This is a genomic window from Acetobacter zythi (assembly GCF_963921165.1).
In the GTDB taxonomy this organism is placed as follows: Bacteria; Pseudomonadota; Alphaproteobacteria; order Acetobacterales; family Acetobacteraceae; genus Acetobacter.
This window is the reverse complement of record NZ_CAWUEO010000048.1, coordinates 57,672-110,168: the sequence shown is the minus strand read 5'-3', so window position 1 is coordinate 110,168 and position 52,497 is coordinate 57,672. Positions and strand designations below refer to the sequence as shown.

At 52.8% G+C, this 52,497-nt stretch carries 56 protein-coding genes and 4 pseudogenes (1 of these 60 cut by a window edge); 18 read left to right on the top strand and 42 right to left on the bottom strand.

Annotation, left to right across the window (positions count from 1 at the left end; translation table 11 throughout):
* The first annotated feature begins 193 nt into the window (after positions 1–193).
* From AABE20_RS14345 to AABE20_RS14325, 5 genes are all read left to right on the top strand, one after another.
* Positions 194–889, top strand: a complete 696-nt coding sequence (locus tag AABE20_RS14345; RefSeq protein ID WP_338333722.1) for a hypothetical protein — start codon at positions 194–196, stop codon at positions 887–889.
* 577 nt (positions 890–1,466) lie between these two features.
* Entirely contained in the window at positions 1,467–1,715 is a 249-nt protein-coding gene (locus tag AABE20_RS14340) for a hypothetical protein (RefSeq protein WP_338333721.1), read from the top strand.
* 142 nt (positions 1,716–1,857) lie between these two features.
* Complete coding sequence (locus tag AABE20_RS14335; RefSeq protein WP_338333720.1) at positions 1,858–2,583, top strand: hypothetical protein; 726 nt, start codon at positions 1,858–1,860, stop codon at positions 2,581–2,583.
* A gap of 137 nt (positions 2,584–2,720) precedes the next feature.
* Complete coding sequence (locus AABE20_RS14330; protein WP_338333719.1) at positions 2,721–2,966, top strand: hypothetical protein; 246 nt, start codon at positions 2,721–2,723, stop codon at positions 2,964–2,966.
* Complete coding sequence (locus tag AABE20_RS14325; RefSeq protein ID WP_338333718.1) at positions 2,959–3,306, top strand: hypothetical protein; 348 nt, start codon at positions 2,959–2,961, stop codon at positions 3,304–3,306. Before AABE20_RS14330 ends, AABE20_RS14325 begins: the two co-directional genes overlap by 8 nt.
* Here the strand turns inward: AABE20_RS14325 and AABE20_RS14320 are convergent.
* The 8 genes from AABE20_RS14320 to AABE20_RS14285 form a co-directional block, all read right to left on the bottom strand.
* Positions 3,296–3,751: a hypothetical protein gene (locus AABE20_RS14320; protein WP_338333717.1), complete on the bottom strand. Its 456-nt coding sequence runs from the start codon at positions 3,749–3,751 to the stop codon at positions 3,296–3,298. The genes AABE20_RS14325 and AABE20_RS14320 overlap by 11 nt on opposite strands.
* Before the next feature lie 13 nt (positions 3,752–3,764).
* A complete protein-coding gene (locus tag AABE20_RS14315; RefSeq protein ID WP_165992653.1) occupies positions 3,765–4,025 on the bottom strand; it encodes a DUF2312 domain-containing protein in 261 nt (86 codons plus the stop codon).
* Between the two features lie 587 nt (positions 4,026–4,612).
* Positions 4,613–5,986 carry a DUF1173 family protein gene (locus AABE20_RS14310; RefSeq protein ID WP_338333716.1) on the bottom strand — a complete coding sequence of 458 codons (1,374 nt, stop codon included), beginning with the start codon at positions 5,984–5,986 and terminating at the stop codon, positions 4,613–4,615.
* Positions 5,979–6,329, bottom strand: a complete 351-nt coding sequence (locus tag AABE20_RS14305) for a hypothetical protein (RefSeq protein WP_338333715.1) — start codon at positions 6,327–6,329, stop codon at positions 5,979–5,981. The genes AABE20_RS14310 and AABE20_RS14305 overlap by 8 nt, the downstream gene beginning before the upstream one ends.
* A 225-nt stretch (positions 6,330–6,554) precedes the next feature.
* Positions 6,555–7,202: an HD-GYP domain-containing protein gene (locus AABE20_RS14300; protein ID WP_338333714.1), complete on the bottom strand. Its 648-nt coding sequence runs from the start codon at positions 7,200–7,202 to the stop codon at positions 6,555–6,557.
* A 51-nt stretch (positions 7,203–7,253) separates the two neighbouring features.
* Positions 7,254–9,275: an ATP-dependent helicase gene (locus tag AABE20_RS14295; RefSeq protein WP_338333713.1), complete on the bottom strand. Its 2,022-nt coding sequence runs from the start codon at positions 9,273–9,275 to the stop codon at positions 7,254–7,256.
* A complete protein-coding gene (locus AABE20_RS14290) occupies positions 9,262–9,957 on the bottom strand; it encodes a hypothetical protein (protein ID WP_338333712.1) in 696 nt (231 codons plus the stop codon). The genes AABE20_RS14295 and AABE20_RS14290 overlap by 14 nt, the downstream gene beginning before the upstream one ends.
* 20 nt (positions 9,958–9,977) lie before the next feature.
* A complete protein-coding gene (locus tag AABE20_RS14285; protein WP_338333711.1) occupies positions 9,978–10,943 on the bottom strand; it encodes a DUF3991 domain-containing protein in 966 nt (321 codons plus the stop codon).
* A gap of 726 nt (positions 10,944–11,669) precedes the next feature.
* On the opposite strand from AABE20_RS14285, the gene AABE20_RS14280 reads away from it, so the two are divergent.
* The gene (locus AABE20_RS14280) at positions 11,670–12,272 is read left to right on the top strand and encodes a hypothetical protein (protein WP_338333710.1); all 603 of its coding nucleotides are present in this window, start codon (positions 11,670–11,672) and stop codon (positions 12,270–12,272) included.
* A gap of 464 nt (positions 12,273–12,736) precedes the next feature.
* On the opposite strand, the pseudogene AABE20_RS14275 reads toward AABE20_RS14280, so the two are convergent.
* The 16 genes and pseudogenes from AABE20_RS14275 to AABE20_RS14200 all read right to left on the bottom strand — a co-directional run.
* Positions 12,737–13,003, bottom strand: a pseudogene (locus tag AABE20_RS14275) (HU family DNA-binding protein); the annotation flags it as partial.
* A 24-nt stretch (positions 13,004–13,027) separates the two neighbouring features.
* Positions 13,028–13,276 carry a hypothetical protein gene (locus AABE20_RS14270; protein ID WP_338333709.1) on the bottom strand — a complete coding sequence of 83 codons (249 nt, stop codon included), beginning with the start codon at positions 13,274–13,276 and terminating at the stop codon, positions 13,028–13,030.
* A gap of 3 nt (positions 13,277–13,279) precedes the next feature.
* Complete coding sequence (locus AABE20_RS14265; protein ID WP_338333708.1) at positions 13,280–14,146, bottom strand: DNA/RNA non-specific endonuclease; 867 nt, start codon at positions 14,144–14,146, stop codon at positions 13,280–13,282.
* Between the two features lie 68 nt (positions 14,147–14,214).
* Positions 14,215–14,448, bottom strand: a complete 234-nt coding sequence (locus tag AABE20_RS14260; RefSeq protein ID WP_338333707.1) for a hypothetical protein — start codon at positions 14,446–14,448, stop codon at positions 14,215–14,217.
* 113 nt (positions 14,449–14,561) lie between these two features.
* Entirely contained in the window at positions 14,562–15,086 is a 525-nt protein-coding gene (locus AABE20_RS14255; RefSeq protein WP_338333706.1) for a hypothetical protein, read from the bottom strand.
* Positions 15,083–15,484: a hypothetical protein gene (locus AABE20_RS14250; RefSeq protein ID WP_338333705.1), complete on the bottom strand. Its 402-nt coding sequence runs from the start codon at positions 15,482–15,484 to the stop codon at positions 15,083–15,085. The genes AABE20_RS14255 and AABE20_RS14250 overlap by 4 nt, the downstream gene beginning before the upstream one ends.
* Positions 15,485–15,492: 8 nt before the next feature.
* Positions 15,493–15,951 (bottom strand): hypothetical protein, encoded by a 459-nt coding sequence (locus AABE20_RS14245; protein ID WP_338333704.1) that lies wholly within the window; start codon positions 15,949–15,951, stop codon positions 15,493–15,495.
* Positions 15,952–16,185: 234 nt separating this feature from the next.
* Positions 16,186–16,509: a hypothetical protein gene (locus AABE20_RS14240; RefSeq protein ID WP_338333703.1), complete on the bottom strand. Its 324-nt coding sequence runs from the start codon at positions 16,507–16,509 to the stop codon at positions 16,186–16,188.
* Positions 16,510–16,717: 208 nt separating this feature from the next.
* Positions 16,718–17,401, bottom strand: a complete 684-nt coding sequence (locus AABE20_RS14235) for an LPD29 domain-containing protein (RefSeq protein ID WP_338333702.1) — start codon at positions 17,399–17,401, stop codon at positions 16,718–16,720.
* 130 nt (positions 17,402–17,531) lie between these two features.
* Entirely contained in the window at positions 17,532–17,837 is a 306-nt protein-coding gene (locus tag AABE20_RS14230) for a hypothetical protein (RefSeq protein WP_338333701.1), read from the bottom strand.
* 4 nt (positions 17,838–17,841) lie between these two features.
* Positions 17,842–18,315 (bottom strand): DUF3085 domain-containing protein, encoded by a 474-nt coding sequence (locus tag AABE20_RS14225; protein ID WP_338333700.1) that lies wholly within the window; start codon positions 18,313–18,315, stop codon positions 17,842–17,844.
* Positions 18,316–18,511: 196 nt separating this feature from the next.
* On the bottom strand, positions 18,512–18,916 hold the full coding sequence (locus AABE20_RS14220) for a DUF6876 family protein (RefSeq protein ID WP_338333699.1): 405 nt from the start codon (positions 18,914–18,916) through the stop codon (positions 18,512–18,514).
* Between the two features lie 229 nt (positions 18,917–19,145).
* Positions 19,146–19,526, bottom strand: a complete 381-nt coding sequence (locus AABE20_RS14215) for a DUF6915 family protein (RefSeq protein ID WP_338333698.1) — start codon at positions 19,524–19,526, stop codon at positions 19,146–19,148.
* A 15-nt stretch (positions 19,527–19,541) separates the two neighbouring features.
* On the bottom strand, positions 19,542–19,985 hold the full coding sequence (locus tag AABE20_RS14210; RefSeq protein WP_338333697.1) for a DUF6878 family protein: 444 nt from the start codon (positions 19,983–19,985) through the stop codon (positions 19,542–19,544).
* Between the two features lie 63 nt (positions 19,986–20,048).
* Positions 20,049–20,417, bottom strand: coding sequence for a hypothetical protein (locus AABE20_RS14205; protein WP_338333696.1), 369 nt, complete (start codon positions 20,415–20,417; stop codon positions 20,049–20,051).
* A gap of 165 nt (positions 20,418–20,582) precedes the next feature.
* Positions 20,583–22,547 carry a ParB/RepB/Spo0J family partition protein gene (locus AABE20_RS14200; protein WP_338333695.1) on the bottom strand — a complete coding sequence of 655 codons (1,965 nt, stop codon included), beginning with the start codon at positions 22,545–22,547 and terminating at the stop codon, positions 20,583–20,585.
* Between the two features lie 363 nt (positions 22,548–22,910).
* On the opposite strand from AABE20_RS14200, the gene AABE20_RS14195 reads away from it, so the two are divergent.
* Positions 22,911–23,633, top strand: coding sequence for a hypothetical protein (locus tag AABE20_RS14195; RefSeq protein ID WP_338333694.1), 723 nt, complete (start codon positions 22,911–22,913; stop codon positions 23,631–23,633).
* Between the two features lie 193 nt (positions 23,634–23,826).
* Here the strand turns inward: AABE20_RS14195 and AABE20_RS14190 are convergent, their stop codons facing one another.
* On the bottom strand, positions 23,827–24,801 hold the full coding sequence (locus tag AABE20_RS14190; RefSeq protein ID WP_338333693.1) for a phosphoadenosine phosphosulfate reductase domain-containing protein: 975 nt from the start codon (positions 24,799–24,801) through the stop codon (positions 23,827–23,829).
* An 82-nt stretch (positions 24,802–24,883) separates the two neighbouring features.
* Positions 24,884–30,013, bottom strand: coding sequence for a DEAD/DEAH box helicase family protein (locus AABE20_RS14185; RefSeq protein ID WP_338333692.1), 5,130 nt, complete (start codon positions 30,011–30,013; stop codon positions 24,884–24,886).
* Here AABE20_RS14185 and AABE20_RS14180 point away from each other — a divergent pair.
* From AABE20_RS14180 to AABE20_RS14170, 3 genes are all read left to right on the top strand, one after another.
* Entirely contained in the window at positions 30,012–30,269 is a 258-nt protein-coding gene (locus tag AABE20_RS14180; RefSeq protein ID WP_338333691.1) for a hypothetical protein, read from the top strand. The genes AABE20_RS14185 and AABE20_RS14180 overlap by 2 nt on opposite strands.
* Before the next feature lie 125 nt (positions 30,270–30,394).
* On the top strand, positions 30,395–31,465 hold the full coding sequence (locus AABE20_RS14175) for an AAA family ATPase (protein WP_338333690.1): 1,071 nt from the start codon (positions 30,395–30,397) through the stop codon (positions 31,463–31,465).
* On the top strand, positions 31,462–32,337 hold the full coding sequence (locus AABE20_RS14170; protein WP_338333689.1) for a ParB/RepB/Spo0J family partition protein: 876 nt from the start codon (positions 31,462–31,464) through the stop codon (positions 32,335–32,337). The genes AABE20_RS14175 and AABE20_RS14170 overlap by 4 nt, the downstream gene beginning before the upstream one ends.
* Positions 32,338–33,047: 710 nt before the next feature.
* Here AABE20_RS14170 and AABE20_RS14165 read toward each other — a convergent pair.
* From AABE20_RS14165 to AABE20_RS14125, 9 genes are all read right to left on the bottom strand, one after another.
* Positions 33,048–33,308 (bottom strand): site-specific integrase, encoded by a 261-nt coding sequence (locus AABE20_RS14165; RefSeq protein ID WP_338333688.1) that lies wholly within the window; start codon positions 33,306–33,308, stop codon positions 33,048–33,050.
* A 430-nt stretch (positions 33,309–33,738) separates the two neighbouring features.
* A complete protein-coding gene (locus tag AABE20_RS14160) occupies positions 33,739–34,581 on the bottom strand; it encodes an aminotransferase class IV (RefSeq protein WP_338333687.1) in 843 nt (280 codons plus the stop codon).
* A gap of 18 nt (positions 34,582–34,599) precedes the next feature.
* Positions 34,600–35,136: a D-alanyl-D-alanine carboxypeptidase family protein gene (locus AABE20_RS14155; protein ID WP_338333686.1), complete on the bottom strand. Its 537-nt coding sequence runs from the start codon at positions 35,134–35,136 to the stop codon at positions 34,600–34,602.
* 92 nt (positions 35,137–35,228) lie between these two features.
* The gene (locus tag AABE20_RS14150) at positions 35,229–36,116 is read right to left on the bottom strand and encodes a LysR family transcriptional regulator (protein ID WP_338333685.1); all 888 of its coding nucleotides are present in this window, start codon (positions 36,114–36,116) and stop codon (positions 35,229–35,231) included.
* 175 nt (positions 36,117–36,291) lie between these two features.
* Entirely contained in the window at positions 36,292–37,215 is a 924-nt protein-coding gene (locus AABE20_RS14145) for a replication protein RepA (RefSeq protein ID WP_338333684.1), read from the bottom strand.
* A gap of 605 nt (positions 37,216–37,820) precedes the next feature.
* Entirely contained in the window at positions 37,821–38,003 is a 183-nt protein-coding gene (locus tag AABE20_RS14140; protein ID WP_338333683.1) for a site-specific integrase, read from the bottom strand.
* A gap of 6 nt (positions 38,004–38,009) precedes the next feature.
* Positions 38,010–38,471, bottom strand: a complete 462-nt coding sequence (locus AABE20_RS14135; RefSeq protein WP_338333682.1) for a site-specific integrase — start codon at positions 38,469–38,471, stop codon at positions 38,010–38,012.
* Between the two features lie 155 nt (positions 38,472–38,626).
* Positions 38,627–39,010, bottom strand: a complete 384-nt coding sequence (locus tag AABE20_RS14130) for a hypothetical protein (RefSeq protein ID WP_338333681.1) — start codon at positions 39,008–39,010, stop codon at positions 38,627–38,629.
* Positions 38,982–39,947, bottom strand: a complete 966-nt coding sequence (locus tag AABE20_RS14125; protein WP_338333680.1) for an RNase A-like domain-containing protein — start codon at positions 39,945–39,947, stop codon at positions 38,982–38,984. The genes AABE20_RS14130 and AABE20_RS14125 overlap by 29 nt, the downstream gene beginning before the upstream one ends.
* A 499-nt stretch (positions 39,948–40,446) precedes the next feature.
* Between AABE20_RS14125 and AABE20_RS14120 the strand changes: the two genes are divergently transcribed.
* Positions 40,447–41,139: a type 1 glutamine amidotransferase domain-containing protein gene (locus AABE20_RS14120; protein WP_062014974.1), complete on the top strand. Its 693-nt coding sequence runs from the start codon at positions 40,447–40,449 to the stop codon at positions 41,137–41,139.
* Here the strand turns inward: AABE20_RS14120 and AABE20_RS14115 are convergent.
* Complete coding sequence (locus AABE20_RS14115) at positions 41,136–41,645, bottom strand: MerR family transcriptional regulator (protein ID WP_338333679.1); 510 nt, start codon at positions 41,643–41,645, stop codon at positions 41,136–41,138. The two genes, AABE20_RS14120 and AABE20_RS14115, sit on opposite strands and share 4 nt — an antisense overlap.
* A 95-nt stretch (positions 41,646–41,740) precedes the next feature.
* On the opposite strand from AABE20_RS14115, the gene AABE20_RS14110 reads away from it, so the two are divergent.
* Complete coding sequence (locus AABE20_RS14110) at positions 41,741–42,577, top strand: alpha/beta fold hydrolase (RefSeq protein WP_338333678.1); 837 nt, start codon at positions 41,741–41,743, stop codon at positions 42,575–42,577.
* 342 nt (positions 42,578–42,919) lie between these two features.
* Here the strand turns inward: AABE20_RS14110 and AABE20_RS14105 are convergent, their stop codons facing one another.
* Positions 42,920–43,357, bottom strand: a complete 438-nt coding sequence (locus tag AABE20_RS14105; protein ID WP_338333677.1) for a hypothetical protein — start codon at positions 43,355–43,357, stop codon at positions 42,920–42,922.
* Between the two features lie 47 nt (positions 43,358–43,404).
* Here AABE20_RS14105 and AABE20_RS14100 point away from each other — a divergent pair, with 47 nt between their 5' ends.
* A complete protein-coding gene (locus AABE20_RS14100) occupies positions 43,405–43,863 on the top strand; it encodes a MarR family winged helix-turn-helix transcriptional regulator (RefSeq protein WP_025828369.1) in 459 nt (152 codons plus the stop codon).
* 106 nt (positions 43,864–43,969) lie between these two features.
* On the opposite strand, the gene AABE20_RS14095 is transcribed toward AABE20_RS14100, so the two are convergent.
* The 4 genes and pseudogenes from AABE20_RS14095 to AABE20_RS14410 all read right to left on the bottom strand — a co-directional run.
* Positions 43,970–45,232: a cation:proton antiporter gene (locus AABE20_RS14095; RefSeq protein ID WP_338333676.1), complete on the bottom strand. Its 1,263-nt coding sequence runs from the start codon at positions 45,230–45,232 to the stop codon at positions 43,970–43,972.
* A gap of 848 nt (positions 45,233–46,080) precedes the next feature.
* Positions 46,081–47,880, bottom strand: coding sequence for an AAA family ATPase (locus AABE20_RS14085; protein ID WP_338333675.1), 1,800 nt, complete (start codon positions 47,878–47,880; stop codon positions 46,081–46,083).
* 244 nt (positions 47,881–48,124) lie between these two features.
* A complete protein-coding gene (locus tag AABE20_RS14080) occupies positions 48,125–48,544 on the bottom strand; it encodes a hypothetical protein (RefSeq protein ID WP_338333674.1) in 420 nt (139 codons plus the stop codon).
* Positions 48,544–48,786 (bottom strand): annotated as a pseudogene (locus AABE20_RS14410) (glycoside hydrolase family protein); the annotation flags it as partial. The gene AABE20_RS14080 and the pseudogene AABE20_RS14410, both read right to left, overlap by 1 nt.
* Positions 48,787–48,948: 162 nt before the next feature.
* Between AABE20_RS14410 and AABE20_RS14075 the strand changes: the two are divergent.
* From AABE20_RS14075 to AABE20_RS14400, 5 genes and pseudogenes are all read left to right on the top strand, one after another.
* Positions 48,949–49,191: a type II toxin-antitoxin system RelB/DinJ family antitoxin gene (locus AABE20_RS14075; RefSeq protein WP_338333673.1), complete on the top strand. Its 243-nt coding sequence runs from the start codon at positions 48,949–48,951 to the stop codon at positions 49,189–49,191.
* A gap of 73 nt (positions 49,192–49,264) precedes the next feature.
* A pseudogene (locus AABE20_RS14405) lies at positions 49,265–49,402 on the top strand (hypothetical protein); the annotation flags it as partial.
* A gap of 217 nt (positions 49,403–49,619) precedes the next feature.
* Positions 49,620–50,219, top strand: a complete 600-nt coding sequence (locus AABE20_RS14070; RefSeq protein ID WP_338333672.1) for a helix-turn-helix domain-containing protein — start codon at positions 49,620–49,622, stop codon at positions 50,217–50,219.
* Positions 50,212–51,501 (top strand): type II toxin-antitoxin system HipA family toxin, encoded by a 1,290-nt coding sequence (locus AABE20_RS14065; RefSeq protein WP_338333671.1) that lies wholly within the window; start codon positions 50,212–50,214, stop codon positions 51,499–51,501. Before AABE20_RS14070 ends, AABE20_RS14065 begins: the two co-directional genes overlap by 8 nt.
* A gap of 80 nt (positions 51,502–51,581) precedes the next feature.
* A pseudogene (locus AABE20_RS14400) lies at positions 51,582–51,765 on the top strand (transposase); the annotation flags it as partial.
* A 223-nt stretch (positions 51,766–51,988) separates the two neighbouring features.
* Here AABE20_RS14400 and AABE20_RS14055 read toward each other — a convergent pair.
* Positions 51,989–52,497 carry the 3' portion of a B12-binding domain-containing radical SAM protein gene (locus AABE20_RS14055; protein WP_338333670.1) on the bottom strand. Its footprint extends 1,093 nt past the window's final position, so the window shows 509 of its 1,602 coding nt (coding positions 1,094–1,602); the start codon falls outside the window, past its right edge; its stop codon occupies positions 51,989–51,991.

Below are 52,497 nucleotides of genomic sequence, written 5' to 3'. Positions count from 1 at the left end.
ATGCGACTGCACGGAGACCCCGCAGGGGGCTCCGGGTGAGGTTGGCGGCCTGCCGCCTAGCGAACCTGGTGTGAACGCACTCGGCTCCGCCGAGCCGCCCCAGATCCTTTTCCTGATGCGACAACCGTATTCACAACCAGATGGGTGATGATGGTTTTAAGGCAATCATGCCAGATCAAGGACCAACACAACCATGGTTTTCAAAATTTGCACATCAGAACGAAACATCCGGATTTTTTGTGCCTCGCTCGCTATTGCGGTCAGTAGTATGGCCGCCGCACCCGGGGCAATAGCCGACACACGTCCGAAGGCACTGACCACGCAAACCCATCTTCATAATACAAAAGACGTCATCACCATGACGATCCAGATGCATAGGCTTCTGGGCATCACACCAAAAACAGTAGACGGAAAAACTCTTAACCTCTCCAGGGAGGCAGTCACAGAATATTCTGGCTATGTGGAGCCGAGTGATAAGGATATTGAATTTCTGCGCGAAGGAGAAAACGTACCCTACATCGGAATATCCATCAACACGAAAGACTCAAAGCAAGGGATCACGCATTTTGAGCTGATTCCAGACATAATCCAGACCGGCCTCAGAGGCACTTACAAAGCCTATAGACTTGCGAATAACGATATTAAAATTGACGTTACCCTGTCATATCTGGAACTGCTAAAAATGCCCGACTGCATGGACACCCAGTGCCCAGAGACGCTTGAACGCCGTTATGAAAGTACCCTGACACTTCCCGTAGATCATGCTGAGGCAGTTGATTTTCTCCTCGGTGATGGTCGTGAGCAGTCGATCAGACTCATCTTTTCCCGAAAGCAACTTCCGCAGCAAGATAAACCTGCAGCGTCCGGTATGCCCGTTCATCGGACCTGAAATAGTTTTGCGACGGTAGCATTCAATGAAGAAAATCATGGCTGACACGCAAACGTGCCGCCAGTCCGTTTGAGTATCCACTTATGCCAATTCATATCAATACGAATTCCATCAACGTGCCCGCTGATGTGTCATCGGCAATGCGCGATCTTACCGCTGCCTGCCGTGCGTGGCCTTCTCCACTTAGTTTACATGGAGGCCCCAATGGCGGGCCTGTCTTTTTGCCACCTGACGTAGGGCAGGCCAATGAGATGTGCGATCACATTCTAAATCCGCAGCAATTGGATCATTGGCTTTATGTCCTGAGCGCTTTCGCCCTGGTGGGCTTTATTTCTATGCCAATGTGGTTGCTCAGGACTTACCGATTGGTGCGATCATGGGCGTGCCTGATCATGCAGTTTTTCAGGCGCGGACGCCCCAAATCACCGGGAAATATCCAAACCATGTCCAAACACCAAGAGGAAACACCTAGTATATTTGGATTGTATGAAATTTCCAGTATATTGGGGGTGTTTTCGAGTGTTCTATTACTATTATTTCTGTATTTTCTGTTTGTATGCCTTCTAGGACCGCACCAATGAGCAGTGAACAGGACGCTACAATTTCACCTGCTCAGGAAACAATTGAAACAATCCTAAACGATCCTGCGGCATCAGACTGGCTCAAAGCCTGCCTGCAATCTGCCTTGACGCGTGACGCGGTCGATGCTGCCAATGATGCCCAGCATCTGGCGGAAGTTCTTGTCGCCAGATCTGACCAGCTACTTCATCACGTGGTGCACCCGCACTCTCAACCTAGTAATGGTCGCGAGGTTAGAAGCCGTTAGGCTATGAAACGCCAATCCCAATAGGCATGGCTTTGCCCAAAACCGTATTCACAACCTTCTGTGGGCATAATGCAGAGAAGCACTTCTGCTCGAACCCTACGGCGGCATAATGCATCGCCGTGCTTAGACAAAGACATTAAGAATGCGGTTACGCCCTTCTCATCGACGTACCCTGCTGGCGATCACACTTCTCGCCAGTGGAGGTATTTTTGGCAGTGATTACCCGCTGTCATCCGCGCAAGCGGAAACAAACAAACTTCCTGAACCTTCAGTACCTCCCACAATGAAGCCTGCAACCCAATATGCTGTTTGCAACGCCCGGGTGAGCCAAATTGCGTACCTGCTTGCAGCGCATGAAATTCAGGAGAAAGTGCGCGATTATAAGCCTGATGCCCATTCAGGACCGGATCCACAACCGCTACTTGTCCACTATGGGATCTCGCACGATAAAACGGTTATCGGTCTGTCCAATGTTGAAGGTGTGGCCCTGCTGGGCGACAATCTTCCGCTGATTTACCGCACTGGCTGTTACGTTGGACGCAGCGTAATGGACAAAGGCGGTAACCTGTCCCGGACATCCGATCTTGTCGAAGATTTCAGGCTGACCCTGACCAGTCGGACGGCAACTGGCTACGGTCTCTCCATTTCGTACAAAATCACGAACCCCAGTCGCGATTCCAAAGGGAAAATGGAGAGGGGAGTGCTCATCGGCCAGTATCTGGAACAGACACTTTATGTTCCAGCCTGCAGCACACCTGATGGGTGCAAGGCACACTTACGCCTTGGCAACACAGGGGCCGATCTCTCGTTCGACATTCAGAAAAATGTCGACAAGTCGTCACCCCCCTCAGGCATGACGACACCCTAACCACCCTCCTCTTTCCTCCTGTGGTGCATAGCGCCACAGGATCTGCTCAAAGGACAATGATCGTGGCAACACGTTCAAACATATTTTCCTCATGCGACCTTATCCTGAGCCTATGCTCGGGAGGCAATGAAGATCAGATGCCAGATCTGCTCTGTCTGCGTTTTAAGACACCCGTACCGCCCGAAGCGCGCATTGCAATGGACCGGGCCGGCTGGCGATACGATGCAACGCGCAATGAGTGGCGCGTTGCCTGTCAAGCAAACCAGTGGGAGCAGCGCTCACAAGAAATTCGAGACTTTCATGCACAATGGGGCTGCCAATTTTTCCCGCATTATGGTGAAAACACTGTCGCCTTAGTTAATCTGTGTGAGAGTTATGCCTAAACGCATCAAGGCACATCTATGGTTCATCCAGCTCAGCCTATGGCGTGGGTTTGCGGTTTTCCTGACCGTGCAACTCACGCTATTTGTGGCACTGAACATCGCCATTTACGCCATTATTTTTCAGGTTGGCACCAGAACCAGCGTATTCCTGCCTCTCACGTACTGGATGCAGCATCATGGCTTTTCGGCATTTCAGATTTTGATGATACGACCCGGAAGTTCTATTGGAAGTGCCGTCAACGATCTGGCGTTCTGCATAAGCTGCGTTTATGTCGCATGGCGGATTTTGAGGTATTCCTCCAAAAACCTGCCGACCAGCAACACCCCACTCAGTAAATAGTCTTCAAGCTCACATGGCCTGCAACGCAGGCCAGTGCAGCAAGACCGAATGCCCCAAACCGACAAAGGCGTCGCAGACGCCCTCCAAACCAGAAAGTCTTGTGCCATAGTGGCTGCCCCGGATGGGTTTTGTAACCAATCCACAGGGAAAGCAGGCCCAAGCAGACCCATCCCCAAGCCGGAAGAGATAAAATTTCCGCCCCCATCACTCTTGCGGCCGTAACATTGAAATCAGACAACTGATCAACAAGGCAGAAGCCATCAAACCCGTCACTGGCAAGCAAGAGCGCCGTGAATACCACCATTGCCCGCATAGAAGGCTTAGCACTGCCATCCGCCGTAATATCCTGTCGCGGCCGAACATGGACCCGGGCAGTCACTGCCTGCCTGAGTGCATATCCGGCCATTGGCCGATAGGTCAGCTGGTATGGAATATTGTCCTCCACTGTAATGGCAGCCTCACATACCAAGTGCTCGACGGTAGATGTCCAACAGGGTTTCCTGCTCTTCGATCTCTGAGGGTTCCTGTTTGCGCATGCGAATAATCTGGCGGATAACCTTCACGTCAAATCCTGCTGATTTGGCCTCGGTAAAAATATCCTTGATATCTCCGGCCAACGCTTTGCGCTCTTCCTCCAATCGCTCCACGCGTTCAATAATGCTACGTAAGCGGTCTGCCGCGATGCCGCCAACGGCAGCGTCCTCATGTTGTTCAGACATCTGATCCTCATCTACTGTTGCCAACATGGCGTATCTGTCCTTTGCCTTAATTCAAGAGAGAAGATGATACCACTGGCGCCGCGTATGCCAGATGACCCAATTCCAGATAGCGGAGCCACTGGGATTCCTGTTGCGTGAGGTGCCCCCCTGCGGACAGAGCGGCCCGGAACGCCGCTCGATTATGTCCCATCCGAGCAACAGCCAACCGTTCCGACCAGCCTATCACCAGAAGCGTCCTGTAAAATTCACGCCCCTTCATGGGAGGTTTGTTGGTAGAAGGTCCAAGTGGCCTTTTTAAGGGGGAGGCCCAGGCTTCATGCCATTTTGCCAGAAGGGACAACCATTGGACAAAAGAACTTTCTGGCGTCACTCCCGATAGCCATCGGCTGATCCTGTTCCGGCCTATACCCGAACGTTTTTCGGCCTGAACGACTGACCAGCCGATCAATCTAAGATCGCAGGCGATCTGCTCTGACGTTGCAGAGAGGTCATGACTCCCACGGTTTGCATGTTCTGGCCGAAGTTCTCCACACTCTTGTCCACCATTTCTGTGGATAACACCGCATCGGTCTGTTGCATGACCCTCTTCAGTCATGATCATCTCCCGACTGGAGGCTGACGACAGCATGCGGAAAATCTGGCCAATGATCCGGACTGGACTGGACATCCCATGACCACCACTCGTCCAGACCATATGTCGCATTATAATAGGCGTCCTTCACCGCCTTGCGAGCCCGATAAGCTTCGTCGTCACGACCATAGACTTCCATGGGAGTGCCACGGATATCCTGTGTATCCGTAAGAATGAAATCCGGGTGGACAACATCATCTGTCGCATCAAACCGCAATGGCTTGGTAAACGTCCGTTGTTTTGCGCACAGAGCCTGTGTGATCCGCAGTTCGTAACTGCTTTCGACAGGAATCAAAGTTATTGGGTCGACTTCCATCAAGGCGATATCATCTGCCCAGGCCCAGATTGAGACCTTCCCCGCTCCCCTGCGAAGCTTGATCCTAGCCGTGACAAGACCGATGACTGAGATCTGTCGCTCGGATCGCTCCTGCTGCAAGGCCCCTACAGACCGGGGGAAACGATGCGACAAACGGGAGAACCAACTTTCATCAGCCGTAACACTCAGGTGGTAATCTTTGGCTCCATCGAAACGCAATGCGGTATACCGTCGAGCGGCCCCGCCTACCGATTTCTGGCTCGTTATTATGTTCAGACCGTCGACCTTTCCCAACAACAGGATACGCCAGTTACTCCCGCAGGCCTGCACTTTGTCGCGCAACAGGGCCGGACCATCAGCATCACCGTACCCGATCATTGCCAGATGCTCCGCCAGAGGGCTCCCTTTACCGACCATGATGTCCACTGCCGCATCAAGCACTCTTTGTCGCACTCCGGGCCACCACATACGGGCACGTTTAATGGCCGGATGCCACGTATTGGTACCAGAACGTTCCCACAGAAGATGCAAAAGTCCCAGTTCGGTCATGCGCGACTGACGGGGGCGACTTTCTTTTCTACCGGCGCGCTCCCTCTGAGGGTCCCTCTCAACCGTAGAAGGCGTATGGGCAGTGTCATGCACCGCCAGCCCACGCCTTAACGCAACCCGGACACGCCCATCCGGCGTTTCCCTTACGACACCTGTGGCATAACCCGCCTGTCCACTGTATCGTGGATCAGATTGATGGAATGGACAGTCGATATAGTGCAATCCGCCTTGATTGGGCATTCTGGCCAAATGATAGGCTTCCACCGTCCTGCCCTGCTCCTTTCTGGTGGAACGACGGACCACAAGCTCCAGATTCCGCCCCTGATGGCGACAATTACAGAACGGTCGAGGCAGAACGTCATGGGATGCACGCAATAATGCCTGCCATTCAGAGACACGGCGTGGCTCACACTCCCATGCCCTGCGGGCTTTTTTGCCATTGGGAAATGTTATCCAATCACCCATGACGGACATCCGCAAATATCCGTCCAGCAGCACCCTGGCGGACATTCTGTGCCATCCTTGGGCTGACCAGACGATATCGTCTTTTCTGCCGCGTCTCACGAATGAGACCAGAGGTTTCCAGTGCGTCCAATGCCCGGCAGACAGCATCCTTGGGTAACGTCAGATCAGCCGCCAGTTCCACAGCTGTCGCACCTACTTTGATCGTATGCGACAAAGCGCCAAACACGATGTCCAATACCGCATCGGCCCGCACAGGCTGGGTCTGTGGCATCCATGGAACCTTTGCGTAAACACTGTGCCCCATGGAGGCAATTTCACCCGCCCGGATCATATCCTCCAACACGACATGATACGCTCCCTGATACTGATGAGGGATGCAGGACCTCAGTTCAAAGGCTGAGTGCGGCCCCTTATGCAGCGTCTCCCTCACAATCCTCATGATGACACGCTGAGCGTCATCCCGATCCCGACTGGACATCTGGTCGTATGGGACCGCGTTCCCTGTTGCAGACTTACTACTCTGTACCATGGATCTTCCTCCCGGTTTTTCTCTGAGCAACAGTATGGGCTATCTGGTTGTGAATGCAGGCCGTCTGTCCGCTCGCCATCGCGCGTGGATCAGACGCTCCCATATCAATAGAGTGACCTCAGCCAGAACAGGATCGAACATTAGCCCACTCTCGCGGTCGATCAGCTTTCTGACGATGGGTATGGGCACCGCGGGCTTGTAGCAACGAGGAGACGCCAGAGCGTCGATAAAATCCGCTATTGCGACAATGCGTGCAAAGAGAGGAATCGCTTCACCTGCAAGCCCCGTGGGATAACCTTTCCCATCCCATCGCTCGTGATGGAGGAGCACACAATCTGCAACATCATGAGGCAGGTCACGGACTGATTTACGAAGGATGTCCAATCCGAAAACAGGATGCTGCTGCATCAGGACCCACTCGGTCTGGGTCAATCGTCTGGGGGCATTAAGGATTTCGCATGATATATGGCGTTTGCCTATATCATGCAGCAAAGCGCCAAATTTCAGGAGTATCCACCGCTCAGAGTAAGCACCGGCCGCCAATAGGATAAGAGGGACCATGCTGGCGACACGTTTACCATGCCCGTCGAGTTCCTCACCCGCCTGTATGGCCAGTTCCCTCAACTGGCCTGTCCCTGCTGCGGGCGAAAGCTCTACCCTTTGCACGGATGGAAAAATAACTGTCATGGCTACCAGCGTAAGGTAACCAGATGTGAATGGAGTTCGGTCCCTGTTTGTTCAGATCCCTAACGCCGCATCAAGTGCGGCCCGGTCTGGCAAAATACCGACGGATTTCTTACCCGCATTCCTGTGCCAGCCTTTTGTCCAAACCTGCTTTGGCAGCTCCATCAGGAATGGTGAGGGCTGAGACTGGCGACCATTGCGAAAGGCACACCATGTAACGGCGACCCGACGGCGCCCGCGGGTCAATGCGACATAAGCCAGACGCCGTTCTTCATCCTGGTCCACATTGGACGGACTTGGAAACATCTGCTCTTCCCATCCCATCAGGAAAACATGCGGGAATTCGAGCCCCTTGGACGCATGGATCGTCATCAGCTTGACGCGTCCCTGTGACGTGCTGCCTGCCGGGGCGGAACCAAGGGCTGCATGCTCGAACAGGTCTTCAATGGCTATAAACTCTCCTGCGAGATCAAAAAGCTCATCAAGGTTTTCAAGGGCCGATTGTCCATCCTCGCCTGCCTGCCGATGCATGTCCATATAACCAGACCGCTCAAGAAGACTGCGCATACGACCCGAAAGCGATGAATCACCAGACAACTCATCCTCGCGGATGATCTGCAGGAAAGCACGAACCTTCTCAGCATTCTTGCCAACGGCCTCACCCATCATCTTTTCTGCCGCAACAAACAGGGAAATGTTGTTGTCTTCAGCAAATGCTTCAAACTTGGCCAGCGTCTTGGCGCCAACACCACGGGCCGGCAGATTGATCACCCGCCTGAACGCCTCATTGCTCTGGGCCTCTTCCGGTGCGTTGGTCAGCCTGAGGAAAGCCAATGCATCCTTGATGACACCGCGTTGCCAAAAGGCCGTGTCGTTGACCAGTTCATAAGGTATTTTGGCCTTTAGAAGCTGTTCTTCCAGAATACGGGAGATGAAGTTGTAGCGGTAAAGAACAGCCATATCTTCATAGCGAACGCCCTCATGCGCCCGACGTCCCATTTCCGCTGCGAGTGTCTGCGCTTCTTCCACACCCCCGCTACAGGCAACGATTTCCAGCCTTGCGCCCGGGCCCTCAGATGTAAAGAGGGTTTTTTTCAGCCGGTTTTTGTCCCCAGCGATAATGGTATTGGCCGCATCCAGAATATGACCAGTCGAGCGGAAATTTTCTTCCAGCGCTATCATGCGGCCATCGGGAAACTCTTTCAGGAAATTCCGGATAAACCCCACATTGGCGCCACGCCAACCATAGATGCTCTGCGCATCATCACCGACTGCGAACAGTTCCTGGTGATCGCGGGACAGAAGTTTGAGCCAGAGGAACTGGAGCCGGTTCACGTCCTGAAACTCGTCAGCAAGAACCGCGTCGAAGCGGTGTGCCCAGTCCAGACGATATTTTTCGTCACGCAGCATTGTTATGGTTGGCCAAAGAAGGAGGTCACCAAAGTCGGCCGTATTCGTCTCGCGCAAAATAGCCTGATAGGCTGGGTAAAGGGCTGCTGCCATTTCCCATGCCATGGCATCATCAGGTTCACCGGTTCCGTGCCTGTCCTGAAAGGTTTTGACCAACGCGAGAGCCTGGTCTGGCAGAACAAGATCATCCTTGAACATGGCGATGTGATTTGTGACAGATCTGACGCGCTTCCCCAGTTCATCTCCGGGCAACGGGTCGAGTGCACCATCATCAATAGCCCTGAGCATCAACCTACGCACAAGACGACGGCTATCGTCCGCATCACAGATATCGAAGCCCGGCCGCAAAAAGGCGATCTCTGGATCCGTGCGCAGCTGGCGGCACCCATGGGCATGAAATGTCCCGATCCATGAGGGTGAACGCTCCTGACCAAGGGCAAAGCCGATCCTGTCTCGCATCTCCTGAGCAGCTTTGTTGGTGAACGTCACAGCAAGGATACGGTGAGGAGACATCCCTCGGCGTTCAATCCTATCGACAACGCCACCAACAAGAGTGGAAGTTTTACCCGTGCCAGCTCCGGCCAGCACGACCACAGCCCCTTCCTGTTGAGCCGCTTCACGCTGGACCGGCGTGAGGCCAAGCAGAACATCGTTAACGGATGACACGGGACTGATCTCCATCAAAGAGGATTTCCACCTTGCTGGCATTCCAGATATTGTAGGGCCGGTCATGACCAGAAGGGCTTAGAAGAACCAGATCCCCATCATAATCCCACTCCCCTGATGGCAGTCTGTCACCATCAATGACCAGACCACGATAACGGTCCGTTCCGAAGCAGATTTCTATGAATGTCATTGGGGTTGTCCCCTTCCCCATGCGCTCCAGCCATTCGTCTTGCAGACGTGGACTGGCCATCCATACCTCAAGGGCCTGAGCATATTCCCGAAGCAAAGCGGGTTTTTTAGGCTGGCGTGGGCCAAAACCGGGTAGGGTCACGCTGTGTTCGACCATGTCCTTTCCAGCCCTGAGCGTCAGGAAGGAACCAATCTCTCCAAGCCATGCATCAAAGATTACGATGTCCTGAGATAAGTCCCATTTATCGTCACATCGGGTGCCACTGACGACCAGACCTGTGCTCTTTCGCCCGTCCTGCTGGTAAGAGACACAGGTCCATGGGATCTCATACCCCAGACCCGATGTAGGCACTGTGCGCGCAAAAAACTCCGGATGCTCATGCAGGACAGTAAGGTCATTACGAAGGCTTTCGCCCGCACTACTCAGAAGAGGATCTTCATCAAATTCCGCTCGGCGGCATTTTTGTGGCTGGCTTTCTGGTGTCTGTGTCATGATGGGTTTGTTCCTTCAGATCAGGCGGCCATTCCGGCCATATTCTTGAGTGTCTGGTTGAAGTCCTTTGAGCGGTCCGGTGGCAGACGACGGGTAAAAGTTACGTTGGCATCAAAGGCAAAGTCGTAGAGCATGTCGGCAAAGTGGTTGCCCGCATCGTCATCGTCGGTTGCAACGACAAAGAGGCTACCGTCGATATGGGCCATATCCGCCAAATGTGTTTTCAGCGCAGCAATGGTCTCTGGTCCCATGGCGCCTGCGATAGAAACATAAAGCGTATCGGGCGTGCGTTCATTATCGAGTGCTGCGAAGGACAGGGCATCGATAGCGGCTTCACAAACAACCAGACGCTTGACCTGCGTTCCAGCACCGGGTTTGAAGCGGAAGAGTGTCTTAACTGACCCGCCAAGACAGATATGCGTATCCGGGCCTCGGAGTTCTGCGCCGCACACAGCACCATTGGCATCGGTATGAGCAAACCACGCTGCGTGATACCCATCCCTGATGCAGCCTGCGGTCATAGCCCGACGAACAATCCAGTCTGGCAGGCAACGTTCCTTGGTCAGATAGTTCCAGACTTTGCCATTTCGATAGAGAGGTTTCTTTTCCGCCCAACGCTCAGCAGGCGACCGAAAATCCTCACGCTCTTTCTTCTGGGCAACATATGCCGCACCTTCGGGTTCAATGCCGACCAGATTACCCAGTTCGACACAAACCTCCCGGAACTTCATGCTGGGGTTAAGCAGTCTCATCAGATCGAAAACGTCACCCTTGCACTGGTCAGCAATACCGTAAACTCCATACCATCCACGATCACCATGGTTCACAATGATGATGTCCTGATCCTTACGATACTTCAGGCATTTACGAGTGCTTTTATCTTTCACAAGGAGATAGCCATTACGTTCGAGCAGCAGCCCGCACGACACACCATTGCGGATCTTCTGACGATCACCATCGGAAAGTTCGAAACGCTGGTAGGTCATGGTATTATCTCCGTCTATACTTGATAGCGAAAGAAACAAGGCAGCCGAGCCGCCTCCAGAACATGATTAACAATACCCAAAAACCCCGGAAAACACAAGCATAAAACGGAAATAACTAGAAAAAACAACATGGTTTTATTTATCACATTGTTATGAATACCACTTGCAAACAAAGTATAGACCGAATGTTTTACTAGACCATATCCTGCCGGGGTTCGGGGCGGCGAGCGCCCGAGGCGGTTCCGAGAGTGGAGGGGATGGAGGCGTTTTTCTGAGCCACATCCTGCCATCGGCCAAGACAGCCCTTTGACCAGCTCGTCAACACCGGAGCGTCCTGAACAAGCCGGTCAGCGTGCGGGCAGCGCGGGGCTTATGCCCTGCGATGAACGCACGATGGCCAAGGCGCCGTGAGGATCGCGTAGCCGCGCTAGCGGGGGCCCTTGGCCCGTGTTGATGAGCTGGTCAAAGGGTTGTCATACTGAAGCTGGATGCTCGGCCGTAATCCCCGGAACGTGCCCCCCTGATGCGCCCTTGCGCATCAGGGGGGTTGAGGAAACGCCCCGCTCCCCTACCCCACCGTTCGACATCCTGCAAAGTGGTAATCGGCGGCCATCACCGGACGTGGGCAAAAGCGCGTATTCACAACCAGATGAGAGAGACTGGAGACGGTAATTTTGCCAGATAATGAGCCAGCCCTGAATCTGGCTCAGGAGAATACTTTTCCAGATGCCTGACACCTCTCAACCATTCGTATCCTCTGATCTTCAACCAATATCCGACCTGCCTAGCGGAATTATTGTGGTGGTAGATCAAGACGGCAAAAAAACCGTTGAAACCATTGTGGAAATCCTACGCCTGCGGGCGTCTTTTATCCCTGAGGAAAAAATCTACCTTGTTGGCGAGGGCCTGAAATCCGAGGATATCTGGCCACAGCAAACTGATACCCAAACACTTTCAAGGGAAGCTGGCACACTCATTATGCGTCAGAACTTCATTCTGGCACTTGCCCAGAAAATGAACGCAGACATTTATGTGCTGATCCGCCTGAGGGATGAAAAGGAGTTTGTGTCCTGCCTGGAACTAGCGATGTGCGGGCATTTGATTATTCTGGGGGCTCGCGCTGAAAGCTGTGCCCAATTCATGGCCGATGTCACCAGCCACATCAACCGGCAGGGAGACATATCGACGCTGGCCGCGTTTCACAGCATGGTCAAAGGCGTCGTTGAAATAGGATCATCTTCACCAATCAACCATGAAACATCCGGGACCGTTCAACGGACTGTCTATCTGGCCGATGCACTCAAAGCATTCACCGCACGAGCAAGCTGAGCCATGACTGGTCACTTCCCCAATGCCAGAGCATTGGGGAAGCACAGCACGCGAAAGAGCTCACCAGGCAGCGGAGACTTTCGCTGCATCCACATAAAAATAGGTCAGGCGCTCATTGCCCTGCATTGGCATAGGAATCAATGCCTACAAACAAATCTTTGGAGAAGTCGCGCGTCAGCGAAATCGGCTGAATATATCTCATAGACCAGTTACTGCGCCTTTGGTTTGGCGGTCCGCTTGAAACCCGGCTTAGGTCCGGGCTTCTTGCGCGCTGGGGCGACAACCTGAACTTCTTCTACCACGGGCTGGACGATTGTTTTTTTCCGGCCGCGTGCCGGCTTTTCCGCTACAGCTTCTGGAGCAACAACACTTGTCTTTTTTACCTGTCGTACCGGCTTCCGGGTGGCTTCAACCACTTTGACGGCACGTGAAGACGCGGAAGATTTGCTTTTTTCTGAACCAGCTACGAGCTTCTTCAAAACTGGTGACGCTTTGAACCGGACCGTGGAATACTCTTCAATCATGACCTTCTCACCCGTCCGGGGGTTCATGCGTTGTCCCCCCTTTGCGGTTTTCGTCGTGAAAGTGCCAAAACTGGGTAAAGTAAAGCCGCCATTGTCTCGGAGTTCGACGACAATAGCCTCAATCAGATCGTTCGCAGCCTGACCGGCTTTAACACCTGTGCATCCAATACTGTCCTGAAGAACAGCCGCAATAAAGGCTTTGCTCATAATGATTGTGTCCTGCGCTGCTGCTTAAAATGGATTTTTCATCTCGTGGGTGACCTCACCAGAAGATGCTTGCGCTGGCAAGGATTTTTGCGCGTCAAGGCTGACGATGATTGCGTCAATCTGTTCTTTAAGAACTAACAGGTTCTTCAGGCTTTCCTGATCCCGCCTGATATCAAGCCGGCCATAGAGTGCAATCCGGACATTCCCATTTTCAAGCGTTAGCCCTCCAATGGACAAACTTTCACCCTCATCACGGAAGGGAGTAAACGCCATGATCTATTCCTCCATCATCTGTTTCAGAACACGCATTCCCAATCGCACACCCTGTCGTTCCATCTGGTTTTCAAAAGAACGGCCATGGCGAGGGCGATAAGGACTGGCCTCTGGTTCTGGAAGGTCCATAACATGGTCCTTAACCTCTGTGGGCAAAGAGGGGAAAGGATCAATACCAACAGCATGGATCAAGGTGGTAACACTGACGATGTCGCATGTTGGGGCATCATTATTTTTGCATACATAGACCCCTGCGCCACCAGACTGTGGGTCATAGACCGCCTTCCATGTTGAGCTGGGAACAAGCACATTCCGACCAATTCCCTGCGTACTGTCTCGGAAAGCGGGACCTGTGACAACGTATATAGCCCCATCACGTTGGGCCAGATGACGAACCGCCATTTCTACACCCGTCCATATTCCTTCATTCAAAGCAGCTGTCTGAGGAACGACATTAGACAGAGTAAAGGTTTGCTGCTGTGCTTCTTCAGAGGCTGCATCGCCAGATGGCGTCATGTGTCCACGATCATAGCCAGAACGCCTGTAATCCGATAATTCCGCACCATCCCCATCTGGCAGTCTGCTATCTGCATGGAAAATATTGGTGGTCCGTCCAATTCCTGAAGCCGCTTGAACAGACACTCTGGTAAGATATTCTGCTGACCAGAGCGGTTCATGGACCAACCCTGAGTTAAGGGAGGCATAACCATCATTACACAGTAATGTCGTGCGCGGAGTAAGCTTTGGATTGTCCAATGCCGGAAGAACACCATCTGGACTGAACTGCAGGCAGGTCTGGGCTTGCGCTGCGTTCCATGCGCCAAGCAAACCGGCAATAATGACCAAATTTTTCAATGTAAGCTGTGACATAAGGCGGGACTTTTCTGGCAATTTGTATGGGATGGTATCCAGCAGTTGAAAGAAAACAACTGATCGGGTTACGACCTGACTGCCAGAATGAGACGTGCCGCCTTGCGCCTGGCCTTCAGGGCCTGACGTTGCAATGCAGCACGTGTTGCTGCGTTTAGGGCATGATCATGGAGTTCATCAGCCAACACCGCTTCTTCCTGGAGATAGCCGCGCGCCGGTCCAATGCGTTGCACAACGGATGACCGATGAAAAACTGGAGATGTAAAAGTCGGGACATTTGGCAGTGTGATGGTTTCGAACATATGTTTTAGTCCTCTTGCCTGTCGCCGCAGGCGTCAGATTGATGTGCCAGCACACAGTGTAAGCAAACTGGTTGTGAATACGCTCCAGCGCCACAAGGGGGCACTGGACATTGTCAGATCAGAGAGAGCTGCTCACGGTTATCGGAGGATTTTGGGAGTAGATATCCAGTGCCAGATGACACTGGTCTCACAGAGTATTTCGCCATCAGGGCATCAAGCTGCGCCCTCTCACTCCGTTCCATTTCCTGTTTTTCCTGAAGCCTATAAGCATCCACCAACCTGGAATCCCTTACGCGGCATTGGATGATGGCTTCCACATCGCACCAGGTCCAACGCGGAGATCCAGGGCACGAGGCGTTGACAATCTGCTCAAGAAATCGAATGCGGCCCTCAGTGGTTTCAAAATGAAGTGAGCCAAAGCACTGCTGATTAAAATGCGCGATAAACCCCCACATATTCGATACCTGGCTGTAAAGCCGATGGGACCAGGCATGTGCGGGCATTCCTTTTGCAATAAAACAGAGGATGGCATTTCCCAGTTTGGCTTTGTCTTCAACGCTGGCCCATTCGGTCGCTGTTAGATCAGTGGTTTGAATGGGGGGAAGGCGCAGTTTCGGAAAGCTGATCCCTTCATTCATGCGGCCTCCTTTTCCGGGTTGCCCCGATAATGGCGATGAAAGCGTACGATGTTCGGCAGAGCTGGATATTCTGTTCCTCCCTGTTCTGCATCGTAATGAAGGAGCAGTGCGACAGAGACATCCCTCTCAAACCCATCAGCCAGACGGCGAATGACGGCCGTGTCAGACCGGCCGGAAATATACCGATCAACCCAATGGCCAGTCCGCTGGTCACGGAAAGCCGCGGCGTGTACACCATTGCGGAATGCAACAACCATCCATTTCAGGGGTGCTTTGGACTTCAAGCCGCGATGAACGGTCGCAGGCATACGGTAAATGGAACCAATGCTGATCGGGCCAACGCGCAGCGGGTTGGAAGAGGGCGCAAACCAGCGGCCTGCATAATATTGTCTGAGCATAGCTTCTCCTATCGCCCGGCCATGACGAAATGTTGCACCATCTGAACCGGGTGATCCTCAGCAATTCCCGCGAGGATAGTTGGAGCGCACACAATCATCACCAACGTGCCAGCAAGTCCCAGTGCTCCCACGATAAATCCGGCACATTCCAGATAGTTTTTTGCCGTGGGGGACAGGTTCACATTCTGTCCAAGTGTTTTTGGAAGGCGGCGCAGGCGGTAGCGCAGTTTCTTGCCCGGGCTCTCATCAAGAAGGACAGACAAAACAAGCGCCTCAGGGCTGATTTGCATGAGCGTTTTCTCACCTACAGCGACAAGGTGCTTGCTCGTAACTTTCTGGTACATTTTCCCCCGAGGGCTGTGCGCCATACGGAAGTAAGTATTGATACCCAATATCCGGAATGAAACTGGTTTCCGCAGGGTGGTTTCAGATTGTGAGTTCGTGTTGGCTGGAATGTTATCGGACATGACCACTTCTCCTCAGGTCTTTATTTATTTTCTGACCTGATCCGAGCCTCATGGGGCGATGGGCCTGACAAGGGCGGCGCGTGCGCCGGGAGCTTGCGACGAACCCTTGTCAGGCCCATCGCCCCATGAGAGCGATCCTTTATTTTTTGATTTATTTTTTTATTTTTTATTTCCGTCCAAATCTGCACGCTGATGACTACCGTGCAGATTTGGACATTTCACCGACACTGCAAATCAGTGCGCAGGCACCAGTTCAAATGGTGTCAGAATGGTCGCTCCAGTCCAGGCACAATGGTGCAACACCATGGGCACACCGTCGACCACACTGTAATATTTATGATCCTTTTTCCTCTGAAGTTCATCTGCGGTAAACTTCGGGATGGCTCTTCGCATGTCAAAATCAGATAATGCTGTGAGGCGATCTGGATAAGGGCCATGCCAACTGGTAGATAAAGGGGCATCGTCTTGGGTGCGAATAAAGATACCTTTATCAGCACATTTAATTTCAATACGTATGCCATCATGCAAAATCAGTTCAGAGTTATTTATATCTTTCACAACTCAATGCTTTCGGAAAACTCCCGCATCCGCGGGAGATCGGTTATACGCGCAGGAATAGGCCTCTTTAGCCACATTCTGCATTGGGCAGGGATCGTTCGGGGATAAAGTCACAAGCAGTGCTGCAAGCACTCTGTGCTGCTTCGATGTGTAAGCTGCACACAGTGCAGCCTGATCGGGATAGTGAAAACTGCTCTGGAACCCGGGACTAAGGGCCATAAAGGCTGATATAGTCAACTGATCCGAAGACTTCGGTCCACGGCGTAGAGACGTAGCGGTGACAATCTGATTGCAGGTCGTAATCTTTGTTAATGAACCGTGAGGTCCACTCTTTTACCTCGAAAGTCTCCGGCCCCTTCTCCCATTTAACAATCAGGGAGCCCCAGTGTGCCTTTCGGACACTGAATTTTGTTGCCGGGAACTGCTTCTTAAGGAGTTTCCGGATATTTTTAGCGGCAAGAATTCCGCTACTTTCAGTCCCCTGCTCCAGATCCGCATACTCTGAACTGGTTTTCAGCGCTTTAACTTCTTGTGCGAAGATGCGCGCTTTTTCCTGTGCCTGTTTTTCAGCTTCCAGCCTGATCTGTTCAGCATGATCCAGTAATTGCTTTATGTGATCAGCGTCCGCAAACCCCGCATCCGGATCAAAGATTGACCACTGGACGCCATGCAGAATGCATTCAGGAAGGCGTCTGGAAATGTGGCCAGACTCAAAAACAATATCAAACTCAGCCCGGCCTCCACTGGACACCACACCATGGCTCAAGGCACGAACAGTTTCAGGGCGTTGTTCACCATGGATATTAAACACATAACCGCGTCCACGATTGTAGAGGCAGGTTGAAACCATGGTTCCAATTGAAACATGCGGGTGGTTCACTGGCAGGGACATCTGATCATTCCTTTATTTTGATGATGTCCTTCGCGCGTTCATACATGCGGGGCCGGGTCAAAAGCGGTGGCTTGCCACCGGCGCTTGCGCTCCCTTTTGACCCGGCCCCGCATGTATGACAGCCAACTATTTATCCGTTGTTGATTTCCGGTTTTTCCATTGTCGTTTCACCAGTTTCAATGAATTTCTCGGTTTTGTCAGGAAGTATCGCGATCAAATCAAAATCATTAGGATCGACGTCGCAATCTGGTTCTGTATTACCAGACTGGATCGCATCCCGAACATTCGCTACAAAATTACGGAATGTATCTCGCGCCTCATCAACGCTCTCAAATTGAAGTGCGATCTCATTTCCTGCATCATCTGTTTCTTGCCAGTTATTAAACCCGAGTTCGCGGCATTCAAATACTGTTCCAACAGGATATTGTGGTATCATTGGCTTACACCCCGCTATGAGCAGATGTCGACGATGGTGCGAAGATATGCTTGGTCGTCACATTCAACCAGAATTTACCATTCACCGTTGCTTCAAGTGATTTACGAACGCATTCTGCGCTCAGGAATTCCGCACCATCGTCAGCGCCAAAAGATGCCTGCTTCATGTCGTACCAACCTTCGGGGTTGATCTGAGTATCTATTTCTTCAGCATACGCAACGAGATGATCGGTGCCCTTTTGCCCGGCAAGGCCCGGAGTGCCGTTTGACATGAGGTAGACACCGAGATCGCCTACCAGCATCAAACCAGGCGGTATCTTCGTAAGGTCCAGATCTTCACTGGTGGGATATTTGGCCGTCACGCCTTCACGGTGAAAGGATTTGTCACACAACTGCGCAAAAGTTGGAGTGTGTTCTGTAGCCGCTTCTGCATGGGCAAGAAGGCGGGTGACCAGCGCATGGTCAAAATGCAATTTCATTGGGTGGTCCTTTTTTTATGTCCTGACATCAGGGCATAAAAAAAGGGCAGAGCAATTGACTGCCCCACCCTATTAAGACGTTCCGCTATGCCGCCAATGCCGTAATTGGCCCATGTGATGACGGCCTCCCAAATGTGGTTGCGGGTTGTGTTTTACTGTTTTTTTGTGAATGGCACACGCTCTGGCCCGGCTCCGCTCAATATTCTGATGTGAGCATGACGACCTTGCCGGGATCGCTATCGGCCACAACGTAAAGCCTCAGTTCTGGCATAGGGAAATCCGTATAATCCACTCTCTGGCGATACAGGATGTTGGCCTTGCGCTCACCGTTCCCATCCGTGCAGACAACCTCGGCGCAGTGTTTGGTAAGATCCACCCTAAGCGTCCAGCACTCGAACTCAGCACGTCTGACGGCTGGAACCAGTCGCGCGCTCGCCAGAATGTCCAGCAACCACGCTGCGCCATTTTTGGCCAGATATGCGGCCCCATCCGTCAGGATCAGACCCATCGTGTAGCGGTAATACCGGGTCGTGCCGATAAACTGCGCGAGCGTCTCGGCCGAGATTGTCTCAGGGCGAGTGTGAGTCAATGATGCAGACATGTCGTTGTCCTTTTATGATTTTTGACACTCTGCTGTCTGCCGGAACGGTGGCCGTGCGCTCAAACGCGGCGCGTAGCGCCGGGAGCGAAGCCCCACCGTTTGAACGCACGGTCCCGTTCTGGCAGGCGCACTTTGCTGTTCACAGTGAGTTTTAGGTGTAGGTATATTGGTCAGCCCATTTGTGTGCATTTCTGCATAGCAGCCGTCTGACACGCGCTACGCCAGCCAATTAAGCAGCAATGGGCAGCGCACCTGTTGGGGAAATGGACTGTCCAGATACCGCGTGCGGCGAAACCCGCACCATCCATCGGGCTGGTGAAATCGCCCGCGCCCAGTCCGCGAAACTCGGGATGTGGCCGAGATCGTCCAGAACATGCTGTTCGCCGATAAGGCGCACCGGAACGGTGCGCCCGGCCGAATTTATAAGGGTGACACCAAAAACCTGTTCGGCCATGAAAATACCTTCGGCATGATGGCGCAGCGCTCTGTGGCGCATGTCAGCCAGAATGGCTTTCGAACCATCAAACCAGTCATGGATTGCCTGATAATCCTCGGGAACACCGCCCCATTTTTTTGCTGTAATGGATGCGTGGAAATAACTATGCGCCATATCCGCCTGCCTGCCTCAATAAGTGTGCATGAAGTCTTCATGGGAAATATAATTTTCAGTATGAGACACCGTGATCGTATCCGCGACCGGATCGAAGGTGACATCACCGGAACCGCCTTCATTATTTTCCCAACCACAATGCTCCACAGCCACATACTGCATGGCAAGCGTTTCCAGCACTTCGCTTAACGGTGCGGTATGGCTGGCAGCCTCTGACGACAACCAGTCAACGAGTTTTGTCTGCACGGGCACTGACAGGCTTTCCTGTCCCTGCCCACCTTCAACCTGGCAATCTTCCACGCCCCCTGAATCACCATAACCATCGTAGCGGATAACGACTTTCGTGATGCCACACGCTTTCAGGGCGGTCATGACGGTCGCTCTGTCTTCAGTCTGGCTTTCGCGTTTGAGGCGATTGTAGCGATCCATCTGTGCAAGTATCGTCTGTGTATCGCTCATGATTTTCGTTCCTTGTTCTATTTTTCTCTTGGCAGGCGAGCAACTAAGCATCCCTGCATTGGCTTAGGCAGCAAATCGACGACTGATCGGAGCACCAGTCAGGACGGCGCGCGCGGTGGGAGCCTGTGTAAGCGACAGAGGCAACGGCTTGTCGTGGCGACCATCCCAACTCAGCCCTTCACAGGGGAGCAGTACCCCTGCCCTGCGCGCATCCTGATCACGCTGGAAGCACACGCGCTCATTCCCGCCTTCTGGACGACAGCAGGGCTGGCCAGCAGGCGCCCCGCAGCCGCGACACGCCATCTGGTAGGCCGGGTCACCATCGGCCCATTCGTGATGGCAGCGCCGGCACGTTACGGAAGCGTCCACACAGGCCCAGCGTGATGGAACTGGCTTTTTAGGCGCAGGTGGCAGGAAGGTAATCGGACGCATGGCATTCTCCTTTTCTGAATACCAGCTACCTGCCGGGACGGCGGCCACGCGCTCAAACGCGGCGCGCAGCGCCGGGAGCGAAGCCCCACCGTTTGAACGCGTGGCCCCGTTCTGGCAGGCACGCTTTTCGTTTGTTTGTTGGGTTTGATCTTGAACCGACCGCCGTCAGGCGGCGATCCGCACCACCTCAAGGTGGCTATTCAGATGGGCGTTGATCGCTGCCCGTGCATCAGAAGCAGAATCATCCGGCGCAAGAACCTCCCCTGCCTGTTCAAGTAGGGCAGCCTTCAGCGCAACCGTTTCATCGTCCTGACCTTCAGGCTCAGGAGCGGCATCTGTGTCGGGGTTTTCCAACGCAACCCTCTCGGCCTCGTCCGGCTCTTCCGGATCAGGGCCATTCAGTTCTTCCTCAACGGTGATCAGGTGATCAAATTCACCAGTCTCATCATCACCATCGTGGGAAGCTCCGAGAGAGGCTATCTTTTCGGCGGTGCGCTCCATGGCGGCCAGTTCCGCTTTCCATATCTCCGTGGCAGGCCCGAACCCGGCCTGCTTGGGCACCCAGCGGCCATCAGCCCCCACATGCGCCATGATGGCGGTACGCATCTCCTTGCCGGTGTTACGGGGCAGAAGGCTCAGCGCCTTACCCGCCTCCATGATGCCGGGCTTGCTGAAGCATTTGAGGAAGTCCTCAAAGGCCATGTTGGGCATCTGCGCATCGGCGTCGAACAGCAGCCCCATGAGTTGGGCCGTTACACCGCTGCCGCTATGCTGGCTGATCGTGCAGTTTGCAACGTTCTTGAGCACCGCAACGGCTTCCAGCCGCAGCAATACCGGATCACGGATCAGCACGCCTTCGGGGAAGAGGGTGGCCAGTGCGGTCTCCCGTCGGCTCATCTGGCCATAAGGCTCACGCTCGGGGGTATGCACGGTGACATTCTTGGCGCCAAGGGCCAGCAGCAAGGCCGCAACCAGATCCCACGGGTCAACATCCTCAACAACCTTGTCGAGCGCTGCGTGCAAGGCCTGTGTGCGGATCAGGCCGAGCATGGTTTGACCTGTGCTAGAAATTGCCGGCCGCTCTTTAGGCGCAGCAACGCTTGCGGGGGCGATGCTGCCCGGTGATGTGGTAACTTCCTGTTCTTCCTCATCCTTCGGTCGCAACGGGATTTCGTCAATCTTCAGGGTGTTGGGGTTGAGGAAGTACCCCATCACATCAGTCTCCTCAGCCTCCATCCAGTGCGGTAGACGGAGATAGCCCTCTGGGGTGGCCGCCCGTTCATACTCGCCCATTTCCAGCTTGACCCCGCCCTCGGGCAGACAATCAGCCAGCCACTGTTCCTGTGCTGCGGCATAAGCCGAACCATCCTCGGTAAAGCGGTTATCCTTCCCACCCTCGGCAAACAGGTCTTCGGTCCAGACCACGCCACAGGCTTTGGCCATGGCCTCATCAAAGCGGGCATCCACCGCCATATAGCGCGTCTGTTTCAGGAACCGGGCAAGCTCGCGCCAGGGCACGATGTCCTCGGGATCTTCAGCATTCAGACGATACTCTGCCGGGTCAGCATCGTCCTCGACCATATCCTCAAACATTTCGGCCCATGCCGCGCGCTGCTCTTCCACCGGAGCTGCGGCGATCACCTTCAGGTCGTTGAAGTCCGGGCCACGGCCCATGTCGATCGCGTGCAGGATCGGATCATGCAGACCCGCCAGAAGCGACAGGCGTTTCAGATAGGCTGGTGTGACCATCAGCGCGCGGGCAATCTGTGCGTCTGTATGCGATTTATCGCGACGGGCCTTATCGACAAAGCGCCATTGTTCGCTCTGCGTCATCGCCTCGCGGATGATGTTTTCGGAGCCAGCCGCAAGACCATCCAGTTTTTCGTCTGCGGATGTCACGATAACGTGCATTTCACGCATTTTCGCAAGGACGCAGGCACGGCGGCGACGATGGCCCGCCACAATCATCAACTGGCCGTCAGGCAGTTCGCGCACCAGTGGTGCCTGCAGAAGACCCACCACCTTGATGTTATGGGCAAGGCGTCTGTCTGCGGCGACATTAGGGGCCGATGTGCGAGGGTTTTCGGGATTGTCGAGAAGGGTTTTCGGATCGACGACGCGCAGTTCCATGGAGAGGCTCCTGATCATGGGGAAAACTGGCAGGCGATTGCGTCAGAGCTGATCTGCTCTTTTTTCAATCTCCTGATGTTTTCCGCGCGGTCGCAGCTTGGGCGGGCGGGCAAGGCCGCGCCGTCAGGCGCGCAACGCCTGGCGCTTGCGCGCCCGCCCAAGCTGTGGCAGACGTTCTTGCATTTTTATTTCTCGGTTATGTTTTGTTTAAGCCTCTTGTGGGTTGTTAGATCAAGTTTTTCAAATTCTTAAAAAGGATGTCGCCTTTCGCGCACTTTCTGTAAAATCGGCTGCGGCAAAGTCAAAACTGATATAAGCTTCAGAGATTAGATCTTTCTTCATAAAAGAAGGCTTTCAGTGCTTATGTTCCGTTTTTCCTACACCAGCAAACATGGTAATTTTTCTTTTTTCTACAGCAAAAATATAATTTTCAAGATTGGGTTGATGTTTATTGGCGGGGGGTTTGCATTATTAAATACACCGCTGTGGATGTTTTTTGTTGCTTTCGCAGCTAGCAAGGCTGGTCTAAATATAGATGTATCAACCAACTACTATCTTTCAGTTATACTGATTACTATTGGAATTATGTTAATAGCCTTTAAGTTTTTGTATCTGAATAAACGGAATAGGTTTATAGAAAACGACAAAAAAATGATCGATCGGTCACCTGTGGAATTTAAAAAAATACTGGCTTATTTTGAGCAACTTCAAAAAGATCATTCTTATTATTCCAGTATGGATGATACATTTGTTCAGGCATACAACCAATTTCACAACACTAACCAATCCCTCCAAGATAAGAAGTCGAATTCCCTATTCCGCGCATTTTATAATGACGCAATAGAGTTACATTTTTTCGTTCAGAGGTATTTTTTCCCGTTTCCAGAAAGTTTACACTACTCCTCTGACTGCAAATATTGCTTGCTTCCAGATCATAACATAGATCGGGCCATGCTTTTCCATGATATCGATAAAAGTAGAGAATATGAAAAAAGAGCAAATGAACTTAAATCTCTGGTTCAAAAGACAGAAACATCTTACAACTCTTTTATCAATCGTCTTAGAATCTTAGGTTATATTCTCTAGTCACAGGAATAATATTATTTATGGACGGAGTGACTACGAAGCGTGAACAGTATTTCGATGAAACCACTTATTCCTTAATCAGCTTTCACCATCGTGGACGCGCCTTGTAACGTAGAGTTTTGTCTCAGCCTTCGGCAGACAGCTTTATTGAACAGCATATGCCAAAGTCACGCCCTTTCATCAAAAAAATGGCCTATCCCGGCCCCGCACTTTCCCCAAACGCTCCAGCGGGCAACACCCAGCGTGTAGTGACAACCGGCCCGTGCCACTGGTGTTCCAGTGCACGGGCGACCAGATCCGGCCTTGCCAGTGCCGCCGCATAAACCCGCCCCCTGTCTGCAAACTGATGAAGCCCGCACTCGCGCTTCATGGTGCAACCAAACGTCTGCTCCAGCACAGCCAGTGCGTCAAAACGCTCGGGCATGATGTGCCGCAAAGTTGCGGCCTGATCCACACTCATGAACACGCATAGCGCACAGGAGAGCCGCCCGAAACCAAGCTGGTAAGGAAGGGCCGGGATGATGCCATACCTTTGCAGGATGGCCCAGATTTGTGCTTCGCTCCATGTATGGACCGGCCTGTAGTGATCAACATGCCTGCACCTGCGCCGACTGTCGCGTGTGTCCGTGCGATGCGGGCCAAACACCGCGTAACGGGCTCGGTTCGGACTTTCCTCGGCGCGCTCCCCGGTCACGAACAGCGTGCGGCTTCCCAAAAACCGATCCTGTGCCCGCAAGGCCATGTCGGCCACATCGATCTTGGCGGTCGCACTGCAATAGCGCGTGCTGAGGCTGGCACTCACCTGCGGGAACCGCAGGCGAGTACCGACAGGGCCGGCACCGCCTCGGCGCACCAGCCCTGCGGGGGTCTCACACAGCACGGGGGCTGTCGGCAGACCATTGCGCAGGATCTCGCCTTTCAGGCCACCATCGCGCCATGACAGGTAACAGGGTATTTCAAAGTGGTTGGCCAAGGCGTGGACATAGGACGTGGTGGAAGGCCAGTCCATGAAGGAAGGCCCCTGCCCATCCACATCATGATGCCACAGCTCCATGCGTTCCACCGGCGCACCGCAGTCCAAAAGATGCAGCAAGGTAGCGATACTGTCCTTGCCACCGCTACAGGCGACAATAATCCGGTCATAGCTGATGAACTCGTTCCGCTCCATTCCCCGGCTCCTTTGAGGGCGTGTCATCCATACCTGTTCCCATTGTGCCGCCCGAAGTTGTTAAGCCGGACGGCAGTGTGGATCAGGCTGCGTCCCTGAGAGCGTTGGGGCCATCGTCCTCCTCTGTAATGGGGGGAATATCATCGTTGGCCGGAGCCTCCTCCTCACCTTCCCTGCTGGTAGCGGCAAGATCGGCTTCCAATTCAGCCAGTGCATTCCGCTTCTCATCGAGCAGCGCCTGATCACGGAACGGCACACCCAGCCGGGCCTGATAGGCGGGCAGCCGTCGTGCGGCCTCATCACGGGTTTTCTGGGTGTCGGCCAGTTCCCCATCAAGACGCAGCACGAGGTTTTCGATGCGCGCGATCAGTCCCAGAGGTTTCGTGTCCTGATCCACGGTAATGTCCACCGTTCCATGCGCGAACGCCACGGACAGCCCCGCGTCAGTCACCACCCTGTCCTCAATGAAGCGTTGCCGGTTGATGGCATCCAGCGTCACGGCAAACCCACCAATCCGCCCCAGCATCCACCGACCTTCCTGCGCGTTCCTGACCGCCAGACGGAGCTGGGCCAGCAGGAACGCCCCCGCCTTCTCACGCTCGGTGATCACACCGCGTTCGGTCTCAAAACTGAAAGCCTCACCACGCGTGGCGACACGGGCCGCCAGATCAGCCTCGATCAGCGGGATCCGTGCCTGCGCCCATGCGATCTCGCGCTCAGCCTGCTGGACAGCACGACGCACAGCGAACTGGTCATCGTAATGGGCCGCATAGAGGCGTTCGAGCCGTGCGAGTTCAGCCTCCAGACCGGCTTTCTGCATGAGCCGCATATCACCAGAGGCCAGCGCCTTGGCCATGGCGAACTGGTTGCCATCGCTATCCAGATCTTCCACACGCCGGATGGACCGATCACCAGACATGGCCATGGCGATGAAGCGCAGCTTGCGTTCAAGCAGCTGCCAGTTGGTAGCATCCACAGACCCTTCCTGCGCATAGGCGTAAATCCGTATTTCGGGATTCTGGTTACCCTGTCGCTCGATGCGCCCTTCGCGCTGGATGATGTCGGAGACCAGCCACGGCACATCCAGATGGTGTAGAGCCAGAAGCCGCTGCTGGGCATTGACCCCCGTGCCCATGGTCTGGGTGCTGCCAATCAGGATACGCTTACGGCCTGCATTGAGGTCGCCGAACAGACGCTGCTTGGCTTCGGCCTTCTTGTAGTCCTGCATGAAGGCGATCTGCTCGCGCGGCACCCCCATGCGCACCAGCTCGTCACGCATCCACAGATAGGCGGAGAAGCCCCGCTTGCCTTGTGCTCCCACGGTGCCCAAATCCGAGAAAATCATCTGCACCGCACCGGGCTGGGCGTAGGGCTGGCCAGTCTCGGGATTGGTGTACCGGTTCTGGGCACTCTCTTCCCAGATGGAGAAGACGTTGCGGATCATCAGATCGAGCTTGCTGTCCTCCCCCTCCCCTGCCCGGCCCCAGCCGACAAAGCGCAGATCAAGAGCCGCATGACGGGCGTCCCCCATGACGGAAAGCAGGATGTCATCCCCTTTCTGGGGTTTGCCCTTGCGACGTTCGATCGCGGTGATCCGCTCGGCCAGCGTCTTCTGATAGGCACGGAAGCGGGCATGAACTGGTGCCACCACAATCTGGCGGTGCCCACCGCGCACGGCTGGCAAATTGACATAGCGACGCAGATCGTCCTGCTGGACCACATCGGCGAAGTCACGATAGAGCGCCATGAGGTCAGCGACATTGACGAACTCGGTAAAGCGCGTGACGGGCTTGTAGAGGCCACTGGGTTGCAATTCGAGTTCGGTCCGGGTCTCTCCGAAATTGGCGGCCCATGCGTCAAACTCATGCAGCCCACGACTACGCAGGGCATCAAGAGCCATGTAGCGCTGGACCGAATACAGCTCGCCCAGTGTGTTGGTGATCGGGCTGCCTGATGCCAGCACCAGCGCGCGACCGGGATTGATCTGCTCCAGATACCGGGCCTTGACGAACAGATCCCACGCGCGTTGCGAGCCTTCTGGGGCCACCCCCTTGAGATCGCCCTGATTGGTGGCAAAGCTCAGTTTGCGGAACTGCTGGGCCTCGTCCACGAGGATCTGATCAATCCCCAGTTCCCCCAGATGCAGCATGTCATCCTTGTGGGTCGCCAGCCCTTCGAGCTTCGCCTCCATGGTTTCCTTCATGTGCTCGATGCGCTTGCGCGACAGCCGGTCGTCTTTATTCATTTCGCAGAGCAGCGTGTCATAGGCCTCGATCTGCTCGTCGATCATCCCGCGCTCAAAGGCGGCCTCCACCGCGATGAATTTGAAGGCGTCATGGGTGATGATGATTGCATCCCAGTTCCCAGTGGCTGCGCGGGCCAGAAACCGCTGACGTTTGGCTTTTGCAAAATTCGTCTCATCCGCGACAAGGATTTTGGCTGTCGGGTAGAGCATCAGGAATTCACGGGCCATCTGGGCCAGACAATGCCCTGGCACGACGATCATCGCCTTGCTGATCAGCCCCAGCCGCTTCTGCTCCATGACGGCGGCGCACATGGAGAAGGTTTTGCCCGCCCCCACGGCATGGGCGATGTAGGTGCTGCCCGCGGCAATGATCCGCCAGATCACCCGCTTCTGGTGTTCGCGCAGGGTGATGACCGTGCTTGCACCGGGCAGCCGGAGATGATCACCGTTGAATGTACGCGGCACGAGATTGTTGTAGGTGTCGTTATACAGCCGCACCAGCCGGTCAGCCCGCTCGGCATCCTGCCAGACCCAGTTCTGGAACGCCTGTCGGATGGCTGCGAGCTTCTCCTTCGCCGCTTCGGTTTCCTGCGTGTTCAGCACCCGGCTGTCGTTGCCGTTTGAATCCCTGATCGTGTCCCAGATTTTTGGAGAAGCCTGTGTGAGTGCGTCCTCCAGTAGCTCCCCGGCATGACGGCGTTCCGTGCCCCAGACCGAGGTCGCTTCGGCGCGCCCCAGAAAAGCACGTTTCTCGACGCTCCAGCAGGCCACCTCGGCGGTATGGTGGATGACAGCCTCAACCCCCAGCACCTCGCGGGTGAAGGCCATGATGTCGCTCACTGGCAGCCAGGGCGCACCCAGACGGGCGGTAATGTCGGATGGCCTCAGATCCTCGGGCTGGGCCCGTTCCAGAGCTGCCGCCGTGCGGGCAAAACGCGGGTCGCGCTGGGCTGCGTCACGGGCTGCCGCAAGCTTGGTGCGCACGGTTCCTGAAAGCAGTTCGTCTACTGCCACCCACACATCGCGCCCCGGGCACGAAGCCTCGGGATCGAGATAGACGGCCTCGCCCAGTGCGTTCAGGGCTGCCTCTACGGTGCAACCCGTCAGCTCGGCGATCAGAGGCAGATCAACACGACCCGCGTCATGCAGGCAGACCGCCAGCGCGTCATGAGCGGAGTGGATTTCGGGCTCGACCGGCGCATGGATGACGCGCTCGGTAAACAGCGGCCCCGGCCGGGCTGTCTGTGTCGCCTCGTCATACTCTTCAATGGAGGAGACCAGCCAGACATCGGGATCATCATAGAACGGCTGGAGGTTGGGCCTGCGGCGGCTTTCGGTTTCCTCACCAGTGGTGGCGTTAACCCGGACCGTGGTGTTGGTGAGATTGATCGGCCCGAACTGGCGGGTAAAACTCAGCCACGCCTGCCGCAGCCGATGCTGGTGCCGCCCAAAGGGCTGATTGTCCATCTGGGCGCGCAGCACAGCCTTTGCCGCGTCCCGCACCGGGATCAGCGCTTCAATAATGCGCGCATGTTTCTGGAACAGACCTTCTTTTTGGTCACCCTTGCGGATGGGCACTTCCTGGCCGGCACCACCAATGATCTGATGCAGGATACGGTTGTGCAGATAGTAGCTGCCTTCCTTCAGGTCAGCGCCTGATGCCGCGGTGCCCACGCGCAGGCCATCCAGTTCTGGCCGCGTAATGCGCTGTTCAACAGGTGGAAGAAACCGGCTCTCGGGGGCAATACGGGCCAAAGCTTCCGGCAGAGCAGCGTGAAGGTCCACGCCCGATACCGGCAGGCAGCAGTAATCAAGTCCGAACTGGCTGCTGGCCCAGCCATGCCGCCCCAGAACCTGAGCGGGGTTGTCGAGGAAATAGCGGTTGATGCTCAGCGGACCACGGCCTTCATCGCTGTCTGGCACGGTCCCGGTTTCCAGCCAGCCCTGATCACCGGGCAGATCGCCGATCATGCGCTTGCGGAACACCAGCAGATCAAGCACGACTTCGGTACCGGCATCCGCACTCATTGCCCCTGCGGGCAGACGCACGGCCCCCAGCAGGTCAGTGTCTTCGGCGATATGCTGACGGGCCTTCTGGTCAGCCTTGTCCAGTGTATGGCGGGACGTGACAAATGCCGCGAAGCCGCCTGGGCGCAGGGCAGCGATTGAACGGGCGATAAACCAGTCGTGGAGACTGAACCCCCGCAGCTCACGGTGATCCGCTGCATTGACCTGGCGGTTGGAGAAGGGGGGATTGCCGATCGCCAGGTCATAGGTGGTCGCCAGAACGGCCTTTGTGAAGTCTTCGCGCCTGATCCACTGTTTAGGGAAGAGCTTGCGGGCAATCCGTGCGGCAATGCTGTCCATCTCAATACCCGTGAAGGCGATCTGACCTTCGAGACGCTCGGGCCTGAGGGCAATGAACTGGCCAACACCACAGCCGGGTTCCAGGACTGACCCACCCTGAAAGCCACGCTTCATGAGCATGTCCCAGATGGCGGTGACGATATATTCCGGCGTGTAATGGGCATACTGGGTGGAGCGGGCGAGGGCGGCATGATCCGTCTCGCTGCAGGCAGCCTCCAGAGCCTTGCCGAGACTTTCCCACCCTGTGCGGTAAGGTTCTCCCGCACGGGGGAAAAGGGCGTTGGCCAGTTCACCCGCCCCAAAGCCAATGAAACGGCTCAGCACAGCCTGCTCGTCGGGGGTTGCATTACGGTCTTCGGTTTCAAGCGTTCCCAGCAGCTTGATTGCCGCAATATTGTCCCGCGCACGGTCTTTCCAGCTGGTGGCAAGGTCACGGGTGCCCATCAGGCGGAAATCGGTCTGGGGGATGACCAGTGGGGTTTCTGCGACGGGGGAGGGGAGGGGGCTGTCTTCGCCTTCAAGCTCACCCCAGAACAGGTCTGCAGCACCACTGAGGGAAGAGGAAGAGAACAGGCTGAGCTGATCATCGAACAGGGACATGGAAGGCTCCGGACAAACGCCGAACGCCGCCTGCGTCTGGGACGAGGCGGCGTTCGGGGAGGATGGACAACGGCAGGGAAGGGAACTGATCGCTGTGTTGCGTCAGATTTTCTTCTGCATGCTGTCTCCGGAACCGGGCATGGGTGGCGCGGGCAAAGGCGGCGCCTGCGCCGGGATCGGGCTGGCTTCAGACAGACCGACCCACCCTTTGCGCGCGACGCTCAGGGCTGGTCGGGGTTTTATTTTTTATCTTTAGTGTTCTGACGTCAGAACACCCACCAGACCGTCAACCTTTGTTATTATGGGTTGACGTTTTTATGTTGACCTATTTGATTTGATAGTGTTAGCGATATGCATCATCACCGATGCGAGAATACCTCAATGACAAAGAGTGAGTGGCTACGGGAGTCCCGAGAGCATCTCGGATTATCACAGACAGATTTACGTAATTTGTTAAATACGGCGTTGAATCGCTCATATGACAAGTCACGAATTAGCCGTTGGGAAAATTCTAAAGAGAATATTCCGGCCGAAGTGATTAAGCAGATTGAGTCATTGATGGCGACACGAAAAAAAAGAGCTAAGGTAATAGCTCTTGCCAATCAAAAAGGTGGTGTAGGCAAGACTACAAGTTCTCTTAACATCGCAGCAGCTTTAAGACGCGTGGGGCGACGCGTCCTGTTGATTGATTTAGATCCTCAAGCATCCGCTTCGGATTGGCTACTTGGGCCTAAAGGGTTAGATTATTTTCGAGAAGGTAGGTCAATATACCATAATCTTCTCAATGATAGGCCTATTGAAGAGTGCATTATCAAAACAGAAGAAGAAGAAAATCTTCAGCTCGCAGGTTTTGATCTAATTTCTAGTCACATTAACCTGGCAGAAGCCGATAGTCGTCGCGAGCCCGGCTTTGAGCATGCATTAGCTGAGAATTTAGACAGGGTGGCTAATGATTATGAATTTATAATCATTGATGCCCCTCCCAATTTGGGGCTCATGACCTATATGGCCCTTGTCGCAGCAGACGTGGTGATTGTGCCGGTTCAAACTGAGCCGCCTGACGCAATGGGTGTCGCATTGCTATTATCAACAGTGCAGAAAATACAGAGGCGACTGAATCCGCAGCTTCGAGTTGGTGGCATTTTACCTACCAGATACAACGGCAGACAATCTGTCGACCGCGAGGTTTTGCATCATTTGATCCAAAGCACCGCAGGTACAGCAATTGTGCTGGAACCAATTCCAGAAAGTGCTGTGTATGGCAATGCAGCGTGGAGTGGAGTGATCGCTGTTGATGCCTCTCCAAAGGCAAAAGCCGTCGGTCCATATGTTCGCCTATGCTCTGCGCTTGCAAACGAAACTCCTTTACCTATGGCGCTGCTGAATTTGGATGATGACGTTCAGGATGATGAAGATACTGAAAAAACGGAAGGTAGGAGGAGCCGGGTATGAATAATAAAATGACTAAACGTAGGCCTCCATCGCCACTAATGAGCTCCATGGGCGCTCGTGTTCAGGATATATCTACAGCCTTTGTTTCTTCCTCATCTGACGTCAAACACAGCTTTGAAGTTAATGTGGATGATTTAGAAATTGACCCTAAGCAATCAAGAAAAATCTTTAATGACGAAGCCTTGCTAGAATTAGCGGAGAGCTTAAAGATTTATGGCCAGCTCACTCCTATTTTGGTCAGAAAAAAAGAGGGAGTCCGTGGCAAATGGGTGCTTGTCGCAGGAGAGCGACGGCTGAGGGCAGCCAAGTTAATCGATATGCCATATTTGTTGGCTATTGAGCGTGACACTGACTCAGATGTTGTTTCTCTTATTGAAAATTTACAACGTGAGGACTTGAAGCCCGTAGAAGAAGCAATAGGTTTGAAACTACTTTCTGAAAATAGAGGCTGGTCTCAACGGGAGCTTGCCAGAAATGTGGGGAAAGCCGTTTCCCATATAAATGGCATGCTTTCCGTTGCCAAACTGCCGTCTGATTTCCTTGAAAAGGTAATACACGTAGATCATGTAATCTCGCGAAACGTGTTGATTGAAATTGCTCGAGTAACGGATGCCACTATCCAGAATGAGCTTTGCAAAAGGGCATTAGCAGGTGATCTTACGATTTTGGCAATACGTGAAGCAGTCGCCAGGGGAGGGGAGAAGAAGCCTGTCGTAAAGGAGAGCAATAAACAAGAGACGTTCTCAATTAAACCAATAGAAAAAGCGATTTCGAATCTCTCTCTGCAGAATATTCCAAGTCTTTCAGAAAACGAAATAGAATCATTAGTAAAGCTTAGAATCTTAATCGACAAGATATTAGAAAATAGTTGATTTAATGCCGCGTATATTAAATTACGCGGCATTAGTTATAATCGTGAAACCACGTGTATATTCTCGATGTAACGGCAGTAGTGACGGATGAAGTGTGACCCCAGTTACCTTATCGACTTCAATTTTTACCTCTGGATACGCTGAAACGGCGGCTCTCAGCGCGTTCTTGAAGGGTGTGCGGAAATGTTTCCGTTGTTTAATGCCACCACCAAATTGGTCATACAATGCAGTCCAAGAAATTGGAGTTGGCTTCCTCAAACTTCGCATCCGATAAGCAAGTCTGACGATAATATTCCTGCTTTAGAGAAAATGTCTCCACCGCTTTTGGTTGCCCAAAAGAACATTAAACTACATGCGCTTTCCCCCCCACGCGGAGAGGGGTTGGGAGTGTCGTGTGGATCGGCAGGGTAATAATTATGAGCGTGGTCACTTAACCCCTCACCATACCAGCTTGGTGTTCTGATGTCAGAACACCAACGTGTCACTGATTTAGAGCATGTCCATTAAAAGGGTCTCCCAGTTCGAGGTAATCGCCCAGCGCTGCATACGTTACGTGTCGTGCAAGGCGCTTGAGTTTGACGGGGTGTGCTCCACCATCCATCCCGGTTGTAAGCGTCCCCCCGTTCCAGGCTGTGACCTCCAAAAGTCTTTCCATCCAGCCCGGCAGCACTGGCACGGCTCTGAATGCGGGCGATCTCAACGCTTTTGCCTCATCTGTCTCCCTTAGACTGGGAAAGGGTGACAAGCAGGCTTTTACTGACCAAGGTTACGTGGCGAATATCGATGCTGGCCAGTTCAGAGCGCCGGAATACGCCATAAAACCCCATGAGGAGTAAAGCCCTGTCCCGCATCCCAGATAACTTGCTCAGGTCTATTGCATTGAAGATCGTTGCCAGAACGTCCTGTGTCGCCGTGGCCTTGCGGCGCGGTGTAAAGCCATCCCTTGCGGCCGTGCGTCTGATCCCGGTCATGGTTTCGCCAATAGCAGCGTCAGTCGTGGGTACGGCACAACCAGCTAGACGGTGGAGATATGTGATTGCGGTCCGTCGCAACTCCAATGTCGAGGGCGCAAGACCATGACGATCAGCCTAGGCACACCATGCCCGGACACCGGAACGATAGGCTTTACGTGTGTTATCTGCCTTAGCCTGCAAAGCATAGGCTGAGGCACTATCACGCGAGGTTTCAAGTGAGCCATCGCGTTGAGGAACGGCTTTTCCTGGAGAGGCGTCAAACCATCGGATAATGGTGCCCGGCGTCTGGCCCACAGGGGAGGGGAGGGGAGGGGGGCGTGTCAGACTGTGCGATAGTGTCTCTGTGTGTTTGCCTGTAACGGGCCAGAAAATACGGAACTGAATTGCCCCGGGTTTTGTGGAGGCAAGCTCCTGTTCCACACAGGCTTCAGTCGTTCATATAATTGCAGTATAAACGCTGAAGCGTGCGTGTGATTGGCCCGATTTGGCCATTGGCAATTGAGACGCCATCAATTGTAAGAACTGGTGCGATCAAGTAGGTCGCGCTGGTCACGAAACACTCTGTTGCCGTCGCAAGTTCAGCACGTTGGATCGGACGCTCCTCAATAGAGAAACCTGCTCCCCTTGCCAGATCCAAAATACGCTCACGCGTACATCCTGCCAGCAGTCGATTGGACAAGGGCCGCGTCACAAGCGTTCCATATGCATCCACCAAAAACACATTTGAGGATGCCCCTTCCGTAATCCCCTGTTCGTCGTAGAACAACGTGTCGGATACATCATTAGCAAGGGCATCACGTTTGGCCATAACCTGTGGCATCAGCATGGTCGTCTTGATGTCGCGGTGGAGCCAGCGAATATCTTCTCGCAGTTGGACATGAATACCCTCGCGAAAGGCAGAGGTCTGTTCAAAGTCAGAAGCCTGCGCCAACATCAGAAGTGTGGATCGTCCCTCAGGACGGATCGTGAAATTACGCGGAGATACGCCGGATGTTACCTGCAGATAAACCAGCCCCGTTGTGACATCATTTTTTCCCAGCAGTTCTTTCATTATACTGTCCAGATCCGCTCTTTCGGGAGGAGGTGCTATACCGCATGCGGCAAGAGAGCGGTCCAGACGAGCGAGATGCGCTGGGGCATCAACGAATTTTCCATTTACAGCAATACAGACTTCGTAAACGCCCTCTCCAAATGTGAAACCTCGATCAAAAGGGGAAATACGCGCATCTTCAGCACGGACATATACGCCATTGAGAAAAACAATAGACATGTTCAAACCTTCCTCATCTCATAGGGAGAATGCGTTACCTTGAGGACAATTTCTAAGGGATAGCGCCCACCCGTTGGGTGAACTGAAATAACTGTCGGCCAGCCCGATGCTCCGGTCCTCCTTGTTCATCAATGCGACAAACACATTGAGACCGCCGGGAATACTCGCAGTCAGAGCGTAAGTGGCATCGTTTCCTGAGACAGCCAGCATCCCCTTGAGAAGATTTTCAACCGAGACAGCTTCGCCTGCACGGAGGAACATTGTCGTACCGTGCCATATCTTCCACACTGATGGGCTGACTGTGATGACTTGCTCCAGCCTCATTTTTCCTTGGTCAATCAGATCGAAGGTCACATAGGCTGTCATGACCTTTGTCATGGAAGCCGGAGCTATCGGGCGATCCGCATTTTTTTGCATTAAAATACGACCGACCGAAACGTCTTCAACCAAGGCCACCGGCGCGCTTGCCTGGAAGGTTTCAGCGTGACTGCGCGAGACATCGATAAGCAAGCCTAAGCTAAGGCAGAGCATGACAGCTTTTACTTTACTCAACACGATGGCTCGGCCCGCTCGTTTCCGACAATACTCAGGCCTGCCTAAAGGAGCCACGACACTGCGTCCAATGCCGCTTCAGTCTGGACTATTCTCTATTTGCATAAGGCGATCTGCTGAGACGCTTGCCAGACCTGTTCGACAACCGAACGTGTATGTTCTGCTTTGCGATACAGTCGGATTTCCAGAGGAATTTCTTTCCCCAAGGCAATCATCTCATGGGTTGCGAGGTCTTTTTCGATCAGACTTCTGGGCAACCATGCCCATCCGTGCCCTGCCAGAACCATCTTCCTGAGCCCTTCTGCCATGGCATTTTCATTCACATGCCGAACAGTATCAGGCCCGTAGGGTAGAACGGCCAGCGCTTCCTGACACTGGCATATCTGGCCGAGGAATGAGTTCGGACTATAGGTCAGCAAGGGAGATAGGGAGCTGGACTGAGGCTCCTGTAAAGGAAGACGAACAGGAACAAGAAAGTCCTGAGCAACAATACAATGAGGAAACTGGTTTGGATGAAGAAGCAGAGGAACAGCTTCATGATAAAAGGTCAGAAAAAAATCATAGGAACCGTCGACGATAGCGGCCATGCAGTTATGAAAATCATCTGGCAACAAGCGGCTACCACATTGTCCGATGGACTTTTCGATTTCAGAAAGCCATTGAGGGAAAAACGTAACCGATAACGTGTGCAACGCTGCCACGGCTATGGTTGGTACATCATTCTGCGAAGACGCCGTCAGCGATGCACGACTCTGGAGAAGATTACGAAGGGTCTCTTCTGCCATTTCCCGGAAGCGACGCCCTTCTGGCGTTAAAGTCGTAGGGAAGCAGCTGCGATCGAGTAATGGCACCCCCACCCATGTTTCCAGAGCCTGGATGCGACGACTGAAGGCCGACTGCGTTATATGACGCTCTTCCGCTGCGCGTGAAAAACTCTGCAAACGCGCTAGCGTGATGAAATCTTCAAGCCACTTGATGTCCATAGTATTCTTTTATGATGAATTCTATTTTTAACAAATGGTTCCATCGAGAAAAGCTTGAATCAGAAATAGCCGCTGTTGATTCCAAAATACAGGATATCAGGGGACTCTTGGGGGATTTAGTAGAGTAACTGGCTGACCACAAAAATACCCCGCTAGAGTCCCCATAGTGCGAACTCTAGCGGGGTATCCCGTGAATCTTAGGGGCAATGGGCGCCCTAGACGGATGTAAGATAACACCAGTTTTTGTAACTTCGGTTTTAGCTGCAGGATATACAGCTAGCGCTATTTTCAAGTTGTCTATGAACTTCGGTCTGAAATGGTCTAATCGCACGACACCAGCACCAAACTGGGCTTTCAAAGCAGACCATGTGATTGCTGTTGGTCCTTTCAATGCGTGAAGCCGATAAGCAAGCCAACAGTAAATGTCGAGCGCTTGGCTATGCCCGTTTAATGCGCGGATCGCAGCTTCTTCGATCGGAATTGGATGTTTTTGCAGTTGATCGTAAAATAGTTCGGAAAGCTTCGCTCGTTCCAGGAACTGTTGTTTCCCGTTATCTTTATGATCATCCGTAAATATCGCGGCGTCCACAATATTTTGATTGATCAACCCGCTAGAGTTCCCAGATTGGAAATGAAACGAGATTCGGCATCTGAAAATTCGCTCGGCTTGCTCTTTAACGTCTTTAATAGATTTTCCACCTTGGGGAATGCCCATTCTCTTGAGCCAGTCTCTTAGCGATTTTCCTAGTTCAATTTCTCTATTCTGGGTTTTTATGGCTTCTGTTTGTAGGTAAAGCATGATTAATCGTGCTTTACTACCGTAGGGTACGCCTACAGATACTGGATTTGCACCACGTACTGCCCGACGACCGGGTTCGACAATCATCACTGCTCTGTCTGTTTCAATTTGCCAGACAAGATCGTCAGCCAAGCGTTTATGAGGCAACCCTACATGGGCGAACCCGCTATATAGAAAGCCAATACCTGTATCTTCATAAGCCATATAGTCAGCGGCAATTTCGATGATCTTTCGATCTTCGTCAAAGGACAGAGCCCCTTGTTTACCGTGTTGTTCTATGAGCTTGTGAATGGTTCCCACTAGAGAACTCCTTTGAGCAGGATTGCTGAACATTAGCAGTAATTTTGCGCTTGAGAAGTGGGAACTTTAGCGGGATGGCGTGGTGTGAGGCGCGCTAATATTTGGAGTATTATTAAAATATTAGTTTGTCACGCCAGAGTTCTCGGGGTAACTTCAAAAAATCAGGAATATCCGGCATTTATATCCGCTAGAGTTCCCAGACAATCCCGCTAAAGTTCCCATTTTTCTCCGCTAAAGTTCCCGGGGATCCGCCAGAGTCCTCGGGATAATCTAGACATTTTTCCCTCTAAAGTTCCCACTTTAGTTTCAAAGGGGACGTCACCCATCCGAGTCTCTGTGACTGCTACTGTGTCTGAGCCGCTTTGCTGTTTAAAGCCGTGAAATCTATATAACTTTGTTCTGGGAACTCTAGCGGGTCAGTGGTTTCTACCTTGATGAATCATCAGACAGATTTATTTTTGAATTAACGGTTTAACGCATGTTCTTCAAAAGGATCACCAGCTCCAGGTAATCACCCAGCGCTGCATACGTTGCGTGTCGTGCAAGGCGCTTGAGTTTGACGGGGTGTGCTCCAGCATCCATTCCGGTTGTAAGCGCACCCCGTTTCAGGCTGTGCCCCCAAAGGTTTTTCCATCCAACCCGGCAGCACTGGCACGGCTCTGGATGATCCCGGCGATCGACCGATCTGTCAGGGGCTGCTGCCCAATTTCACGACCATTTCCGTCAGAGGCAGCTGTGCTTTCCTTACGGACGCGGCGGAAAATAGGACCAACCTGTATGCCAGACACGGCTAGTCAGGCTCCGTATGCCTTTACCGGACAATACTGATCATAGGTGTAAGGGAAGGCGATCTCCTCCCCCTTGCCTTGTCTATCACCCTTTGACTGGGGAAGGGTGACAAGCAGGCCTTTACTGACCAAGGTTACGTGGCGAATATAGATGCAGGCCAGTTCAGAACGTCTGAACGCACCATAGAATCCCATAAGGAGTAGAGCCCGATCCCGCATCCCAGATAACTTGCTCAGGTCAATCGCACTGATGATTTTTGTCAGAACATCCTGCGTTGCAGCGGCTTTGCGGCGCGGTGTAAAGCCATCCCTTGCAGCGGTGCGCCTGATCCCGGTCATGGTTTCGCCAATAGCGGCGTCAGCGGTGGGAACGGCGCAACCTGCCAGATAGTAATAACGAAAAATCGCCTCCTCGTTGCCGAGCAACGGCGTTGTTTGCGGAAAAAAGTCGGTTTTCGGGAAATTCAACCGCGTCGATGTCCGACATGAGGGCGGTGGCTGCCTATCTGCTCTCTTATCATTAAGCAGACAGGAAGCTTAGGGGGGAGCGGAAAGTCTGTTTCTGGAACATCAACACATGAAAGCAGACATTCTGTATGTTGGTGTTGGTAAATGCCTCTCTCCTATACGTCGGGGTCAATCTCTCTTCCCGCCTGCACTTCGGGGTCGTTTTCAAAGGCATGTAGAACAGCTGACCAGAATGCCCGCAGGTTAGAAAAACTGCCCCAATTCGGTGGTTCCTCAGGGGCAACGGTTGGAATTATGCCAAGGACAGCCTCACTGACGGACTCGATATCTGCATCACTGCCAGCCAATAAAGTTCTTAATTCGCTAATTGTTTGCCATTTGAATGACAAAACCCGCGTTTGTGGTTCATCCTGTATAACGTCACGTAACGTATCGCCAAAGGTATCGGCATCTTCGCCGAATGCCCCGCAGCCGAGGTCAGCCAGACGAGGAAACAGGTCGAGAATATCATTAGTGGTATAGTTTAACAGTTTGGACATAGTAAATCATTCCATTGTGTTCTTTTTTGATAATTGTCACGCGGATACGTCGAGCAGTTTTGCGCAAACGATCACTGTTTTTGATAACGACAGCTCCGTTGCTCGAGAAATATCCTTCAACCTCTGTCTTGGTTCCGGTTCTGGCCTTCGTGAGCCACTCATCAATCTTGGAGGCGTTATCCCTGAGTACTTTGTGAATAACACGTTCGGCCTCTTCCTTCGAAGTGAAGAATGAAACGGCAGGGTGTTTTTCCTTCATAAACCGCCGCTCGATATATTCATCGGTTGGATCGACATGTTTTCGTAGCACATGGCCACCCGCCTTGTGATTATGTGGGGGTGCCTCATGGTGGTTGAGATTGAACCACTTCTGTCGATGGGGGGAGAGAAGGTTCTGGTTGGTGGGTGATCTTGGAGGCTGTGGGGTGTAAGGCGAAGGCCGATGGAAGTGCTCCGTCGTGATGTCGGCATGCCGGAAGGTCAGCTTGCCTGCATCCGCCGATGCCACGCGAATGGCCCGGGTGGCTGCGAAAGACCCTGCCGCATGCAGTAGGCCGCCGGGGATCAGGGCATCTGCGACCGCACCTGCCAGACCCGCAACGGCGGGGGACGCATGCGCCCTCAGCGCTGCACTACGAACCGCACGTTCAGTCTGGGTTTGGGGTGGTGTGCCTGTATTCCACGCCCGTCGTCCGGCGTTCATCATGTCAATGCCGTGAGCGGTAAGGGCAATACCGGCCATTTTACTGAGTACCGGCTCTGGCGCGCCCAGCAGGCCAGTGGCCCCAACCATTTCCGCCGCCCCGAAGCCGATCGTGGCTAGCCCTTCGGCCCGGTTGATTGTTTGCTGGCTCGGCAGATAACGTCTGACAATGCTGACGAGTTGATGTTCGCTCATGACAAATGTCAGAGCGGGATGCTGGTTGGTATTCGGCATGGCGTGTCCTGAGAACGCAGACACATAAAAAGCCCGCTTGTGAGGGCGGGCTTTACGTGTCGCACGGGGTGATCCCCGCCGTGACTTATGACAGGGCGTTTTTTGAGAGGATCATGATTTGTGGGGGAGTCCGGATCAGTGAACATCACTATCAGAACTATATTTCTAATGTAGCAAATACTGCGCGCGGATACCAAATGGAAAATAGGGTGGCAGAACTCTAACAATGTCCGATTTTGCGAAATTTTCAGCCACCCGCGAATGTCCAACATGAGGGCGACTACCGCCTGTCTGCTCTCTTAATCATTAAACAGACAGGGGGGGGATGCGGAACGTCCGCTATAGGCATTGAGTAGTCAGAAACAGACACATCATCGATGACTGTTCTGATCTTAACGTTGAAGTCAGATTTAATGTCAAACAGCATCTTGACCTTAAAGCAGGCTCAAACGTTACAGCAGGAAGGGGGGAGCACCCTGCCACACGAAAGGGGCCAGTCATGAACCGCCGTATCCTTCACGTTGTCACCAACATCGCTCATTTCGACAGTCCCGTGCATCCTACCGGGTTGTGGTTATCGGAACTGACACATGCCTGGGATGTGTTCGCCGCTGAGGGGTATGAACAACATATTGTCAGTCCCCGGGGCGGGAAGGTTCCACTTGAGCCCAAAGCTTTGAAATGGCCCATGTGCGATCAGTCGGCCAAGGACTGGCTAAACGATCCGGCGAAAATGGCCTTGCTGGACGCTACGCGGAGTCCTGATGATGTACGACCCGAGGATTATGACGCGATCTACTTTACCGGGGGGCACGGTGTGATGTGGGATTTTCCGGACAGTGAAGGTCTTCAGACCATCACCAGGGCAATCTGGGAAAAGGGCGGCATCGTATCCACTGTCTGCCACGGTTACTGTGGACTTTTGAACACCCGACTTGCGGATAGCTCTTTTCTGGTCTGCGGACGAAAGATTACCGGGTTTTCATGGACCGAGGAGAGACTGGCGGGTGTCGCGCGCGAGGTCCCCTATAATGCGGAAGCGCAGGTGAAGGCACGGGGCGCGATATATGAAAAGGCAATCCTGCCGTTTATGTCTCATGTCGTGACGGATGGACGACTGGTGACGGGACAGAACCCTTTTTCTGCCAGAGCGACAGCAGCGAAAGTCGTAGCTCTTCTGGGACGATCTTAAGGGAGGGCAGCCTTTTTACGAGGGCCGGAATTTACCGACTGGCGGCGGTCTGTCTTGTCCAGAAGGCGTATATCGTCTGAAGTGACGGTCAGGTCTCCGGGAGGCTCTGTAATGATATTTGTCAGGACACGATGGGCATTGGCTGCACAGTCCATGTCAGCAGGCCGTGCCTGAATATCTTCGATCAGGTGAAGCAGATGAACCTTGCTCTGGGCCAGGCGAGCCTGAAGGGCTTCAATATCCGCCACCTTACGAGTCAGAGCGTCCATCAGTGCGGTATGATCCCAATGTGCCAGATCAGAGGGCAGTAAGACGCGGATTTCGTCCAGCGTAAATCCCGCTCGCTGCGCCATTGTAATGAGGCCCAAGATCATCATGGCCTGCGGTGGATAGGTCCGGTAGCCATTGGGACGACGATCGACCGTTTTCAACAGGCCGATGCGCTCATAAAACCGGATTTTAGACGTTGCAAGACCGGTTTTCCGGGCTAGATCTCCAATCTTCATCTTCAGTCTTCTATTGTAAATTCACCTTGACGTTGAACTTATGTTCAACGTTAGCGTCTGAGCAATATCAGTTCTGAATGCGCAGGAGAAGTACCATGTCCTTCGTCACGACATCTGATGGCGTAGAGATTTTCTACAAGGACTGGGGGCCAAAGGATGCCCAGCCAATTGTTTTCCATCATGGATGGCCGCTGAGTGCCGATGACTGGGATGCGCAGATGCTGTTCTTTCTGAGCAAGGGGTTTCGCGTCATTGCGCATGACCGCCGCGGTCATGGACGCTCGACACAGGTGAGCGACGGTCATGACATGGACCATTACGCGGCCGATACTTCGGCTGTCGTCGAGCATCTTGATCTGAAAAACGCCATCCATGTTGGGCATTCAACAGGCGGCGGACAGGTGGCCCGCTATGTCGCAAAATATGGGCAGCCTCAGGGACGTGTCGCCAAAGCTGTACTTATCAGTGCAGTTCCGCCTCTGATGGTGCAGACAGAGCGCAGCCCTGAAGGCGCCCCGATCGCAGTGTTTGATGGACTGCGAGCTGGACTGGCAGCCAATCGGGCGCAGTTCTTTCTCGATGTCCCCACAGGTCCGTTCTACGGTTTCAACCGCTCTGGCGCCGAGATTTCCGAAGGGACGATCCGTAACTGGTGGCGTCAGGGCATGATGGGGAGTGTGAAGGCCCATTATGAAGGGATCAGGGCGTTCTCCGAAACGGATCAGACCGAGGATCTGACGGTCATTACCGTGCCGACGCTTGTACTGCAGGGCGATGATGATCAGGTCGTACCATACAAGAATGCGGCAATTCTTCAGGACAAGCTGCTTCGGAACAGCACGTTGAAGATCTATCCCGGCTACCCGCATGGCATGCACACGACACATGCAGACGTCATCAATGCCGATATCCTGGCGTTTATTACCGGCTGAAGATCACGGCATGAGGATGTGATGTCATAGGGTTAGGTGAGAGAGATTTCATCTCTTCACCTACCTTGTCGTGAAGTCAGCCCTGCAATGTGGCCGAGCTGAAATATGGAGTGAACGTCGGCTTTACGAAAATATCTCTGACGGGTGGAATGTCTTGAATGAAGGCGGAAGCCGCCAGTCTGCTTCGAATTCATGAGCCGACCAGCAGAAATTGGGGGACGGAGAGCAGAAGGGCCGGCTCTGGGACAGTGGCGCGAACACCCGACATCAACTCATAATCGGGATAAAGTCATTAGCTAGGTTGTTTCAGATATGCTGACGCTATTTACGTGTCAGCATTCATCAGGGTCGAGTCATGCGTAGTCCATCACGAAAATTCATACCGAGAAGCGCAAGGTTGGTTGATCCCGCCAGTAGTTCAATCAACTGAACACCATAAAATAACCAGTCGAATTTTAATTCAGACGCACGGAGCGCAAGGAAAAATGCACAGGGGACAAGGATACAGACACCATTGATCCCAATGACACGCATGCGTTTGAATTTCGTGAGCGCCAGACCGCGTGGCGCTGTCCCTGTTGTCCGGTATCCAGACAAGCTTGTGAGAGCAAGGCAGGGAATGAGAACCAGCAATCCCCACAGAATGGCGTGCTTGGTTGCAGCCATGGTCTGAGGATCTCCATATAGTTCTGCAATGATGGAAGCTGTCATGAAACTGGCTATGCACAGAATGGCCATCGCTCCTGTCAGAGGGTGGATACGACGGAGAAGCTTCTGCATGTTATCGTCCTTGCGCCGATGAACCCGGGAGATTTATATAGCTAGCCATGAATAAAGATAGCAAGCCATATAAATGGCAATCCCGAGAACAATCGCTTGGCTATATGGTCAACTGGGCAGCGAGACTTTTTGCGCGTGAGATGGACGAAGCCTTACGGCCATTTGGCCTCATGTCGGGACAACTCCCCGTAATTTTTGCCCTCGCCGATGGAAAGCCGCAGCCACAGCGGGAACTGGTGCGTCTCGCTGCGGTAGAGCAGTCCACCATGGCAAAGACTCTCGCACGGATGGAACGAGATGGACTGATTCAGCGCACTCCAGACCCGAATGACCGGAGAAGTGCCTTGATATCATTGTCTTCTTCGGCGGCGAACAGATTGCCAGATATCTCTGCTGCCGTTGCAGCAATCAATGCCAGAAGTCACATGCATCTGACGGTGGAAAACGGTGAATTACTGCTGAATCTGTTACGTCAAGTTATCAACAACCTCACGAATAACGAATGACAAATTTGGCCTAAGGAGCGGACCGACTTCTATCTGTTGAAAAACATGACAAAGCTGCCATGACTTTCCTCCTTACGGAGCTGCCCTTCAAATAATCAGAGCCGTATTATTGCGGTCCAAGCGTGGAGGACGGATAAAGTCTGCGGGCAACCCGTTCCATGGTTAGCCCCTGCACAATGATCGTAAACACCACGACGCCGTAACAGACAGGCAACAGCAACTCACGCAAGTCTCCTGGTGGCAATCCAAGTGCCAGCGAAACCGAGATGCCACCACGCAGACCGCCCCAGGTCAGGATACAAAGAGCACGGCCCCGCTCCCATTGTCTGAGGTGAACCGGAAGCGTTGAAAACAGCACGCTCAATGCCCGCACGGCAATGGATAGAAGGATCACGGCAAGTGTCGCCAGCACCGTAAACAGATGCGGCGTGATCTCCAGGATTTCAAAGCCGATCAGCATAAACAGCAGGACGTTCAGCACCTCGTCAATGAGTGTCCATGCGACGTCGAGTTCCTTTCGGGATGCCTCATCGAAAACGGAATGGCTATAGCTTGTTCCAAAGCACAGTCCCGCCACTACGACGGCAATAGCCCCCGACATGCCAAGTTGGTTGGCAATGCTGAAGGTTCCGGTCGCCAGAGCCAGCGACGTCAGTAGATCGATATGCGGATCCCGCTGTCCCTTAAGCACATGGAGCGCAATCCATCCGGTCAGTGCGCCCAGCAGACCGCCACCAATCGCCTCGCGGCAAAAGCTCAGAGCAATCTCGGAGGCGGTAACTCCCAGACTGTCCCCGGTCGCCAGTCCGATCGTGACGCCGAAAATCACCACGCCCACGCCGTCATTGAACAGGCTCTCCCCTGCGAAAACGGCCTGAAGGGGGCCGGGCAGTCCGAGACGTTTCAGCATACCGACAACCGAAACGGGATCAGTTGGCGCGAGGATGGCCCCAAGGACGATACACCACGTGAAAGGAATGGCATGGCCCAACAGAGGGAAGACGTACCATGCCGCGATCGCCAGAAAGGCAACGGCCAGAACGGTTCCCAAAACAGAGAGAGCGGCCACGGAGGCAAGCTTTGCGCGCAGATGTCCAACGTTTACCTGTGTGGCCCCGGCAAACAGAAGCAGGGACAGCGCGCCATTCAGAAGGGCCGTGGGGAGATTGATCGCTCCGAGCACAGATCGCGGGAGAGCCTGAAGGTCATAGGCCGGTATTAACGGATTCAAGATCATGACCAGCAGGGACGCCAGTAATGAGAAGACCAGCACACCGATCGTTACAGGAAGACGAAATGTGTGGTGATTGAGAATGCTGAACCCTGCCGAGAGGGTTAGAAGCAGAGCGAGAAGGCTGATCGTATCCATACCTTCACCGCTGGCGGCTCCTGCTCCCTACGTCAAGAAAAACCGGCAGTGGGCCGCTATTGGAGAAGCCGAACAGTTCGTTGAACGGCAGCAATGCGGGGCAAGCTACGACCACATCTTACTCGCTGCGATGGCGTCAAGGTTCTCAGGTCGTGTGGCGAATAATGCACCAATCTGCGAAATTATGGAGCGGCGTCTGTTGTGCTGTCTGGAGCACGCCGAAACGGCTCCAGCCGGTCCGCTAGATAAAGACGGTGCATCCGCCGAAATTTGTCAGGCGCGTCTGGCGTCGTGGCGCGTTCTGGAACATAGCCTCTATGGTTGCCTGATCTTCACCGTACGCCTCGGCCGCTTCTTCTACACAGGCGCCGCTTGGTACCACTGAGAGCGCTAGTCTACCGTGCCGGGGCCGCCGTTCGCCCATCTTGGCACCTGCAGGCCAACGCCCCTGAATCCAACCGGGCACCACGTCAGCGTTACGGAAGATGCCCACTTCCGGTGTCTCGCGCGGGCAGTTACGGCAAGGTCAGGTCGAAGGCCGACACCATGGCGCACCGCCGGCTAAACGGCATCGGAAATGAGATACGTCTGCTTAGAGGAAAGATCGTGCCGAGATCTGACGTCCAACAAGGAAGCGGCTGCCGCCTGTATGCTCCTGCATCACTGAGCGGACAGGCAGATTAGGGGGGGAGGAGAATGTCTGTTTTCGGGAAGGGATGACCGAAAACAGACATTGCAGTGCCTAGGTTGATACGGTTACCGAGAAGTGGTCCTATACGTTCTGACAGCTTTCTGATTCAGGTTCTAAATCACGTGCCAAGCGCATCAATCGATGGTTCTTCGATCCCTCAAACTGATAGAATATCTTCCAATATATCGAATACAATCAAAAATTTATCGAAGTCATTTTTTTCTGAATTTTCACATATCCAGTCACATAAGTTTCTTTTTTCATCTTTGTTAATTTTCCATTCTTCAGGAACTATTTTTTTAACGCCTCTATCTGTAATTGTATGTTCACCACTTATATCTACAAAAGCAGATTTATATTCTATTGCTCTTTGAATTGTATTATTCGGAAATAAATTTTCTATTCCAGATGAAATTTTATGCTCTTGCTGCGGAATTGTTCTGCGGAACAAATTTCCAGACTGGCTAGAAGTCTTGTGCATATCACAATCATATAACAATATCCATTTCTGCTTTATAGTTTCGCCTAAATGTGTTTTGTAAGTATCCCAAATTTTGTTTAGGTGAGAACACCCCACAGCATCGACCAACTCAAATTGATCAATAATATATTTTTTACCTAAAATATTTGCTGCTTTTTTTATGTAATCTATATCTGTTGTCCCTTCTAGATAAATAATAGGTTTCTTACTATTTGCTATTCTAGCCTGAACATCGGCTTGGAAGCGCGCACTATCGCACATATGTCTATATGCAGCTTCGAATTCGGAGAAGCGCTCAACCTCGATCTCTTTACCATAAGGAAGTTCAACGAGTTGGAAACCTTCTGATGTAAACGTCTTTTCCATGCCAATTAAAAACAGAGGCGAATGAGTAGTTAGAATAAACTGAATTTTGGGGAATAGGTGAATTAGAGTTGGTAAAAGATCATGCTGGAAATCAGTATGTAAATGAAGGTCAATCTCATCGACAACAACTATACCGGAAATATCGCTTAGCTCATTAATATTCGAATACCCTAAGTCAAAATCTCTAACTATAGATAGAAAAAGATCGAGAAGTATTGCCTGTCCAGTGGATAGTTGAAATAAGTTTTTCGTTATCGTTTTATTATCTATAAGTATTCCAACGCTTCTTACATTCCTCCTGCCCACGCTCCACTGTAAATTCCCATCCTTTCCGAATAATTTCTTTAAAAATACAGAAATTGATCTTAAAATTGACGTTGCGTGGCCATTTTGAATCATTAATTCCTTAAAGGGTCGCTCCTGGTTTCCTGTTATCTGATTTACAGGAACAATAACTGTCTTTGTTTCAAGAGCGTTGCTGTCATATATTAAGTCAAGAAGCCAATTTTGTAGATCCCGCATTGGCGCATAGATAATAACTGGACGATTTGAGTAGTTTGAATAATTCTTTAACGAAGCATAGTTTGCCTTGTTGCGAAGGTTCAACTCATTTAGCCATGCGGGTTCCTCAAATCTATTCGGCGGAAAGAAAATATGAGTATTACTATTTAGATCTTTTCTGAGTTCATTTATTCGTTCATGAAAATTTGTCGAATAGTGTGAAGCCTCATCCTCTGGAACTTCATTCCATTTCGAATAATTAGGGAATGGCGGTTCATATTGATTTTTTTGTTTTGAAAATTGACCTTCGTAAACACTAAACCCATTCGAAAATTCCAGCTCTGCGGTCGAATATGTCGCTCCATTCCGAATGTAAGTTGGACTTCTTAATTTATAGACCTTCCCTTTTTCAACATCCGAATCTTCGAAAATAGTTCCATGTGCTGCGATCAAAGCGTTTACTATATATGCTGTAGCAACACTCTTTCCTGCGCCATTTTGTCCGACAAAAATAATCGGCTTAGGAGAACTATCACTATTGAATTTCAAAACAATATCTGCATGGTCGATAGGACCAGTATTATTGAGCTTAATTCTAGTCAAATACATTATATTGGCCTTCCATGTCACAAAAAATATGAATAATTGTAAATTAGCAATACGGAAACATCCACTGGATTTTTATTTTTGTAAATATTTTCATATATTATTATATTTTATGCATATTTTGAAATAATGAATCGTAAAGCTGCTGTAGGTGTCGCACGTGATCATCTCAATATTTCGCTTACCCTGTGACAGCGGAAGATCCAACAGTTCATAGGATGCGAAATCTTTCATGCCTTTACAAAGGCTAAAATCCTTTAACCACCGCGAATTTGCAGGCAGCAAGGTCGCTTTGGCCAGCAGCTGTAGCCGCTGCGTGGTGGCATCGAACCGAAGAAAGATGGACGTCGGCATAAACGAACGTCAAATAGTAAGACCGGGCATCGTTCGAAGGATCGGCATCAAACATCTTGTCCCATTCCAGCAAGTCGCGCCGCAGCGGCGATCCGATACCGTCGCTCCGGGTCCAGACTGCTGACACACAGGTCGAAATACGCTCGACGCGCACGATCAACCGTCCATTGAGAAACGCTTTACCATCAAGCTCCTCGTTGAACATTGTATTGCCGTTATAAGACTGTTCCTCCAAAGACTCCGGCTTAGTGCCCGCGTATGCGGCGCAGCTGATACAAACAGCGCAAATCAGGCTAAGGATAGCGCGGATCATCAATATCGTCCTTCCAGCAGAAGCATGGCCTCGTCGTGCCGTCTCCGGACCAGACCACGCAAGACCTTGCCTTTCGAGCGCACCTGTTCCTCGATGATTCTGACGGCCTTGCGTTTGTCTCCGCTGTTGATAGCAGCACGGACACCCGGCCAACCTCTTCCTGGATGGTAGACGAACGACATGAGGGCATTGAACTCATTTTGTGTCAGGAAGACATGAATTCCCCGACGAACGATCGCCTCATAGCTGGGAAGATTGACTTATCGGACATAAAAGCGGGGGAGGGGGCAGGAACTGAAAAATAACGTAGTTTCAAGTTATGAGTAAGTTAGATTGAATACGAGATGCTTGTCTTTACGTTTGTAAAGGCGTATTTTACGTGTCTCGGACTGGGAGAAATGAGTATGGCCTCCATCAATCTGCGGATCGATAGTGCACTGAAGGATCAGGCTTACGCCCGCCTGGCGGAACTGGGCGTGACACCGTCCGATCTGATCCGCCAGACCTTCGAATATGTGGTAGAAACCGGAAAACTGCCGGTTGCGCGGCATGTCCTTTCCCATGAAGATGCTGATCTGTTGCAGGTTGTGCGTGAGCGTCTCGCCGCACCGCAAGTCCCCGTGACGGTGACGCTGGAAGATCTGTGAGCGGCTACACACTCCAGTTTGCCCCCCGCGCCCTGAAGGAATGGCGCGGTCTTGACCACAGAGTGATTGCTACAAAATCAAGCTCAGGACCAGTGGCTACAGGCTGGTCTACCGGGTGATCGACAGTCAGGTTGTCATCGTATCTGTCAAACCGCATCGCCGGACAAAGAGAATAAAAGTACCCCGTCCCCAGAAAGTTGGCCGAAGTTAGGATGAATGCTTCGTACTCATCAGGTACGGCAGGCCCCTTAGACTTCAGGTGCATGGTGCACTCTATGGCGCCATCTTCATATTGCCCCTTATGAGTTACACAATTGCCTTGAAATCTATAGGTTTCATCTCCATATTGACCCCTATAGGTTGCACAATTACCTTGAAATCTAAGGGTATCATCGCTTATGAAAGCTTGTAGAATCGGAGCTTAACCTATGCAGGGCATATTCAACGCTGCGGACATTGGAAGCCAGATTAGAGAGAAACGACTGGCGCAAGGTATGAGCCAGACCGTTTTGGCCAAAAGGTTAGGCTGCTCTAGGAAGTGGGTTTCTGACATCGAACAAGGCAACGAGACGGCCGAAATTGGTCGAGTGTTGCGTGCCTTGGCTGCGCTCGGAATCAAGATTTTTGTTGGGCAGTCTGGCGCTGTAGAAAACAAAGAGCTCTCTCCCCAGTATAAGGAAATTCTGGCGCATCGTGACCGGTTTGGCGGAGTGCCGCAAGCTATGGATAGGATGTCCAAGCTGGGAAAGGTTGAGGACCCGCTGAAGGAAACCTTGGACAGGATGTCCAAGTTGGGAATGGTTGAGAACCCACTGAAGGAAACCTTGGACAGGATGTCCAAGCTGGGGATGGTCGAGGGCTCGCTGACGAAATCATTGTTCAAAAGGACCATCAGTCCAAAACTGCTTCCCACCCGACTGCCGCTGGAGGCATTCAAAGACGAGGGCCAGGCATCGGCCGCTACGACAGAAGAGATTTCCACTACGAAGCCGCAACTGCCCAAGTCAGGAGATGGTGAGGATGACTGAACTTGCCGTCCTAGTTGCAGGCAAGCTTTGCGCCCACGTCACGGACGCAGGAGGCACCCAACGACTCAAGTATGTCGAATGCGACCAAGATGGCCTATCTCCGGCCACAATTTCTCTCTCGATGCCGGTCAGGGAGGAGAGATATGGCGGAGGCGTTGTGTCCAACTGGCTATGGAACCTGCTGCCGGACAACGCAATCACTTTGGATTGGCTGGCCAAGGACGAAAGCCGAGGTTTTGGGAAGTGCAGTGCACGTAATCCGCTACGGCTTCTTGAGAAAATAGGAGAGGACTGCGCTGGAGCTGTGCAACTGGTTCCACTAGAAAGTGTCGACAAGCTCTCGCCAGGGAGCTTGACTCCCCTTACCTTCCGAGAAGTCGAGCTCAAGCTGCAAGGGCTTAGGACAGGGCGAAGTCCTTTGGGTTTCCTGCCAGGAGACAACGGCAAGTTCAGTCTGGCCGGAGCGCAGCCCAAGGTCGCCTTGCGTATGCTACAGGATGGAACCTGGGCGATACCTACAGGCGCTGAGCCCACCAGTCACATCTTCAAGCCGCCTATCCCAGATATGCCGGGTCAGGTCGAGGGGGAACATTTCTGCCTAGCTCTGGCCAGAGAGACGGGCCTGAAAGCACCAACAAGCCGAGTCATGCGTTTCGGTGATGAGGTGGCAATCGTCGTAGAGCGATTTGACCGGAGATTAGATACATCCAGCGGAAAGCTTTTGCGTTTGCATACCGAGGATATCTGTCAGGCGCTTGGCAAGCCGCCAACACAAAAGTATCAGTCAGATGGCGGTCCAGGCATGATTGAGATAGTCAATCTTCTGAGAAAGACATCAATCACCGCTGAGCAGGATGTTTTCTCATTTGTCATGGCTTGCGTTTTTAACTGGGCCATAGGCGGCACCGATGCACATGCTAAAAATTATTCTCTGTTCCTGGGAGAAAAGAGCGCCGCCGCACTGGCGCCTCTTTATGATTTGAATACCTTTTTGCCTTACGAAAAGTATCCAAACAGGTCCAAGCTTTCAATGATTGTCAGCGGCCATTACAGTATTGGGGACATCTATCTGCGTCACTGGGATGAGATGGCTGGCCGGATGGGTTGGGAGCATAACAGCCTATCAGACTATGTGAAGACTTATGTGAACCTTATGAACGGGCTCATTGCACCGCTCGCAAAGGCCTGCATCGATGACGGTCTGTCAGAAGAAGCAATCTCGTTCGTGACGAACGCCATTAGTAAGAGGCTCGTTGGCCTAATCGAGAGCTGGAAACGTTGACAGGAATTTTGGGCTACAGCTTTATTATTTTAGGGGCTGTGAGGATTCACATGAGGCTTGACTTGTGATTCAACCCTTGAATGGAATGTTTTACGCTGACGAACGTCCCGTGGGCGCTGATTAAACGTCATTGCCTCGACAAACCGAGCGATCCCGGCCGCAGCAGCCGGAATAACCGGCTATTCATGAATAGCGGTGTTGTGGATCGCGTGTACGGACAGCCCATGGCGCGATCTGCCGACGCCGTTCGGTAACTGGAGCACGGCGCTTTGAACTGCGCCGGGATTGGCGGAGACATATCTTCGGACACCACGCAGTATCTCCGCTTCCAGAAAGTTGGCAGCAACCCTTGATGTCCGACATAAGGGCGATCGCTATCTGTCAGCTTGCTCTCCATTGAACGGATAGCTGCATCGGGTGGATATGCCGACATTCGGCTTTACGGATCGTGAAGGCAAAATCTCGACTAGATGAAAAAAATCGCCCCTCAGGCTGGCTGAAGTAGTTCCATGGTAGAGTTTTTCTGGAGAAGCGGACTCTGCGAGAGACCTTGATCGAGGTTAATGATTTCCTGATCAATCTCTGCCACAACCTGCCGCGCAAAAGGGCCGAGGTGCAAATACAGCGCGCTGGTCATAACCACATACGGCAGCGCTTTTGGATTGTGCAGGGCACAGTCTGCCAGCATCCGCCAGAACTGTCCCGCCGAGCCCGGACCAGCCCGATGGATACGGAAGAGTAGTCGGAAGAAGCTGCGAAGATCTCCCTTGATCATCCGATATGCGCGCGGGCGCTTGAGCATCCGACCCAGTCGCCGCACACGACCGAAATAGGCGGTCGGCTCATAAATTGTTCTGAGCACCGTCCGGTAATCGTCCAGCACATCCCGACGTGGACGGCTGGTCTCAAAGTTCAGACCTGCCGTGCACTGGTCGCCCGACTGCGTCTGGCCGTCATCCACAAAGAGACGCCCCTCTGCCAGTAGTCGGCGTGTCA

Coding starts and splice junctions, on each gene's coding strand:
- AABE20_RS14125 (WP_338333680.1), bottom strand. CDS start 39,947: ATGCCGAATACCAACCAGCATCCCGCTCTGACATTTGTCATGAGCGAA.
- AABE20_RS14310 (WP_338333716.1), bottom strand. CDS start 5,986: ATGGGTGATTGGATAACATTTCCCAATGGCAAAAAAGCCCGCAGGGCA.
- AABE20_RS14085 (WP_338333675.1), bottom strand. CDS start 47,880: ATGTATTTGACTAGAATTAAGCTCAATAATACTGGTCCTATCGACCAT.
- AABE20_RS14265 (WP_338333708.1), bottom strand. CDS start 14,146: ATGTCACAGCTTACATTGAAAAATTTGGTCATTATTGCCGGTTTGCTT.
- AABE20_RS14075 (WP_338333673.1), top strand. CDS start 48,949: ATGGCCTCCATCAATCTGCGGATCGATAGTGCACTGAAGGATCAGGCT.
- AABE20_RS14180 (WP_338333691.1), top strand. CDS start 30,012: ATGGAAGGCTCCGGACAAACGCCGAACGCCGCCTGCGTCTGGGACGAG.
- AABE20_RS14245 (WP_338333704.1), bottom strand. CDS start 15,951: ATGTCCGATAACATTCCAGCCAACACGAACTCACAATCTGAAACCACC.
- AABE20_RS14105 (WP_338333677.1), bottom strand. CDS start 43,357: ATGCAGAAGCTTCTCCGTCGTATCCACCCTCTGACAGGAGCGATGGCC.
- AABE20_RS14175 (WP_338333690.1), top strand. CDS start 30,395: ATGACAAAGAGTGAGTGGCTACGGGAGTCCCGAGAGCATCTCGGATTA.
- AABE20_RS14115 (WP_338333679.1), bottom strand. CDS start 41,645: ATGAAGATTGGAGATCTAGCCCGGAAAACCGGTCTTGCAACGTCTAAA.
- AABE20_RS14340 (WP_338333721.1), top strand. CDS start 1,467: ATGAGCAGTGAACAGGACGCTACAATTTCACCTGCTCAGGAAACAATT.
- AABE20_RS14205 (WP_338333696.1), bottom strand. CDS start 20,417: ATGCGTCCGATTACCTTCCTGCCACCTGCGCCTAAAAAGCCAGTTCCA.
- AABE20_RS14215 (WP_338333698.1), bottom strand. CDS start 19,526: ATGGCGCATAGTTATTTCCACGCATCCATTACAGCAAAAAAATGGGGC.
- AABE20_RS14190 (WP_338333693.1), bottom strand. CDS start 24,801: ATGGAGCGGAACGAGTTCATCAGCTATGACCGGATTATTGTCGCCTGT.
- AABE20_RS14325 (WP_338333718.1), top strand. CDS start 2,959: ATGCCTAAACGCATCAAGGCACATCTATGGTTCATCCAGCTCAGCCTA.
- AABE20_RS14210 (WP_338333697.1), bottom strand. CDS start 19,985: ATGAGCGATACACAGACGATACTTGCACAGATGGATCGCTACAATCGC.
- AABE20_RS14120 (WP_062014974.1), top strand. CDS start 40,447: ATGAACCGCCGTATCCTTCACGTTGTCACCAACATCGCTCATTTCGAC.
- AABE20_RS14110 (WP_338333678.1), top strand. CDS start 41,741: ATGTCCTTCGTCACGACATCTGATGGCGTAGAGATTTTCTACAAGGAC.
- AABE20_RS14235 (WP_338333702.1), bottom strand. CDS start 17,401: ATGTCCCTGCCAGTGAACCACCCGCATGTTTCAATTGGAACCATGGTT.
- AABE20_RS14230 (WP_338333701.1), bottom strand. CDS start 17,837: ATGATACCACAATATCCTGTTGGAACAGTATTTGAATGCCGCGAACTC.
- AABE20_RS14250 (WP_338333705.1), bottom strand. CDS start 15,484: ATGCTCAGACAATATTATGCAGGCCGCTGGTTTGCGCCCTCTTCCAAC.
- AABE20_RS14150 (WP_338333685.1), bottom strand. CDS start 36,116: ATGGACATCAAGTGGCTTGAAGATTTCATCACGCTAGCGCGTTTGCAG.
- AABE20_RS14070 (WP_338333672.1), top strand. CDS start 49,620: ATGCAGGGCATATTCAACGCTGCGGACATTGGAAGCCAGATTAGAGAG.
- AABE20_RS14095 (WP_338333676.1), bottom strand. CDS start 45,232: ATGGATACGATCAGCCTTCTCGCTCTGCTTCTAACCCTCTCGGCAGGG.
- AABE20_RS14165 (WP_338333688.1), bottom strand. CDS start 33,308: ATGACCGGGATCAGACGCACGGCCGCAAGGGATGGCTTTACACCGCGC.
- AABE20_RS14225 (WP_338333700.1), bottom strand. CDS start 18,315: ATGAAATTGCATTTTGACCATGCGCTGGTCACCCGCCTTCTTGCCCAT.
- AABE20_RS14285 (WP_338333711.1), bottom strand. CDS start 10,943: ATGACCTACCAGCGTTTCGAACTTTCCGATGGTGATCGTCAGAAGATC.
- AABE20_RS14345 (WP_338333722.1), top strand. CDS start 194: ATGGTTTTCAAAATTTGCACATCAGAACGAAACATCCGGATTTTTTGT.
- AABE20_RS14130 (WP_338333681.1), bottom strand. CDS start 39,010: ATGTCCAAACTGTTAAACTATACCACTAATGATATTCTCGACCTGTTT.
- AABE20_RS14270 (WP_338333709.1), bottom strand. CDS start 13,276: ATGGCGTTTACTCCCTTCCGTGATGAGGGTGAAAGTTTGTCCATTGGA.
- AABE20_RS14080 (WP_338333674.1), bottom strand. CDS start 48,544: ATGATCCGCGCTATCCTTAGCCTGATTTGCGCTGTTTGTATCAGCTGC.
- AABE20_RS14100 (WP_025828369.1), top strand. CDS start 43,405: ATGAATAAAGATAGCAAGCCATATAAATGGCAATCCCGAGAACAATCG.
- AABE20_RS14220 (WP_338333699.1), bottom strand. CDS start 18,916: ATGTCTGCATCATTGACTCACACTCGCCCTGAGACAATCTCGGCCGAG.
- AABE20_RS14160 (WP_338333687.1), bottom strand. CDS start 34,581: ATGTCTATTGTTTTTCTCAATGGCGTATATGTCCGTGCTGAAGATGCG.
- AABE20_RS14335 (WP_338333720.1), top strand. CDS start 1,858: ATGCGGTTACGCCCTTCTCATCGACGTACCCTGCTGGCGATCACACTT.
- AABE20_RS14200 (WP_338333695.1), bottom strand. CDS start 22,547: ATGGAACTGCGCGTCGTCGATCCGAAAACCCTTCTCGACAATCCCGAA.
- AABE20_RS14195 (WP_338333694.1), top strand. CDS start 22,911: ATGTTCCGTTTTTCCTACACCAGCAAACATGGTAATTTTTCTTTTTTC.
- AABE20_RS14185 (WP_338333692.1), bottom strand. CDS start 30,013: ATGTCCCTGTTCGATGATCAGCTCAGCCTGTTCTCTTCCTCTTCCCTC.
- AABE20_RS14065 (WP_338333671.1), top strand. CDS start 50,212: ATGACTGAACTTGCCGTCCTAGTTGCAGGCAAGCTTTGCGCCCACGTC.
- AABE20_RS14260 (WP_338333707.1), bottom strand. CDS start 14,448: ATGTTCGAAACCATCACACTGCCAAATGTCCCGACTTTTACATCTCCA.
- AABE20_RS14300 (WP_338333714.1), bottom strand. CDS start 7,202: ATGACAGTTATTTTTCCATCCGTGCAAAGGGTAGAGCTTTCGCCCGCA.
- AABE20_RS14170 (WP_338333689.1), top strand. CDS start 31,462: ATGAATAATAAAATGACTAAACGTAGGCCTCCATCGCCACTAATGAGC.
- AABE20_RS14330 (WP_338333719.1), top strand. CDS start 2,721: ATGCCAGATCTGCTCTGTCTGCGTTTTAAGACACCCGTACCGCCCGAA.
- AABE20_RS14315 (WP_165992653.1), bottom strand. CDS start 4,025: ATGTCTGAACAACATGAGGACGCTGCCGTTGGCGGCATCGCGGCAGAC.
- AABE20_RS14280 (WP_338333710.1), top strand. CDS start 11,670: ATGCCTGACACCTCTCAACCATTCGTATCCTCTGATCTTCAACCAATA.
- AABE20_RS14255 (WP_338333706.1), bottom strand. CDS start 15,086: ATGAATGAAGGGATCAGCTTTCCGAAACTGCGCCTTCCCCCCATTCAA.
- AABE20_RS14290 (WP_338333712.1), bottom strand. CDS start 9,957: ATGACACAGACACCAGAAAGCCAGCCACAAAAATGCCGCCGAGCGGAA.